At 72.9% G+C, this 56,190-nt stretch carries 51 protein-coding genes (2 of these 51 running past the window's edge); 23 read left to right on the top strand and 28 right to left on the bottom strand.

The window, feature by feature from the left end:
* A protein-coding gene (locus ACWCPN_RS29735; protein WP_451212239.1) for a VMAP-C domain-containing protein crosses the window boundary here: on the bottom strand, nt 1-731 show its 5' end (the start). Its footprint begins 760 nt before the window's first position; only the first 731 of its 1,491 coding nucleotides appear in the window; it begins with the start codon at nt 729-731; the stop codon falls past the left edge of the window.
* Between the two features lie 104 nt (nt 732-835).
* Complete coding sequence (locus ACWCPN_RS29730) at nt 836-1,915, bottom strand: phosphorylase family protein (protein ID WP_451212237.1); 1,080 nt, start codon at nt 1,913-1,915, stop codon at nt 836-838.
* A 165-nt stretch (nt 1,916-2,080) separates the two neighbouring features.
* On the opposite strand from ACWCPN_RS29730, the gene ACWCPN_RS29725 reads away from it, so the two are divergent.
* The 4 genes from ACWCPN_RS29725 (at nt 2,081) to ACWCPN_RS29710 (ending at nt 5,584) form a co-directional block, all read left to right on the top strand.
* Nucleotides 2,081-3,205, top strand: a complete 1,125-nt coding sequence (locus tag ACWCPN_RS29725) for an ABC transporter ATP-binding protein (RefSeq protein WP_451212234.1) — start codon at nt 2,081-2,083, stop codon at nt 3,203-3,205.
* Nucleotides 3,202-3,855: an ABC transporter permease gene (locus ACWCPN_RS29720; protein WP_365128813.1), complete on the top strand. Its 654-nt coding sequence runs from the start codon at nt 3,202-3,204 to the stop codon at nt 3,853-3,855. Before ACWCPN_RS29725 ends, ACWCPN_RS29720 begins: the two co-directional genes overlap by 4 nt.
* Nucleotides 3,852-4,520, top strand: a complete 669-nt coding sequence (locus tag ACWCPN_RS29715; RefSeq protein WP_199212503.1) for an ABC transporter permease — start codon at nt 3,852-3,854, stop codon at nt 4,518-4,520. The genes ACWCPN_RS29720 and ACWCPN_RS29715 overlap by 4 nt, the downstream gene beginning before the upstream one ends.
* Nucleotides 4,521-4,624: 104 nt before the next feature.
* Nucleotides 4,625-5,584: an ABC transporter substrate-binding protein gene (locus tag ACWCPN_RS29710; RefSeq protein WP_451212229.1), complete on the top strand. Its 960-nt coding sequence runs from the start codon at nt 4,625-4,627 to the stop codon at nt 5,582-5,584.
* 10 nt (nt 5,585-5,594) lie between these two features.
* Here the strand turns inward: ACWCPN_RS29710 and ACWCPN_RS29705 are convergent, their stop codons facing one another.
* Together ACWCPN_RS29705 and ACWCPN_RS29700 are read right to left on the bottom strand one after the other, a co-directional pair.
* Nucleotides 5,595-6,026, bottom strand: coding sequence for a DUF6114 domain-containing protein (locus ACWCPN_RS29705; RefSeq protein WP_451212226.1), 432 nt, complete (start codon nt 6,024-6,026; stop codon nt 5,595-5,597).
* On the bottom strand, nt 6,023-6,703 hold the full coding sequence (locus ACWCPN_RS29700) for a DUF6230 family protein (RefSeq protein ID WP_451212223.1): 681 nt from the start codon (nt 6,701-6,703) through the stop codon (nt 6,023-6,025). The genes ACWCPN_RS29705 and ACWCPN_RS29700 overlap by 4 nt, the downstream gene beginning before the upstream one ends.
* 641 nt (nt 6,704-7,344) lie before the next feature.
* On the opposite strand from ACWCPN_RS29700, the gene ACWCPN_RS29695 reads away from it, so the two are divergent.
* Entirely contained in the window at nt 7,345-7,998 is a 654-nt protein-coding gene (locus tag ACWCPN_RS29695) for a Tat pathway signal sequence domain protein (RefSeq protein WP_451212220.1), read from the top strand.
* 17 nt (nt 7,999-8,015) lie between these two features.
* Here ACWCPN_RS29695 and ACWCPN_RS29690 read toward each other — a convergent pair whose 3' ends face one another.
* Nucleotides 8,016-8,954: a lytic polysaccharide monooxygenase gene (locus ACWCPN_RS29690; protein ID WP_451212217.1), complete on the bottom strand. Its 939-nt coding sequence runs from the start codon at nt 8,952-8,954 to the stop codon at nt 8,016-8,018.
* Nucleotides 8,955-9,353: 399 nt separating this feature from the next.
* Here ACWCPN_RS29690 and ACWCPN_RS29685 point away from each other — a divergent pair, with 399 nt between their 5' ends.
* Complete coding sequence (locus ACWCPN_RS29685; RefSeq protein ID WP_392293407.1) at nt 9,354-10,001, top strand: ScbR family autoregulator-binding transcription factor; 648 nt, start codon at nt 9,354-9,356, stop codon at nt 9,999-10,001.
* 22 nt (nt 10,002-10,023) lie between these two features.
* Nucleotides 10,024-11,223 carry a damage-control phosphatase ARMT1 family protein gene (locus ACWCPN_RS29680; protein WP_451212214.1) on the top strand — a complete coding sequence of 400 codons (1,200 nt, stop codon included), beginning with the start codon at nt 10,024-10,026 and terminating at the stop codon, nt 11,221-11,223.
* Here the strand turns inward: ACWCPN_RS29680 and ACWCPN_RS29675 are convergent.
* Entirely contained in the window at nt 11,200-12,462 is a 1,263-nt protein-coding gene (locus tag ACWCPN_RS29675; protein ID WP_451212211.1) for a cytochrome P450, read from the bottom strand. The genes ACWCPN_RS29680 and ACWCPN_RS29675 overlap by 24 nt on opposite strands.
* Before the next feature lie 228 nt (nt 12,463-12,690).
* Here ACWCPN_RS29675 and cyc2 point away from each other — a divergent pair, with 228 nt between their 5' ends.
* From cyc2 to ACWCPN_RS29655, 4 genes are all read left to right on the top strand, one after another.
* On the top strand, nt 12,691-14,853 hold the full coding sequence (gene cyc2 / locus ACWCPN_RS29670; RefSeq protein ID WP_451212208.1) for a germacradienol/geosmin synthase Cyc2: 2,163 nt from the start codon (nt 12,691-12,693) through the stop codon (nt 14,851-14,853).
* A gap of 180 nt (nt 14,854-15,033) precedes the next feature.
* The gene (locus tag ACWCPN_RS29665; RefSeq protein WP_451212205.1) at nt 15,034-15,618 is read left to right on the top strand and encodes a PDZ domain-containing protein; all 585 of its coding nucleotides are present in this window, start codon (nt 15,034-15,036) and stop codon (nt 15,616-15,618) included.
* Between the two features lie 192 nt (nt 15,619-15,810).
* Nucleotides 15,811-16,938 (top strand): aminopeptidase P family protein, encoded by a 1,128-nt coding sequence (locus tag ACWCPN_RS29660; protein ID WP_451212202.1) that lies wholly within the window; start codon nt 15,811-15,813, stop codon nt 16,936-16,938.
* Nucleotides 16,939-16,993: 55 nt separating this feature from the next.
* Nucleotides 16,994-17,941, top strand: a complete 948-nt coding sequence (locus tag ACWCPN_RS29655; protein ID WP_451212199.1) for a phosphotransferase — start codon at nt 16,994-16,996, stop codon at nt 17,939-17,941.
* A gap of 33 nt (nt 17,942-17,974) precedes the next feature.
* Here ACWCPN_RS29655 and treZ read toward each other — a convergent pair whose 3' ends face one another.
* Entirely contained in the window at nt 17,975-19,720 is a 1,746-nt protein-coding gene (gene treZ, locus ACWCPN_RS29650) for a malto-oligosyltrehalose trehalohydrolase (protein WP_451212197.1), read from the bottom strand.
* Between the two features lie 176 nt (nt 19,721-19,896).
* On the opposite strand from treZ, the gene ACWCPN_RS29645 reads away from it, so the two are divergent.
* Together ACWCPN_RS29645 and ACWCPN_RS29640 are read left to right on the top strand one after the other, a co-directional pair.
* Nucleotides 19,897-20,457, top strand: a complete 561-nt coding sequence (locus tag ACWCPN_RS29645) for an FHA domain-containing protein (RefSeq protein ID WP_451212194.1) — start codon at nt 19,897-19,899, stop codon at nt 20,455-20,457.
* 88 nt (nt 20,458-20,545) lie between these two features.
* The gene (locus ACWCPN_RS29640) at nt 20,546-20,959 is read left to right on the top strand and encodes an SSI family serine proteinase inhibitor (protein WP_451212191.1); all 414 of its coding nucleotides are present in this window, start codon (nt 20,546-20,548) and stop codon (nt 20,957-20,959) included.
* A 133-nt stretch (nt 20,960-21,092) separates the two neighbouring features.
* On the opposite strand, the gene ACWCPN_RS29635 is transcribed toward ACWCPN_RS29640, so the two are convergent.
* The 3 genes from ACWCPN_RS29635 to glgX all read right to left on the bottom strand — a co-directional run bounded on the left by ACWCPN_RS29635 (nt 21,093) and on the right by glgX (nt 27,070).
* The gene (locus tag ACWCPN_RS29635) at nt 21,093-22,343 is read right to left on the bottom strand and encodes a M14 family zinc carboxypeptidase (protein ID WP_451212188.1); all 1,251 of its coding nucleotides are present in this window, start codon (nt 22,341-22,343) and stop codon (nt 21,093-21,095) included.
* A 112-nt stretch (nt 22,344-22,455) separates the two neighbouring features.
* Nucleotides 22,456-24,825: a malto-oligosyltrehalose synthase gene (gene treY / locus ACWCPN_RS29630; RefSeq protein ID WP_451212185.1), complete on the bottom strand. Its 2,370-nt coding sequence runs from the start codon at nt 24,823-24,825 to the stop codon at nt 22,456-22,458.
* Between the two features lie 94 nt (nt 24,826-24,919).
* The gene (glgX, locus tag ACWCPN_RS29625) at nt 24,920-27,070 is read right to left on the bottom strand and encodes a glycogen debranching protein GlgX (RefSeq protein ID WP_451212182.1); all 2,151 of its coding nucleotides are present in this window, start codon (nt 27,068-27,070) and stop codon (nt 24,920-24,922) included.
* A 196-nt stretch (nt 27,071-27,266) separates the two neighbouring features.
* Between glgX and ACWCPN_RS29620 the strand changes: the two genes are divergently transcribed.
* The 4 genes from ACWCPN_RS29620 to ACWCPN_RS29605 all read left to right on the top strand — a co-directional run bounded on the left by ACWCPN_RS29620 (nt 27,267) and on the right by ACWCPN_RS29605 (nt 31,664).
* Entirely contained in the window at nt 27,267-28,091 is an 825-nt protein-coding gene (locus tag ACWCPN_RS29620) for a Tat pathway signal sequence domain protein (protein ID WP_451212180.1), read from the top strand.
* A gap of 57 nt (nt 28,092-28,148) precedes the next feature.
* Entirely contained in the window at nt 28,149-29,492 is a 1,344-nt protein-coding gene (locus ACWCPN_RS29615; protein WP_451212177.1) for a copper amine oxidase, read from the top strand.
* A gap of 103 nt (nt 29,493-29,595) precedes the next feature.
* On the top strand, nt 29,596-30,837 hold the full coding sequence (locus tag ACWCPN_RS29610; RefSeq protein WP_451212267.1) for an SAV2148 family HEPN domain-containing protein: 1,242 nt from the start codon (nt 29,596-29,598) through the stop codon (nt 30,835-30,837).
* A 101-nt stretch (nt 30,838-30,938) separates the two neighbouring features.
* Nucleotides 30,939-31,664 carry a 3'-5' exonuclease gene (locus ACWCPN_RS29605; protein WP_392293418.1) on the top strand — a complete coding sequence of 242 codons (726 nt, stop codon included), beginning with the start codon at nt 30,939-30,941 and terminating at the stop codon, nt 31,662-31,664.
* Between the two features lie 28 nt (nt 31,665-31,692).
* Here ACWCPN_RS29605 and ACWCPN_RS29600 read toward each other — a convergent pair whose 3' ends face one another.
* A complete protein-coding gene (locus ACWCPN_RS29600; protein WP_451212173.1) occupies nt 31,693-32,181 on the bottom strand; it encodes a DUF6083 domain-containing protein in 489 nt (162 codons plus the stop codon).
* Between the two features lie 170 nt (nt 32,182-32,351).
* On the bottom strand, nt 32,352-33,215 hold the full coding sequence (locus ACWCPN_RS29595) for a phosphotransferase enzyme family protein (protein WP_451212170.1): 864 nt from the start codon (nt 33,213-33,215) through the stop codon (nt 32,352-32,354).
* A gap of 158 nt (nt 33,216-33,373) precedes the next feature.
* On the opposite strand from ACWCPN_RS29595, the gene ACWCPN_RS29590 reads away from it, so the two are divergent.
* From ACWCPN_RS29590 to mgt, 4 genes are read left to right on the top strand one after another with little or no spacing between them, the layout of a single operon-like run.
* A complete protein-coding gene (locus ACWCPN_RS29590; RefSeq protein ID WP_451212167.1) occupies nt 33,374-34,288 on the top strand; it encodes a carbohydrate ABC transporter permease in 915 nt (304 codons plus the stop codon).
* Nucleotides 34,285-35,118: a carbohydrate ABC transporter permease gene (locus ACWCPN_RS29585; protein WP_451212164.1), complete on the top strand. Its 834-nt coding sequence runs from the start codon at nt 34,285-34,287 to the stop codon at nt 35,116-35,118. The genes ACWCPN_RS29590 and ACWCPN_RS29585 overlap by 4 nt, the downstream gene beginning before the upstream one ends.
* Nucleotides 35,118-36,419 (top strand): ABC transporter substrate-binding protein, encoded by a 1,302-nt coding sequence (locus tag ACWCPN_RS29580; RefSeq protein WP_451212161.1) that lies wholly within the window; start codon nt 35,118-35,120, stop codon nt 36,417-36,419. The genes ACWCPN_RS29585 and ACWCPN_RS29580 overlap by 1 nt, the downstream gene beginning before the upstream one ends.
* 55 nt (nt 36,420-36,474) lie before the next feature.
* Nucleotides 36,475-37,671: a macrolide-inactivating glycosyltransferase gene (mgt, locus tag ACWCPN_RS29575; RefSeq protein WP_451212158.1), complete on the top strand. Its 1,197-nt coding sequence runs from the start codon at nt 36,475-36,477 to the stop codon at nt 37,669-37,671.
* Between the two features lie 61 nt (nt 37,672-37,732).
* Here the strand turns inward: mgt and ACWCPN_RS29570 are convergent, their stop codons facing one another.
* The gene (locus ACWCPN_RS29570) at nt 37,733-39,985 is read right to left on the bottom strand and encodes an MMPL family transporter (RefSeq protein WP_451212155.1); all 2,253 of its coding nucleotides are present in this window, start codon (nt 39,983-39,985) and stop codon (nt 37,733-37,735) included.
* A 396-nt stretch (nt 39,986-40,381) separates the two neighbouring features.
* Between ACWCPN_RS29570 and ACWCPN_RS29565 the strand changes: the two genes are divergently transcribed.
* Together ACWCPN_RS29565 and ACWCPN_RS29560 are read left to right on the top strand one after the other, a co-directional pair.
* Nucleotides 40,382-40,930: a DUF1697 domain-containing protein gene (locus ACWCPN_RS29565; RefSeq protein WP_451212153.1), complete on the top strand. Its 549-nt coding sequence runs from the start codon at nt 40,382-40,384 to the stop codon at nt 40,928-40,930.
* A 410-nt stretch (nt 40,931-41,340) separates the two neighbouring features.
* The gene (locus ACWCPN_RS29560) at nt 41,341-41,637 is read left to right on the top strand and encodes a hypothetical protein (RefSeq protein WP_451212150.1); all 297 of its coding nucleotides are present in this window, start codon (nt 41,341-41,343) and stop codon (nt 41,635-41,637) included.
* 39 nt (nt 41,638-41,676) lie between these two features.
* On the opposite strand, the gene ACWCPN_RS29555 is transcribed toward ACWCPN_RS29560, so the two are convergent.
* From ACWCPN_RS29555 to ACWCPN_RS29485, 15 genes are all read right to left on the bottom strand, one after another.
* Complete coding sequence (locus ACWCPN_RS29555) at nt 41,677-42,414, bottom strand: sirohydrochlorin chelatase (RefSeq protein WP_451212264.1); 738 nt, start codon at nt 42,412-42,414, stop codon at nt 41,677-41,679.
* A 17-nt stretch (nt 42,415-42,431) separates the two neighbouring features.
* The gene (locus ACWCPN_RS29550; protein ID WP_451212147.1) at nt 42,432-43,316 is read right to left on the bottom strand and encodes an ABC transporter permease; all 885 of its coding nucleotides are present in this window, start codon (nt 43,314-43,316) and stop codon (nt 42,432-42,434) included.
* Nucleotides 43,303-44,088: an ABC transporter ATP-binding protein gene (locus ACWCPN_RS29545; protein ID WP_451212143.1), complete on the bottom strand. Its 786-nt coding sequence runs from the start codon at nt 44,086-44,088 to the stop codon at nt 43,303-43,305. Before ACWCPN_RS29545 ends, ACWCPN_RS29550 begins: the two co-directional genes overlap by 14 nt.
* A 34-nt stretch (nt 44,089-44,122) precedes the next feature.
* A complete protein-coding gene (locus ACWCPN_RS29540; RefSeq protein WP_451212139.1) occupies nt 44,123-45,232 on the bottom strand; it encodes an aliphatic sulfonate ABC transporter substrate-binding protein in 1,110 nt (369 codons plus the stop codon).
* Nucleotides 45,233-45,443: 211 nt separating this feature from the next.
* Nucleotides 45,444-46,778 (bottom strand): sulfate adenylyltransferase subunit 1, encoded by a 1,335-nt coding sequence (locus ACWCPN_RS29535; RefSeq protein WP_451212136.1) that lies wholly within the window; start codon nt 46,776-46,778, stop codon nt 45,444-45,446.
* A gap of 2 nt (nt 46,779-46,780) precedes the next feature.
* Nucleotides 46,781-47,725: a sulfate adenylyltransferase subunit CysD gene (gene cysD / locus ACWCPN_RS29530; protein WP_392293429.1), complete on the bottom strand. Its 945-nt coding sequence runs from the start codon at nt 47,723-47,725 to the stop codon at nt 46,781-46,783.
* On the bottom strand, nt 47,722-48,345 hold the full coding sequence (gene cysC / locus ACWCPN_RS29525) for an adenylyl-sulfate kinase (protein WP_451212132.1): 624 nt from the start codon (nt 48,343-48,345) through the stop codon (nt 47,722-47,724). Before cysC ends, cysD begins: the two co-directional genes overlap by 4 nt.
* Nucleotides 48,342-49,052, bottom strand: coding sequence for a phosphoadenylyl-sulfate reductase (locus tag ACWCPN_RS29520; protein ID WP_451212129.1), 711 nt, complete (start codon nt 49,050-49,052; stop codon nt 48,342-48,344). Before ACWCPN_RS29520 ends, cysC begins: the two co-directional genes overlap by 4 nt.
* Nucleotides 49,049-49,231: a hypothetical protein gene (locus ACWCPN_RS29515; protein ID WP_199212535.1), complete on the bottom strand. Its 183-nt coding sequence runs from the start codon at nt 49,229-49,231 to the stop codon at nt 49,049-49,051. Before ACWCPN_RS29515 ends, ACWCPN_RS29520 begins: the two co-directional genes overlap by 4 nt.
* A gap of 145 nt (nt 49,232-49,376) precedes the next feature.
* Complete coding sequence (locus ACWCPN_RS29510) at nt 49,377-51,077, bottom strand: nitrite/sulfite reductase (RefSeq protein ID WP_199212536.1); 1,701 nt, start codon at nt 51,075-51,077, stop codon at nt 49,377-49,379.
* Between the two features lie 129 nt (nt 51,078-51,206).
* On the bottom strand, nt 51,207-51,290 hold the full coding sequence (locus tag ACWCPN_RS29505; protein ID WP_310739661.1) for a putative leader peptide: 84 nt from the start codon (nt 51,288-51,290) through the stop codon (nt 51,207-51,209).
* 126 nt (nt 51,291-51,416) lie between these two features.
* A complete protein-coding gene (locus tag ACWCPN_RS29500) occupies nt 51,417-51,980 on the bottom strand; it encodes a GNAT family N-acetyltransferase (RefSeq protein ID WP_451212125.1) in 564 nt (187 codons plus the stop codon).
* A 94-nt stretch (nt 51,981-52,074) separates the two neighbouring features.
* Nucleotides 52,075-53,406, bottom strand: coding sequence for a hypothetical protein (locus ACWCPN_RS29495; RefSeq protein ID WP_451212122.1), 1,332 nt, complete (start codon nt 53,404-53,406; stop codon nt 52,075-52,077).
* Nucleotides 53,407-53,599: 193 nt separating this feature from the next.
* On the bottom strand, nt 53,600-54,877 hold the full coding sequence (locus tag ACWCPN_RS29490; RefSeq protein ID WP_451212119.1) for a GAF domain-containing protein: 1,278 nt from the start codon (nt 54,875-54,877) through the stop codon (nt 53,600-53,602).
* 322 nt (nt 54,878-55,199) lie between these two features.
* On the bottom strand, nt 55,200-56,190 hold the 3' portion of the coding sequence (locus ACWCPN_RS29485; protein WP_451212117.1) for an acyl-CoA dehydrogenase family protein. 647 nt of this gene lie beyond the right edge of the window; 991 of the gene's 1,638 nt are visible here — the last part of the coding sequence; its start codon lies beyond the right edge, outside the window; the stop codon is at nt 55,200-55,202.

Genomic DNA, 56,190 nt, shown 5'->3' with positions numbered 1-56,190 from the left:
GGGGCGTCCGGGTCGTAGTGGCGCCACGAGGTGAGCAGATAGCGCCCCGGTTCCTCCCGGCGCAGCAGCCGCACCACCAGGTAGGCGTTGCCCGGTTCGGGGCTGGACGCGTAGGCGGCCTGCTGGCGCAGGCTGCGCAGCTCGGTGAGCAGGGAGAGGGCCTGCGCCTGGGTGTCGTTCCAGGCCCGCAGCGTGAAGCTGCGGTCGTGCGGGGCCTCGGCGGCCACGTACTCGACGAAGGCCAGGGTGGGCGGCAGCCCGTCCGGGCGGGCGTTGAGCCGGCTCAGCCCCTCGAAGGCGCTCCAAGCGTCCGGGTAGGGGGGAACCGGGCGCAGGTCGGCGACGGCCCTGCGGCACAGCGACGGCAGGTTGGGCGGCGCGAGCCCGTCGAGCAGCGGCCGCAGTGAGAGGACCTCGTCGACCGGCAGCGCGGGGTCGGCCAGCAGGTCGTCGGTGAGCGCCCGGATCTCGTCGACGTCCTCGCCGAAGGCCCGCAGCGCCTCCAGCAGCGCCCGCATCGTCCGCGGGTTCTCCAGGCAGACCGAGGCGAGTTCCAGAAGGAAGTAGTGCGCCACGTCGTACTCCCGGACCGGCGCGGGCGTGCCGAGCTCCTTGGCCATGAGCCGCAGGCACAGGGCCCTGGAGCCGCGCTCCTGCAAGCTCGCACACCTGCCCAAGGCTTCCGCAAACTCCCGTACGAGTCCGAGACCGCCGCCCCCGTAGGCAGTCATCTCTCATCCCTTCGTGGCCGTGCACTCTTCCACAGCCCTCGACCCGGGCCAAGCGGTTCGGGTGAACGCCCGGCAACTGTTCATTTTCCCAACACAGTTGTCATTCAAATAAGTTGACGATCCGTCAAGTATTCGCGTACCTCCTCGACCGCCGGGGTTCCGGGCCACAGGGCGTCCAGCGCCTCCATCAGCGACTCCCACCCCCGCATCGACTCGCAGGTGCGCAGCAGCGACAGCGCCTCCAGGCGGACGCTGTGCTGGCGGCTGGTGAGGACGCCGATGCCGGGCAGGGCGTCCAGGAGCTGCTGCCAGGCGGCGGGTGCGCCGATGCCCGGCACGTCGAGCAGCAGCGTCGTCAGCTCGCCCAGCTGCCGGGTGGACAGGGCCGCAGTCCGGGGCGTTCGCGCCGCCGGTGGTGCTGTTGGTGCCGGGGCGTCCAGGCAGGCCAGCAGTTCGAAGGCGAACGCGGCCGCGTGGCGCGCGGCTACGGGCTGCCAGTGGGTGTCGTGGGCCGCGTCCTTGTCGCCCAGCAGATCGGACACCCCCCGGACGACGAGAGCCCCCACCTGCGGATTGGTCCGGGCGGCCGTGAGCAGCCCGAGCCCCTCCGTCTCCACGGCCAGTGTGTCGCCGGCCACCTCGGCGAGCAGCCTGCCGGACGCCGACTCGGCGTGCGCGACCACCTTCGAACCGGCGGCCAGCGCGCCCACGTACGCGGCCGGGGTCCGCTCGGGCGGCGGCTCGACGCGCCGCTGCCAGTGCCGGTCGGCCGCGACCAGCCGGGCCCGCTGCACCAGGGCGAAGGCCGACGGCCAGGACTTGATCCGGGGCCGGAAGACGTCCCGCTCGTCCCGGCCGCTCTCGTAGCCGTACACGGTGTCCGCCACGACCACGTCGCCGAGCCGCGCGTCCTTGCGGCCGCCCGCCACGCCCACCAGGAGCAGGACCGAGGGGCGCAGCCGGGCGATCGCGCGCTCGGCCAGCACGGCCGCCAACTCGTTGCCCGGCCCGGCGAGTTGAACCCCGACGGTGAGCCGGCCGTGGTGGCCGGCGAAGTGGCCGATCTCGTGGACCGCGCCGTCGGCCGTGCGCCTGTCGCGGCCGGGTTCCAGATGGGCGACGACGGCCCGGTACTCGCATTCGATCGCCGTCAGCACGAACGCGTCGACCCTCTCCGCCCGCACTGACCGCCCCCTCCCCATGCCCGGACCCCCATGGTGAGGGATCCGCGTGAGCAGGGGAACCGTCCGGGAGGCGGGTACTCGCCCGCCGACGTGCCGCGACGTCCGACGTCTAGACTTCCCGGCAACGGCCAAGGCTCCGCCAGAAACCGAAGGGTACGCAACGTCTTGATACGGATCGACGCAGTCACCAAGCGATACCCGGACGGCACGGTGGCCGTCGACAGACTCTCCCTCGACATCCCGGACCGCGCGATCACCGTCCTGGTCGGCCCCTCCGGCTGCGGCAAGACCACGACGCTGCGGATGATCAACCGGATGGTCGAGCCCACCGAGGGCGGCATCCTCCTCGACGGCCGGGACATCCGGCAGCAGCCGGTCAACACCCTGCGCCGCTCGATGGGCTACGTCATCCAGAACGCGGGTCTCTTCCAGCACCGCACCATCGTCGACAACATCGCCACCGTGCCCCGCCTGCTCGGCTGGGGCAAGCAGAAGGCCCGGGCGCGGGCGGCGGAGCTGATGGAGCGGGTCGGGCTCGACGGCTCGCTCGCCAAGCGGTACCCGTACCAGCTCTCCGGCGGCCAGCAGCAGCGGGTCGGCGTGGCCCGCGCCCTCGCCGCCGACCCGCCGGTGCTGCTGATGGACGAGCCGTTCTCCGCCGTCGACCCGGTCGTGCGCAAGGGGCTGCAGGACGAACTGCTGCGCATCCAGAACGAACTGGGCAAGACGATCGTCTTCGTCACCCACGACATCGACGAGGCGATCAAGCTGGGCACGACGGTCGCGGTGCTGCGCACCGGCGGCAGGCTCGCCCAGTTCGCGCCGCCCGCCGAACTGCTCACCGCCCCCGCCGACCCGTTCGTGGAGGACTTCCTCGGCGCCGACCGGGGCATCCGCCGGCTGTCCTTCTTCTCCTCCGCCGGACTCGAGCTGCAGACCGGGCCCGTCGTCCCGCTCGACGCCGACGCCGAGCGGCTGGCCGCCGGCGGCCCGGCGCCCTACCGCCTGGTGACGGACGCCGACGGCAGGCCGCTGGGCTGGGGCGCGCCGGACGAGCTCACCGCCGGGGGGATCGACCGGGACCGGCTGCTGCCGTACGGGCGGCCGTTCCTGCCCGGCACCGACTCGCTGCGCACCGCGCTCGACGGGGCCGTACTGTCGCCCTCCGGCTGGGCCGTGGCGGTGGACGGCGAGGGCCGCGCCGTCGGCGTGGTCTCGCAACAGGTCATCGGCGAGGCGATCCGCGCGGCCCACACCGAGGACCGCCAGGACGCGAAGGCCGCGCGATGAACGGCTTCTTCGACATCCCGAGCGACCTCCAGTACGGCTACTTCGGCCTGATCGGCCTGCATCTGCGCGAGGCGCTGCTGCCGGTGCTGGCCGGGCTGCTCGTCGCGCTGCCCGTCGCCCAGTTCTGTGTGCGGTTCCGCTGGCTCTACGCCCCCGTGTTCGGCGTGACCACGGTGCTCTACGCCGTCCCGTCGCTGGCGTTCTTCGTGCTCCTCATCGACTACACCGGCATGACCGAGACCACGGTGATGATCCCGCTGGCGGTGTACAGCCTGGTGGTGCTGGTCCCGGCGATCGTGGACGGCGTCCGCTCGGTGCCGCCGGAGACCCTGGCCGCCGCGACCGCCATGGGGCTGGGGCCCGTACGGCGTTATCTCCAGGTGCAGCTGCCCATCGCGGTGCCCGCCATCATCGCGGGGCTGCGGGTCGCGGCCGTCTCGAGCATCTCCCTCGTCAGCATCGGCATGCTGATCGGCAACCAGGGCGCGCTCGGCAATCTGCTCAACGACGCCCAGATCTACCACCGGCCGCCGCTCGCGGTGAACTCCGTGCTGACCACCGCGGTGCTGGGCATCCTCGTGGACGCCGCGCTGGTCCTGGTCCGGGCCCTGCTGACCCCCTGGATGCCGCGGAAGGGTGCCACCCGGTGAACGTATTCGACTTCGCCCACGCCTTCTTCGGCGACGGCGCCCACTGGCACGGCCAGGACGGCATCCCCACCCGGGTCGGCGAGCACGTCCTGTACTCCCTGGAGGCCGTCGGGATCGCCGCCCTGATCGGGCTGCCCGTCGGACTCGTGACCGGTCACCGCGGGCGCGGCGGCAACGCGCTGGCGTCCATCGCCACGGCGGGCCGGGCGCTGCCCACCTTCGGCCTGCTGGTGCTGATGTTCACCTGGTTCGGTTTCGGTCTGCTGCCGGTGATGATCCCGCTGGTGGCACTCGCGGTGCCGCCGATCCTCGTCACCTCCTACGAGGCGGTCCGCTCCGTCGACCCGCCGCCGGTGGACGCCGCGCGGGGGATGGGGATGCCGGAGGCGCGGATCCTGCTGCAGGTGGAACTCCCGGTGGCGCTGCCGCTGGTCCTCAGCGGTCTGCGGACGGCGGCCATCCAGGTCGTCTCCACGGCCACCATCGCCGCCTACGTCAGCTTCGGCGGCCTCGGGCGGTACATCATCGACGGCCTGGCGCAGAGGGACTACGAGAAGGTCGTCGGCGGTGCCACCCTGGTCGTCGGGATGGCGCTGGCGACCCTGGGGGTGTTCTGGGCCGTGTCGAGGATCGCGGTCTCGCCGGGGGTGCGCAGGAGCGGCTGACCCGGCGTTCCGTCACCATCCGCCCCCAACCGGTCGCGGATCGAAGCCAATCGGTGACCCGAGATCACTTGACTGAGTCAGAACCGGCTGGATTGGATCGTTGAGTGACTTCATCCAACCGCATCAGCAGGTCCATCCGGAGGAACCGAGGCGCGGCCGTCGCCGCCCTCGCGGCGGCGACGGCGCTGCTGGCGGGATGCAACTCCTCCGACGGCAAGGCCGACAACCCCCTCACGGACAGCAACGCGAGCGGCGACAGCGTCGTCGTCGGATCCAACAACTTCGCCGAGAGCATCCTGCTCGCGGACATCTACGGCGAAGCCCTCAAGGCCAAGGGAATCAAGGTCACTTACAAGCCGAACATCGGCAGCCGGGAGACCACCTACGGTCTGCTCAAGAACGGCTCCGTCACCGTCCTGCCCGAGTACAACGGCGCCCTGCTGGCCTACCTCGACCCGAAGGCCGCTCCGAAGACGCTGGAGGCGACCACTTCGGCCATCGAGGCGAAGCTGCACTCGAAGCTGACCCTGCTGAAGCCCTCGCCCGCCGAGGACAAGGACTCGATCACGGTCAACGCGGCCACCGCCAAGAAGTACGGCCTCAGCGAGAAGTCCTCGATCGCCGACCTGAAGGACGTGGCGAAGGACCTGGCCATCGGCGCCTCGCCGGAGTTCCAGACCCGCCGGCAGGGTCTGGTCGGCCTGAAGTCCGTCTACGGGCTCCAGTTCAAGTCCTTCAAGGCGCTGGACGCGGGCGGCCCGCTCACCCAGGCGGCGCTGAAGAAGAACGCCGTGCAGGCCGCGGACATCTTCACCACGGACCCGACCATCTCCAAGGAGAAGTTCGTCGTCCTGCAGGACCCCGAGAACCTCTTCGGCTTCGAGAACGTGCAGCCGCTCGTCCGCAAGGGTGAACTCTCCCAGAAGGGCGTCGACGCGCTCGACGCCGTCTCCGCCAAGCTGGACACGGCGACCCTGCTCGACCTGGACACCCAGGTGCAGTCGCAGAACAAGGACCCGCTGGACGTGGCCAAGGCCTGGCTGGACTCCGCCGGTCTCAGCTGACCCGCGGGACCTACGCCGTCCCCCCGGAGGCCCGCACCGGTTCTCCGGCGTCCTGAGCCGCCGCCCGCGCCCGAGTACGGCGCCGGCGGCGGCTCACCCGGGGCGGCTGGTCGGGCAGCCAGCCGAAGGTGAGGCAGCTCCCGACGGCGCCGAGCAGCAGGCCCACCAGGAAGCCGCCCAGGTTCGAGGTGAGCCAGCTCCCCAGGGACAGCAGGATCCCGGTGAGGGAGTAGAAGAGGCGCTGGCCCGGGCTGAAGAGGATCAGCAGACCGCAGATCGTCATCAGCACCGGCAGCAGATAGCCGGCCAGGCCCTGCATGCCGATGTGCAGGATCACCGGGAGCGGTGCCTTCATGGTCACCAGGATCTCGGCACCGCCGAGCACCAGCAGCAGACCGCCCGCGAACGGCCGGCGCCCCCTCCACTGCCGGAAGCGGTTCACCGGGGGCAGCCGTCGCCGTCGAACCGCATGTGCAGGTTCGGCAGCTTGAACACGGCGGCGGTGGCCGCGTAGTTGTGCTGGTACAGATCGGTGATGACGACCTTGTCGGCCTGCTGTCCGTAGACGCCCTTGGGGCCCTGGACGTCCGCCTTGTCGAAGGTGCTGGCGTCCCGGCCGATCTCGATGCCGTCGAACGTGGCGTTGCCCTTGATGTCGTCCGAGTCGATGGCCAGGTTCGACACGCCGACCGGCCTGGAGCCGCCGCCGGCGGTGAGCACGAGCTGGATGCCGCCGAGGTCGACGCTCTGGCAGAGGTTGGTCAGGGTGCCGTCCTTCACCACCGAGGTGACGACGAGTTCCTGGCCGCCCGTGTCCCCCTGGTTCGGGCTGTTCTCGATCATGTTGTCCAGCGCGCCGAACTGCTCGAACCCGGTGCCCTCGAGCTTGTCCGCGGTGACCACGAACGGCATGCCGGAGATGGCGAACTGGACGCCGAGCGCCCCCTGCGCGGTCAGGATCGCGAGGCCGGCGGCGACCAGCGTCGCCGGCACCGCCATCATCGCGGCCCGGCGCGCCCGGACCCGTCCCCGTCCGGGGGTGTCGGGCACTTCGGGGGAACCGCTTGCGGCGTTCTCGGGGGTGTCTTCGGCGGACGGGAAGTCCGGTGACGAGGCCATGTGTCTGCTCCCATGGGCATGGATCGATGCGGATCGGGCTCCAGTGGCGCGGTGTCCTGGCGCGGACGGGGCTGTCACGCGTACGCCTCCTCGCACTCCCGGCGGGGGCAAGGGCTTTCTCGTTACGCGTCAGTAGCCTTCTCGGAAGTTACCGCCGGTTACTTTGAAGGGTCAAGGGAGTTGTGAAAATAGGGTGTCGAGGATGCGGTTGTACGGCAACTCCTGTTGTACGACTTGACGTTGATGGTCCATCAGGTCTAAAACTCTGCCTGATCTCCTCTGGATCCGTGGCGCCGGATCCGCCGAGCGGCGTCGGCCGCGTTCCCGGCCTCTTCTGATCACCGCTCCGCCCGGCAGCACGCCTGCCCGGTACGCTCCACCGCTCTTCGCGCTCTCGCCCCGCCGTGCCCGGTCCGGCCGTCCGGCCCGCGCGGCAGGTTCCTTCCCGGCTCCGCGCCGGTTCACCGATCGGCCGCCGCTGCCGGTCCGTCACGTACGGAGAAGGCGTCACGGACCGGCAACGGCGGTGGACCGGAGAGGCGTCATGCCCCGGTACGCCGCAAGGCCTCATCCCTTCCGACGGCACCCCCGAACCCCCCACCTCACCCCACGACACCCCCACTTCGAAGAGAGGCACCCGCATGCGTACGCGCACCCTCCTCGCCCTGGCCGGAGCCGCCACCGCGCTCACCGTCGCCGCCGCCGTCCCGTCCTCAGCGGCCGGCAGCGCCGTCCTGACCACGGGCGGCACCGGTGGCACCGCCGCCGCGGTCGGCGACACCCTGACCGCGCCGCTGGCCGCCGGCACCTCCGCCACCCTCTACTCGAGCGCGACCGGTACCAGCGGCGTGAGCTGCAAGACCTCCCAGTTCACCGCCAAGGTCACCGGCAACCCGGCCGCCCCCGGCACGGCCACCGAGTCGGTCACCGGGCACACCTTCGACCCGAGCAGCTGCACCAGCAACGTCGCCGGCGTGCTCGGCGTCAGCAGCATCGTGATCGACAACCTGCCCTACACCGCCACGGTCACCTCGGCCGGTGTCCTCAGCGTCACCCCGCCCAGCGGCTCCACCATTCAGACCACGGTCAAACTGAGCACCCTGCTCGGCACGGTCACCTGTGTCTACCGGGCGCCGGGCCTGACCGGAACCGCCGCCAACGGCGACAGCAGCATCAGCTTCACCAACCAGCAGTTCACCAAGTTCTCCGGCTCGTCCCTGTGCTTCGCCAACGGCTACTTCACCGCCAAGTACGCCCCCGTCACCGACGCCGGCGCCCGGGTCTACGTCAACTGACCACCCGGGAACGGGGTTCAGCGCCGCCGTAGCCGCGGGACGAGGACCGCGCCCGCGACGAGCACCAGTACCGCGGCGGCACCGCCCGCCACCAACGGAGCCGAGGGGCCCGCGTCCGCGCGGGTCTCCTCGGCCACCGGCGTGCCGTCACCGGCGTCGACCGACGGGGTGCCGGGGGTCCCGGCGGGAGCCGAAGCCGGGGCCGAAGCGGAAGCCGGTGACGAGGAACGGGCGGCCGGTGTCCGCGCGGGCCGTGCGCTCGCCGGGGCGTCCTGGCCGCCGGCGGTCTCCGGGGCCTTCGCCGCCGCGCCGGCCTTCTCCGGGAACACCACGTCGGAGCACGAGTAGTAGGTGTCCGGGGTGCTGCTGTTCTGCCAGATCGTGTACAGCATCTGACGTCCCGTCCGGTCCTTCGGCAGGGTGGCCGCCAGGTGGTACGCCCCGTTCGTCAGCGGCGGGTCCTTGACCTCCGCGAAGGGGCGCGTGGGCAGATCGGACCAGGTCAGCGGCTTCTCCGGGTCGTAGCCAGGCCGGGTGAGGTACAGCCGGAACGTGCCGGTGTGCGCGATCGTCGAGGCGTACGTCATCGTCAGCCGCCCGCCCGGGCTCAGCCGGGTCGCCGGCCAGTCCGCCCTGGGCAGGTCGAGCCCCCGGTAGGCGGGCAGGTTCCCGCTGCACAGTCTGCCGTCGGGGATCACCTGCCGGTCCCGGCCGGCCACGCCGGCCACGCGCAGGTTGTCCCATGCGGTGAACGGCGCGCCGTTCGCGGACGTCGCGGCCCGGCAGGCCGCGGACCGGTTCGCGGAGCCGCCCTCGGGTGAGCAGGCGTACACCCGGCTGACCGGGTCCGTGGGGGCGCCGTGGGCCAGGGCGGGCCCCGCCATCCACGGCAGGAGCAGGAGCGGGAGAGCCGCCGCGGCAGCCGTGGCGCTCAGGCGGGCGGTCATCCGAGTCATCCGGGACGTCTCCTCGGCGGGCGCGGGAACGAGGTCTGCCGCATCCAGTACGGCAGGCGCGTTCCCGGCGTTCATCACAGACCGCGTCGGCTGTTTTCACATGCCTGCGTGCCCGACGCCCGGCCGGCGGGGCGCCCGCTCGGCGCCGTGCCGGCCGACGCTCATCCGCATGACGGTACTTGGCTTCCGGAAACCGTCGAAGTAGCGGAACAGGGGCTTCCCGCTGGTGGGCGTTTGCGGAACGCAAGTCGGGTCCGGAGCGCGCGCGGACGGGCCGAAACTGCCCTCGGGAAAGTTCCGCCCGGCCGACTCCCGTCGCCCCTGCGTGAGTTATCGTGTGCGTGAGGTCAAAACAAACCGCGTGTCCCGTTCGGTCGAGGCGCGAGGAGGGGGCATTCGATGGCCAGGCAGTTACGGGCGGAGCAGACACGGGCGACGATCATCACGGCCGCCGCCGACCTGTTCGACCGGCAGGGCTACGAGTGCACCAGCCTGAGCGACATCGTCGGCCACGCGAAGGTCACCAAGGGGGCGCTGTACTTCCACTTCGCCGCCAAGGAGGATCTCGCCCACGCGATCCTCGACCTCCAGTCCAGGGCCGCGCAGAAGGTCGTCGACGACGTCGAGCGCCGTGGCTACTCCTCGCTGGAGGCCCTGATGCGCGCCACGTTCGCCGTCGCCCGGCTCGCCGTCGAGGACCCGGTGCCGCGTGCCGGACTGCGTCTGGCCACCACGGACGTCCCGGTGCGGCCGCCGATGCGGCATCCGTTCACCGAGTGGCTGGAGTTCGCCGGCCGGAAGTTCACCGGTGCCGTCCGGGAGGCCGATGTGCACCCCGAGATGGACGTGGGCGTCGTCGCGCACTCCCTCGTCTGCTTCTTCATCGGCACCCGGGTCGCCGGCCGTTCCCTCGAACCGGTCGGACGGCTGCCCCGGCGAGTGGCCGAGATGTGGCACCTCATGATCCGGGGCGTGGTGCCGGTGCACCGGCGTCCGCGCTACCTCACCCTCGCCACGCAGCTCGAGCGGGAGATCAGAACCGGCTGACCAGCGCGGTACGGTGACGGGCATGCCAGACACCTCCGACGCGCCCGTGCTCCTCGGGAACGAACCCGGCTCGTTCCCGCACAGCGTGCTGGCCGAGCGGCACCCCGCGATCATCCGGCGGGTGCGGGACGCCTTCCCCTACGGTCCGGTGCAGCACCGGGCGCTGGACGAGCTGCTGGAGAGCTGTGTCTCCGGCGTGCTCGCACCGCTGCCCGAGGACGCGGGCGACCTGGCGCGGTGGCGTGCCTGGGGCCTGGACGACCACGTGGGCCGGTCCTGGTTCGACGTGCCGTGGCTGTGGTCCGAGAGCTACTTCTACCGCCTGCTGCTGGAGGCCGTCGGCTACTTCGGCCCCGGCGCCTGGCAGGGCGTCGATCCCTTCCGGCCCTTCAAGCGCGCCGAACTCGACTCCCCGGAGACCGGCGAGGAACTGGCCGCGCTCGACGCGCTCCGTGACCGGCCGGAACCGGACCGGGCCCGCGCCCTGCTGCACGGTTCGCTCTGGGGCAACCGTGCCGACCTGGGCTTCCGCCTCTCCGCCGGGGCCGGCGAGGACGCCGCGCCGGTGCCCGCCCTGGTCGCCGACGACAGCGAGACCCTGTGGTCGCTGCTGCCGCCCTCCGGCACCGGCACGCTGTGCCTGGTAGCCGACAACGCGGGCCGCGAACTCGTCCCCGACCTGCTGCTGATCGCCCACCTGCTCGGCGCGGGCCGCATCGGCAGGGCGGTGCTGCACGTCAAGCCGTACCCGTACTACGTCTCCGACGCCACCACCGCCGACGTGGTCGACGCCCTGCGGCGGCTCGTCGCGGCGCCCGGAGCGGCGGGGGAGTACGGGCGGCTGCTCTGGGCGGCCATGGCCGACGGGCGGGTCACGGTACGCGCCCACCCCTTCTCCGGTGGCCCGCTGCCGTACGCCGGCCTGCCGGACGAGCTGCGGGCCGAGTTCGCCCCGGCCGCCCTGACCGTCGTCAAGGGCGACCTCAACTACCGTCGTCTGGTGGGCGACCGGCGGTGGCCGCCGACCACGTCCTTCCAGGAGGTGACCGCCGGCTTCCCCGGCCCGGTCGCCGCCCTGCGCACCCTGAAGTCCGACGTGATCACCGGCCTCACCGCGGCCACCGAGGCCGCGCTGGTCGCGGCAGAGGGACAGCGCTGGCGCACCGCCGGCACCCACGCCCTCATCCAGGTGAACGCCTCAGGCAACGTACGCGGGCAGTGACTTGACGCCGTTGATGAAGTTGGACACCAGCCGCCGGGCCGGACCGGCCGGCCGCGGGCCGGGCAGGGCGCGCAGCACCTCCTCGTGCAGCAGCCGCAGTTGCAGCCGTGCGAAATGGGCGCCCAGGCAGACGTGCGGGCCGTCCCCGAAGGAGACGTGCGGGTTGGGCGCGCGGGTGAGGTCCAGCCGCCCGGGACCGGCGAAGACCCGCTCGTCCCGGTTGGCGGAGGCGTGGAACACCACGACCTTCTCACCCGCCCGGATCCGGCGGCCCGCCAGCTCGGTGTCGCGCGCCGCCGTCCGCCGGAACGTCAGCACGGGCGGATGCCAGCGCAGCAACTCCTCGACGGCCGGTCCGAGTCCGGCCTCCCCGGTGCGCAGCCTCCGGTAGGCGTCCGGGTGCTCCATCAGCGCCAGCAGCCCGCCGGGGGCCGCGCTGCGCACGGTGTCGTTGCCCGCGACGGTGAGCAGGAAGAAGAACATCTCCAGCTCGGCGCCGCCGAGTTCCCGGTCGTGGGCGAGGGCCGTCAGGATGTCGTCCGCCGGGAACCGCCGCTTGTGCGCGACCAGTTCCCGGGCGTACTCGAACATGTCCCGCAGTGCGGCCGGCGACCGCGGATTCACCGGCCTGCCCGATCCGTCCAGCGCCGGGGGAGCGGCCTCGTCCGGGTCCTGGTACCCGATCACCCGCTGCGTCCAGTGCAGCAGGAGCCCGCGGTCGCTCTCCGGAACACCCAGCAGGTCGGCCAGGTTGAGCAGGGCGTACTCGTCGGTGACGGCGGCCACCAGATCGACCGTGCCGTCGCCCGAGCGCGCCTCCCGCAGCGCCCGCGCGAGCAGGGCGCGCGCCCGCTCCCGCGCCACCGCCGCGAAGCGGTCGACGCGGCCCGGTGTGAACGCCCGGCTCACCCGTCGCCGCAGCCCGCCGTGGTCCGGCGGGTCCTGATTGAGCATCATCCGCCGGATGAACGGCAGGTCGTCCGGGTCGGGATCCCGGATCTGGGTGGCACCGAGGTGCGAGGAGTACGTCGCCGGGTCCTTGAGCACGCGCACCACGTCGGCGTGCCGGGACACCGCCCAGAAGCCGGGGCCGGCCGGCCAGCCCAGCACCTCCGCCTCCTCCTGCCAGGCCACCGGGTGGTGGTCGCGCAGGACGCGGTAGTCGGCGTGGGGCACCCCGGCGGCGTAGCGGCGCGGGTCGAAGACGTCGGGCACCGGCGGGGCCTCGCGCACGCTCACGCGGGCCCGCCCCCGTCCGCTCGCGGGAAGGTCGTCACGCTCCTACCGTGGCCCGCGCCGGGGCGCCCGGCAAGAGCGCGGACGTGCACCGCCGCGCGCACCGGGCGCGTGGGCCGCCAACGGCACCGGTGCTCGCGCCAGTTGTCCCGTTCCATGGCATTTCACGCGATGGTGTGATCATGCGCCGCCCCCCGGATGGCCCTGACGGGCGCCGGGTAGGGCCCCGCCATGACGCAGCCGTTCGAACTCCCGCACTTCTACATGCCGTATCCCGCGCGGCTCAACCCGCACCTCGACGAGGCACGGGCCCACTCGACGGCGTGGGCGCGCGAGATGGGCATGCTGGAGGGCTCCGGGATCTGGGAGCAGGCCGACCTGGAGGCGCACGACTACGGGCTCCTGTGCGCCTACACCCACCCCGACTGCGACGGACCCGCCCTCTCCCTGATCACCGACTGGTACGTGTGGGTGTTCTTCTTCGACGACCACTTCCTGGACATGTACAAGCGCACCCAGGACCGCGCCGCCGGAAAGGCCCACCTGGACCGACTGCCCCTGTTCATGCCGCTCGACCCCGCCACGCCCGTGCCGGAGCCGGAGAACCCGGTCGAGGCGGGCCTCGCCGACCTGTGGCGGCGCACCGTGCCGACGATGTCCGTCGACTGGCGGCGGCGCTTCTCCGTCGCCACGGAGCACCTGCTCAACGAGTCCCTGTGGGAACTGTCCAACATCAACGAGGGGCGGATCGCCAACCCGGTCGAGTACATCGAGATGCGCCGCAAGGTGGGCGGCGCCCCCTGGTCGGCGGGGCTGGTGGAGTACGCCACCGCCGAGGTGCCCGCCGCCGTCGCCGGCACCCGGCCGCTCAGGGTGCTCATGGAGACGTTCTCCGACGCGGTCCACCTGCGCAACGACCTCTTCTCCTACCAGCGCGAGGTGGAGGACGAGGGCGAGAACAGCAACGGCGTCCTCGTGCTGGAGCACTTCTTCGGCTGCACCACCCAGGAGGCCGCCGAGACCGTCAACGACGTCCTCACCTCACGTCTGCACCAGTTCGAGCACACCGCCCTCACCGAAGTGCCCGCCGTCGCCCTGGAGAAGGGACTCGCCCCCGGCGAGGTCGCCGCGGTGGCCGCCTACGCCAAGGGACTCCAGGACTGGCAGTCCGGCGGCCACGAATGGCACCTGCGCTCCAGCCGCTACATGAACGCGGGCGCCCGGTCCGCCTCCCCGTGGCAGGTGCCGAGCGGCCCCGGCACCTCGGCCGCCGATGTCGGCGCGCTGCTCGCCGCGGCCGCCGCGGAACGCCTGCGCGCCCACGCGCACGTGCCGTTCCAGAAGGTCGGCCCGTCCCGGCTGCCCGACTTCCACATGCCGTACGAGCTGGCGCTGAGCCCCCATCTGGACTCGGCCCGCCGCAACCTCGTCACCTGGTCGCACCGCACGGGCATCCTCGGCGAGGGCGTCTGGGACGAGGACAAGCTCGCCGCGTACGACCTCGCGCTCTGCTCCGCCGGCCTCGACCCGGACGCCACCCCCGAGGCCCTCGACCTCAGCGCCCAGTGGCTCGCCTGGGGCACGTACGGCGACGACTACTACCCCCTGGTGTACGGCCACCGCCGGGACCTGGCCGCCGCCCGGCTGACCACGGCCCGGCTCTCCGCCTGCATGCCGGTGGACGGCGAACCGGCCGTCGTCCCCGTGAGCGCCATGGAGCGCGGCCTGACCGACCTCTGGGCGCGTACGACCGCGGAGATGACACCCGGCCAGCGGCGCACCCTCAGGGCGGCCGTGGACACCATGACCGAGAGCTGGGTGTGGGAGCTGTCCAACCAGGCGCTGCACCGCGTCCCCGACCCGGTCGACTACCTGGAGATGCGGCGCTCGACCTTCGGCTCCGACCTCACCCTGAGCATGTGCCGCGTGGGCCACGGCCCGGCGATCCCGCCCGAGGTCTACCGCAGCGGACCGGTGCGCTCCCTGGAGAACGCCGCGATCGACTACGCCTGCCTCCTCAACGACATCTTCTCGTACCAGAAGGAGATCGAGTACGAGGGCGAGATCCACAACGCCGTGCTCGTCGTGCAGAACTTCTTCGGCGTGGACTACCCGGCCGCGCTCGGCGTCGTGCACGACCTGACGACCCAGCGGATGCGGCAGTTCGAGCACGTCGTCGCGCACGAACTGCCGGTCCTCTACGAGGACTTCCAGTTGTCCGGTGAGGCGCGCGCGGCGATGGACGGCTATGTCCTCGACCTGCAGAACTGGATGGCGGGCATCCTCCACTGGCACCGGGAGGTCGACCGCTACAAGGCCGAGTGGCTCGGCAGCCGCGCCCACGGCTTCCTGCCGGGCCGTGCCCCCGGTGTGCCGGTGCCGTCCCCGGGCTGACGGAGCGGGCCGACGCGGCGGGCGTGAGCCGTGGGCCACCGGGCCGGCGGCTCACGCGCCGGCCCGCGTCCGGACACCGGCCCCAGGCATACCCCGTGCCACCCTGCGGCCAGTCTCACTCGTTCGTGACTCGTCGCGGCCCGGCGCCCCGGGTAGGCACCCTCCGGAGGCGAGCGAACCATGGAACAGACAGCGTTGCGGCCCAAGCCGATGCCCGGCCGGGAGCGCCGGGAGGAAACCGCCGCGGAGCCCGGCCCCGGCCGCCCGCACGCCGCGGGCCGCCGCGGCCGGCGGCTGCGGACCCTGCTGCTCGGGCTGCTGAGCGCAACCGTCGTCCTGCTCTGCGGGGTGGGCATCGGCACGGTGGGCGCCACCGTGATCGGCTCGAGCCGGCCGGCCGGGCTGCGGCAGCAGGCCCCGCCGAGCGCCCACCCCGCCGGAACGGCCCCCCTGTCCACCGCCGCCACCGCCTTGCCGGGCCCCGCCGAACTCCGCGCCACCGGTGCGACGCTGGGGGTGGAGGCCGTGGACGCCCAGAAGGCGGGCGCGCTCGTGACCGGCGTCCACGTGCCCGGCCCCGGCTACACGGCCGGACTGGTCCGCGGCGACGTCCTGCTCCAGTTCGGCGCCGCCCGGGTGGACACCGCCGCCGACCTGGCCCGCGCCGTGGCGCAGGCCCGGCCCGGGGCCGCGGTGACCCTCACCGTCCGCCACGCCGGGGGCGGCTACCAGCAGCTGACCGTCGTACCGGGTGTCGTGACCTGAGCGGCGGCACGCCGCCCGGGCGGGGCGCCCGGAACCCGCGGATCTCAGGGTTCCGGGCCCCCTGACGGGCCCCGCGCCCGCGAACCGCCGCGCGCGCGACTCGGTCATCGGCTCGCGCAGCCCGGCCCGGCCGGGCAGGATGCTGCCCGGAACCGCTTCACCCCGCCACTCGACCGCGCTCGGAGGCCCCGGATGACCGGCAGCACGCCCGCGCCCTTCACCGCCGACGACTACAGGGCCCGCATGGAGCGCGCCGCGCGCTCCGCCGCCGAAGCCGGCCTCGCCGGACTGCTCGTGGCACCGGGTCCCGACATGGTCTGGCTGACCGGCTACACGCCCACCGCGGTCACCGAGCGGCTCACCGTGCTGGTGCTGGCCCCCGGACGCGACCCCGTGCTCGTGGTGCCCACCCTGGAGGCACCGGACGCCGAGCGGTCGCCCGCCGCTTCCGTGCTCACCCTGCGTGACTGGACCGACGCCAAGGACCCCTACGCCGTCACCGCCGGACTCCTGGCGGAGCGGGGGCGCCTCGGCATCAGCGACAACACCTGGGCGATGCACCTGCTGGGCCTCCAGCGCACCCTGCCCGGCACCTCCTACGCCGCCCTCACCGACGCCCTGCCCATGCTGCGCGGCGTCAAGGACGCCGCCGAACTGGAACTGCTGGCGGCCGCCGGAGCCGCCGCCGACCAGGCGTTCGAGGAGATCCGGAAGGTGCCCTTCGCCGGCCGCCGCGAGTCCGACATCGGCCGCGACCTCGCCGACCTGCTGCTGCGCTTCGGGCACTCCCAGGTCGACTTCACCATCGTCGGCTCGGGCCCCAACGGCGCCAACCCGCACCACGAGGTCGGCGACCGCGTCATCCGGCCCGGCGACATGGTGGTCCTGGACTTCGGCGGCCTCAAGGACGGCTACGGCTCGGACACCACGCGCACGGTGCACGTCGGCGAGCCGACCGAGGAGGAGCGCCGGGTCCACGACACCGTCCGCGCCGCGCAGGAGGCGGGCTTCCGGGCCGTGCGGCCGGGCGTCGCCTGTCAGGAGGTCGACCGCGCCGCCCGCGCGGTCATCACCGACGCCGGATACGGCGAGTACTTCATCCACCGCACCGGGCACGGCATCGGCGTCACCACGCACGAGCCGCCGTACATGATCGAGGGCGAGGAGCAGCCCCTGGTGCCCGGCATGTGCTTCTCGGTGGAGCCCGGCATCTATCTGCCGGGCCGGTTCGGCGTGCGGATCGAGGACATCGTCACGGTGACCGCGGACGGCGGACGCCGCCTCAACAACACCACCCGTGAGATGGTCGTGGTGGACTGAGGCGACCGGGACACACCCACTCTCGACGACGGATCGGAACGGCTGCGCGCGACCCATGACCCAGGCACCGACACCCACCGCGGACACCGTCCGCCGACTGGTCCGCTCGCTGCTCAAGGAGAGCACCGGCCGGAACGCCGGCCAGGCCGGGGGACCGGACGTCCGCCCGGTCGGCGAGGACCACGAGCACACCTGGTGGGTCGGCACCCGGCAGGTGCTGCGCCTCGCCCCCGACCGGGACGCCTCCGCGCGCCGCCGCCGGGAACTGCGGCTGCGCGACCTGGTCCGCCCGCACGTGCCCGTCACCGTCCCGGTCAGCGTCGCCCACGGCGACTGGGCGCCCGGACTCGCGTACACCCTCGACACGGTGGTGCCCGGCGGCACCGCCGACGAGCACGACGTCTCCGCCGTGGGCGAGGACGACCTCGCCGGGCTGCTCGGCGGGCTGCGCGCGGTGCCGGTACGGCAGGCCGAGGCGCTCGGGGTGCCGCGCACCGCCCCGCGCTCCCTGGACGCGCTGCGCCGCATGGCCGTGCAGGCGGCCGAACGGCTCGCCGCCGCCGACGAGTTCGACGCCACCCGACTGCATCTCACCCCGCCCGGCGCCGCCCAGCTCGCCGCGCAGCACGGCACCGCCGTCCTGACCCACCACGGTCTCATCGGGGAGCACGTGGTGGTCAGCGCCGACGGCCGGGTGCGCGGTGTCCTGGACTGGACCGAGGCGGCCCTCGGCGACCCCGCCGAGGACATCGCCGGGCTCGCCGTGGCCGTCGGCTCCCCGGCCGCCGTGCGGGCCGCCACCCTCGCCGGGTACGGCCCCCGCCCCTGCCTGCGCGGCCTGTGGCTCGCCCGCTGCGACACCGTGCTGCGGCTCGCCGGCCACCTGGAGGGCCGCGCCCCCGGCTCCCCGACGCTGCTGCGCAGCCGGCTGCGGCGCGCCTGGGAGCCGATCCTGCTGGAGCGGGTGACCGACTTCAAGGACGAGGACGACACCCCGCCGTAGCCACGGGCCCCGGCACGCCGGCGTGGCCGCGGCTCAGGGCTGGATCAGCACCACGCACGACTCCCCGGGCACCTGCAGCAGTCCGTCCGGGCCCGGCGCACGTACCGGGTCCCACGCGGCGAGGACCTCCACCCGGCCGGTGCCCAGCGGGATCGCGGCCGGCTCCTTGCCCAGGTTCACCGCCACCCGGACGTCCCCGCGCCGGAACGCCAGCCAGCGGGCCTCGGCGTCGTGGGCCACCTTCGTGTCGGCGAGGTCTGGATCGGTCAGGTCCGGCTGCTCCCGGCGCAGCGAGATCAGCCGCCGGTACCAGGCCAGCACGCGCGCGTGCGGCTCGCGCTCCCGCTCCGACCAGTCGAGGCAGGACCGGTCCCGGGTCGCCGGGTCCTGCGGATCCGGTACGTCCTCCTCGGCCCAGCCGTGCTGCGCGAACTCCCGTCGCCTGCCCCGCCGTACGGCCTCGGCCAGTTCCGGGTCCGTGTGGTCGGTGAAGAACTGCCAGGGGGTGCCCGCCGCCCACTCCTCGCCCATGAACAGCATCGGCGTGAACGGCGCGGTCAGCGTGAGCGTCGCCGCGCAGGCCAGCAGACCGGGGGAGAGCCGCGCGGAGAGCCGGTCCCCCTGCGCCCGGTTGCCGATCTGGTCATGGGTCTGGCTGTAGCCCAGCAGCCGGTGCCCGGCCACCCGGGCCCGGTCCAGCGGCCGGCCGTGGGCGCGGCCGCGGAAGCTCGAGTACGTCCCGTCGTGGAACCAGCCCCCGGTGAGCGTCTTGGCGAGCGCGTCGAAGGGGTCCCGCGCGAAGTCGGCGTAGTACGCCTGGGACTCGCCGGTCAGCGCGGTGTGCACGGCGTGGTGGAAGTCGTCGTTCCACTGGGCGTGCAGCCCGAGGCCGTTCTCCGCGCGCGGCGTGATGAACCGCGGGTTGTTCAGGTCCGACTCGGCGATCAGCGACAGCGGGCGGCCCAGTTCGCCCGCGAGGCCGTCGACGGCGGCGGACAGCTCCTCCAGGAAGTGGCACGCGCGCGTGTCGTACAGCGCGTGCACGGCGTCCAGCCGCAGCCCGTCGAGCCGGTAGTCCCGCAGCCACGCCAGCGCGCTGCCCACCAGGAACGCGCGTACCTCGTCCGAGCCGGGCGCGTCCAGGTTCACCGCCGAACCCCACGGCGTGTGGTGCGTGTCGGTGAAGTACGGCCCGAACTCCGGCAGGTAATTGCCCGACGGGCCCAGGTGGTTGTGCACCACGTCCAGGATCACGGCCAGACCGAGTTCGTGTGCCCGGTCCACGAACCGCTTCAGCGCCTCGGGGCCGCCGTACGGCTCGTGCACCGCCCACAGCGACACCCCCTCGTACCCCCAGCCGTGCCGTCCGGGGAACGGGCACAGCGGCATCAACTCCACATGGCTGATGCCGAGTTCCACCAGGTGCTCCAGCCGGGCCGCGGCCGCGTCCAGGGTGCCCTCGGGGGTGAACGTGCCCACGTGCAGCTCGTAGAGCACCGCCCCCGGCAGCCCGCGGCCCGCCCACGCGGCCCGCCACGCGTAGCGTCCGTGGTCGACGACCGCGCTCAGGCCGTCCGGGCCGTCCGGCTGCCGGCGCGAGCGCGGGTCGGGCCGCACGGGACCGTCGTCCAGCGCGAACCCGTACCGCGAGCCGTCCCGCGCCGTGGCCTCCCCCCGCCACCAGCCGGCCCGCCGCGGATCGGGTTCCAACGCGCCTGTCGCGCCGTCGCAATGGAGCGTCACACGGTCTGCCCGCGGTGCCCACACCTCGAACTGCACGGACGGTCCCCCTTCGTCTGCTCACCGTGATGGAGTCACCTCCATCGTGCCGCGAAAGCGATCAATCCGCTTTCGAATCCGGGCTTTCCCGGCGGGTGTCGCGCCGGTTCGCCGGTGTCGGCACCGTTTTCCCCGATTCTGGACACCGGGGGTTCACACCCCTGACAATCACCAGCGTGACGTCGTCCTTCGAGTTCCCCCTGCACCCCGCGCGGCTGTCCGACGCGGAGCGCGACAAGGCGCTGCGGGCGCTGCGGGAGGGCGTCGCCATGGGACGGCTGTCGCACGACACCTTCGTGCACCGCATGGAACTGGCCCTCGCCGCCCACGGCGCGGACGAACTCGCCGCCCTCACCGCCGACCTGCGCCGCGAGAACCGCTTCTCGCGCGCGGTGTTCGGCACCGTCGAGGCCGTCTCCGGCTTCACCGTGCGGCTGCGCCGGGCCTGGCAGGCCGAGCGGCTGCCCAAGCTGCTCCTGCCGCACCCGGAGGGCGGACACCCGCTGCGCATCGGCCGCGATCCCGCCAACGGGCTGCGCCTCAACCACGACACGGTCTCCCGGGTGCACGCCGAACTGCGGCGCCAGGGCGGCATGTGGATCCTCAGGGACCTCGGTTCCACCAACGGCACCACCGTCAACGGCCGCCGGGTGACCGGCGCCGTCGTGGTCCGCGAGGGCGACCAGGTCGCCTTCGGCCGCACCGCCTTCCGGCTGGCGGCGCACCGCGACACCTGACCGGACCGGCGCACGGCCGTCCGCCCGCGCGGTTCCGTTCGGGTGAGTGGGGGTGGGGAGCGCGGGCCGCCGTGCCGATGCAAGGGGCATGACGTACTTCACCCGAGCGACCGCGGCCGCCGGCGCCGTGCTGGCCGCCGCCGGCCTCCTCGTCGCGGGGCCGGCCCAGGCCGCGCCCCGCGCCACATCGTCCGGCGACTGGCTCTTCCTCACCGTCACCCGCGGCGAGAGCCCGTCCCTCGACTCCCACGGCACCCTGCTGCTGTGCGACCCGCCGCAGGGGCAACCGCACGCGGCCGACGCCTGCGCCGCGCTCACCCGGGCCGGCGGGGACGTCGCGCGCATCCCGCAGAAGGACGTGTTCTGCCCGATGATCTACGCCCCCGTGACCGCCCGGGCGCACGGGGAGTGGAAGGGGCGGCCGGTCGAGTTCCAGGAGACGTACGCCAGCAACTGCGTCATGGACGCCCGCACGGGTTCGGTCTTCGCCCTGGACGACTGACCCGCACGGGACCTGCCGGGCGGGCAGGACGGCGGACAGGGCGCTACGGACCCGGGCGGACGCGGTCCGCCCCGTGGACCGCCGGGGCGCGGGGCGGCGCGGACGCCGCACTCCGCCCCGCCCCGGCGACGCCTCACTCAGCCGGCTCCCGGGCCTGCTGGGCCGCCACCAGCACCGTCCGGGCCTGGTGCTCCACCTGGTCCTCCAGAGGCACCCAGCGGGCCCGGAAGCGCGCCGCGTAGGCCTCGCACCAGAAGGCGACGAGCCGCTCCAGACCGGGGGCCGCCCGGTCGTCCGTCTCCCGCAGCACCCGAAGCAGCATCGCCGCGGCCCGCAGCGGCAGCCGCCGCCCGAAGGCGTCCACACTGCCGACGTAGGCCATCGTCGTCGCGGCCGGCGGGGTCTGGACCCAGTCCCGGGCCAGCCCCGGCATCAGATCGAGGACCCAGCGGGCGGCCCGCAGCAGCGGCCCGTCCGTGTCCCCCAGCCGGGGCAGCGCGTCGTCGAACACCCGCTCGACCTCCAGCGCGTCCCGCAGCAGCCGCGCCGCCAGCCGCCGTATCGCGGCCGCCGGCGCCGGGTGCGGAGCCGGGTCGCCGACCAGGTCGCTGGCCCACATCGGGACCTCCACCACCGCCGTCAGACCGCCGTAGCGGTGCGCGTGGTACCAGGTGCTGCGCCGGGCGTCGTCCGGCAGGCTCGGGTAGGCGACGCCGCTCTCGGGGCCGGGCATCACATGCACCCCGGGCCCCGAGGCAGGCCAGCCCGCCGCGTCCGAGGCGCCCGTCTCCACCGGTATGTGCAGCTCGGCCGCCGACTTGGCGAACGGCTCGGCGAGGCCCGGCACGTCCTTCGTCAACTGCACCCAGCTGCCGCCCAGATCGGTGCCGTGCAGCGTCACCTGGAGGTACGGGCGCACCTCGTCGATCACCCCGGTCAGGGCCCGTGTCTCGGGCGGCAGCCGGTCGGGCGGCAGCACGGCGGGCGACCACTCGGGCTGCTCCGCGCCCGTGGGCCGGTAGAACCCCCGGTGGTAGTCGAGCAGGCTGCGCGGCGCCGGGGTCACGTGCAGGCTCGCGCCGTCCGGATCCGCGCACAGCAGGAAGTGCCAGGAGATGTCCGTCCTCAACTCGCGTGCGGACAGCACCCGTTCGGCCAGCTCCCGCAGAGTGCAGCCGCCCGTCGGCTCGTTGGCGTGGGCACCCGCCACCACCAGCACCGCCCGGCGGGCGTGCCCCACCGACAGCAGGTGCAGCGGCCGGCCGGCCCGCGAGGCGCCCACCTGCCTGAGCGCGCACAGCCGGGGCTCCGTGGCGGCCAGCGCCCGGGCGGAGGCGACCAATTGGGGAACGCTGGGATAGCGCAGCTCCGGCAGGAGACTCACCCCCGACTTGTCCAACCGGCTTCGCCCTCCCAGTGCCGCACGGCGTGGGTGAACTGTCAAGGACAGCGGGGGGAGCCTCGCGGGGGCGCCCGGGCGCATTCACCGACCCGCCTCAGTCCTCGCCGGTCCGCTCCAGCAGGGCCACGGGGAACGCGCCGAAGAGGTCCGCCGCACGCGCGTGTCCGGTGAACTCCCGTCCCGGGCCGAGCACGTCGGCCCACCGCCCGGGCGGCAGCTCCAGGCGGGTCTCCCGCCAGCCGCCCGAGTCCGCCAGCCGCAGCGACAGCCGGGTCACCGCCGTGACCACCTCACCCGAACGAGTGAACGCCAGGCAGTGCTCCGCGGCCGGCCCGTCCGCCGCCAGCGGGGCGTACGTCGCGCTCGTGCCGAACGCGCCGGGGCGGCGGGCGCGCAGCCGCAGGGCCGCCGCCGTCAGCGCGTCCTTCTCGCCGGGAACCGGGGGCGGGAACGGAACCGGCCGCCGGTTGTCCGGGTCGACCAGCGCCCGGTACTCGCTCTCCGTGCCCTGGTACAGGTCCGGCACCCCCGGCATCGTGAGCTGGACCAGCGCGGTGCCCAGGACGTTCGCCCGGATGTGCGGCTCCAGCGCCTTGCGCAGGGCGGCCACCCGCTCGCCGGGCGGCCCGCACGGTCCCGCCGTGAGGAACGCGGCCACCGCCTCCTCGTACGACGGCTCCTGCTCGGTCCAGCTCGTGTACATCCCCGCCTCGCGGACGTGCTTGAGCAGCGCCTCCCGGATCCGCTCCTCGTCCGCGGGGCCGAGCCCGAACACCGTCTGCCAGGCCGCCCAGGCGAGCTGCCCGTCGGGGGCGCCCGCCTCGCCCCGGGAGACCTCGGCGAGCACCTTCGCCCAGCTGTCCGGGCACTCGGTGAGCACGGCCAGCGCGGCCCGCACGTCCGCGCTGCGCTTGGTGTCATGGGTGGTGACGACCGTGCCGGTGGCCGGCCAGTCGCGCTGCACGCGCGCGCAGTACGCGTGGAAGTCCTCCGGGGACACCCCGGGCGAGCCCGGATCGCCGCCCACCTCGGCCGCCGGGAGCAGCGGCACGTAGCGGTAGAACGCGGTGTCCTCCACGGCCTTGGCGCGCAGCGCCGACGCGGTCTGCGCGAACCGGGTGCGGAACTCCAGCCGGTCGGCGGCGTCCGGGGCCGAGGGATCGCCCGGGTCCCCGACGAGCAGCCGCCGCACGACGCCCACCGCGTCCGCCTCCTCGGGCACCACGAAGGCCAGCCGGGCCTCCTCGGCGGCCTGCTCGGTGATGACGGCCGAGGCGTCCTGGGAGGCGTAGGGCCGGTAGACCCGCATCCGCACCAGCAGCTCCTCCACGGCCGTGCGCAGCGCCCACGGCGCCCGGTCGCGCAGCGACAGGTCCGGTGAGCCGGCGCACAGCCGGGCCGCCACCCGGGTGAGCCGGTCGGTCTCGGTGGCCAGTTCGTGCGTGAGCACCTTGTAGGCGGCCCGCCGGACGGTGGCGTCCCAGTTGCCGCCCCGGTCCGTCTGCGGGGCCGCGAACGCCCGGTAGCGGCCGAGCAGCTCGTAGGCCCCGGTGCGGTCCGTGAACAGCCCGTCGACGTGGCGCAGGGCGTCGTAGCCCGTGGTGCCCGCCACCGGCCAGGAGGCGGGCAGGGACTCGCCGTCGGCGAGGATCTTCTCCACCACGGTCCAGCGCCCGCCGGTGGCCTCGTGCAGGCGCCGCAGATAGCCGTCGGGGTCCGCGAGCCCGTCGGGGTGGTCGATCCGCAGCCCGTCGACCACGCCCTCGTGGAGCAGCTGGAGGATCTTGCCGTGGGTGGCGTCGAACACCTCCGGGTCCTCCACACGCACCCCGATCAGCTCGGAGATGCTGAAGAAGCGCCGGTAGTTCAGCTCGGTACGGGCCAGCCGCCACCACACCGGGCGGTACCACTGCGCGTCCAGCAGCCGGGGCAGCGGGAGGCCGGCGGTGCCCTCGCGGACCGGGAAGGCGTGGTCGTGGTAGCGCAGCACGTCCCCGTCGACCACCAGCTCGTCCAGCACGGAGCCGGCCGGCCCGCCGAGCACCGGCAGCAGCACCCGGCCGCCCTGCGCCGCCCAGTCGATGTCGAACCAGCGCGCGTACGGCGACTCGGGCCCCTCGCGCAGCACCTCCCACAGGGCCCGGTTGTGCCGGGGCGCCATGGCCATGTGGTTCGGCACGATGTCCACCACCAGGCCCAGGCCGTGCTCGCGCGCGGTCCGCGCCAGCGCGCGCAGCCCGTCCTCGCCGCCCAGTTCCTCGCGCACGCGCGTGTGGTCCACGACGTCGTAGCCGTGCGTGGATCCCGGGACGGACTCCAGGACGGGGGACAGGTGCAGATGCGAGACGCCCAGCGACGCCAGGTACGGGACCGCCGCCGCGGCGGCGGCGAACGGGAACGAGGGCTGCAGTTGCAGCCGGTAGGTGGCGGTGGGCGCCTCGGGTCCGGGTCGCGCAGCAGTCATGGAACCCTACGTACCCAGCGCGCCGGATTTCGTGTCATCCCCGACGCACGCGGGGGGCGTACGCCGGAGTGCGCACGCCCCCTCGCGGACCGGTCTAGGCGGGCCGCTGCAGCACGGTCAGGCTGCGGTCCGGCAGGGTGAGGCGGTCGCCGGCCGCCACCTTCGGGCCCGTGCCCGGCGGCACTCCGTCCGGGCGGGCCGTGTCGACGACCACCTGCCACTGCCGGCCGTGGTCGACCGGCACCCGGAAGTCCAGCGCCCCGGGGGAGGCGTTGAACATCAGCAGGAAGGAGTCGTCGGCGATCCGCTCCCCGCGCGGACCGGGCTCGGAGATGGCGTTGCCGTTCAGGAACACCGTCAGCGCGGACGCGGGCGCCGAGTCCCAGTCCCGCTGGGTCATCTCGCTCCCCTCGGGGGTGAACCAGGCGATGTCGGACAGCTCGTCCTGGGCGGTGCCCTCCACCGGCCGCCCGTGGAAGAAGCGCCGCCGCCGGAACACGGGGTGGTCCCGGCGCAGCCACACCATCGCGCGGACGAACTCCAGCAGGGTCTCCCCGGAGGAGGCGCCGTCCGCGTCCGCGGGCGCTCCCTCCGCGGACGGCGGCCACCGGAGCCAGGACACCTCGTTGTCCTGGCAGTAGGCGTTGTTGTTGCCGCGCTGGGTACGGGCGAACTCGTCCCCGTGGCTGATCATCGGCACGCCCTGGGACAGCATCAGCGTGGCGAAGAAGTTCCGCATCTGACGGGCCCGCAGCTCCAGCACCTCCGGGTCCTCGGTCTCGCCCTCCGCCCCGCAGTTCCAGGACCGGTTGTGGCTCTCGCCGTCCCGGTTCTCCTCCCCGTTGGCCTCGTTGTGCTTGTCGTTGTAGCCGACGAGGTCGTGCAGGGTGAAGCCGTCGTGGCAGGTCACGAAGTTGATCGAGGCGAGCGGGCGGCGGCCGTCGTCCTGGTAGAGGTCGGAGGAGCCGGTCAGCCGGGAGGCGAACTCCGCGAGCGCCCGCGGCTCGCCCCGCCACAGGTCCCGGACCGTGTCGCGGTACTTGCCGTTCCACTCGGTCCACAGCGGCGGGAAGTTCCCCACCTGGTAGCCGCCCTCGCCCACGTCCCACGGCTCGGCGATCAGCTTCACCTGGGAGACCACCGGATCCTGCTGCACCAGGTCGAAGAACGACGACAGCCGGTCCACCTCGTGGAACTGCCGGGCCAGGGTGGCGGCCAGGTCGAAGCGGAAGCCGTCCACGTGCATCTCGGTGACCCAGTAGCGCAGCGAGTCCATGATGAGCTGGAGCACGTGCGGGGAGCGCATGAGCAGCGAGTTCCCGGTGCCCGTGGTGTCCATGTAGTAGCGCGGATCGTCCGTGAGGCGGTAGTACGACGGGTTGTCGATGCCCTTGAAGGACAGCGTCGGACCCAGGTGGTTGCCCTCGGCCGTGTGGTTGTAGACGACGTCCAGGATCACCTCGATCCCGGCCTCGTGCAGCGCCCGCACCGCCGACTTGAACTCCAGCACCTGCTGGCCGCGGTCGCCCCAGGAGGCGTACGCGTTGTGCGGGGCGAAGAAGCCGATGGTGTTGTAGCCCCAGTAGTTGTTCAGGCCCATGTCGACCAGCCGGTGGTCGTTCACGAACTGGTGCACGGGCATCAGTTCGAGCGCCGTCACCCCGAGTTTCGTCAGGTGTTCGATGATCGCCGGATGGGCGAGCGCCGCGTAGGTGCCGCGCAGCTCCTCCGGCAGCCCGGGGTGGGTCATCGTCAGGCCCTTCACATGGGCCTCGTAGATCACCGTGCGGTGGTAGTCGGTGCGTGGCGGCCGGTCGTCGCCCCAGTCGAAGTACGGGTTGATCACCACCGAGGTCATGGTGTGCGGCGCCGAGTCCAGGTCGTTGCGCCGGTCCGGGGCGCCGAAGTGGTAGCCGTACACCTCCTCGCCCCACGACACGGCCCCGCTGACCGCCTTCGCGTACGGGTCGAGCAGCAGCTTCGCCGAGTTGCAGCGCAGCCCGCGCGCGGGGTCGTACGGGCCGTGCATCCGGAACCCGTACCGCTGTCCCGGCATCACCCCCGGCAGGTACGCGTGCCGGACGAACGCGTCGCTCTCGCGCAGTTCCACCGCCGTCTCCGAGCCGTCGTCGTGCAGCAGACACAGCTCTACTCGGTGCGCGGCCTCCGTGAAGACCGCGAAGTTGGTTCCGGCGCCGTCGTACGTGGCGCCGAGCGGATACGCCTCTCCAGGCCAGACCTGCATGACCACGACTCTTCCAGGTGTGCGGGCCCGCTGGGGGCGCGTTGGCTGCGAGTCTCCCCGAAAGTGAGGGAACCTCCCGGGACTTACTGCCCTCTTACGGGCCGACCAGTGCATACGGCGACTCGTGTACCCGCCGTGTGCCGAATCAGTGGGGATACACGTACTCCCGGGGAATCAGGGGGAGTAGGGGGCAGATGTGCGCGAGACAGTGCACCGGCATCTGGGCAAAGTGGTGGCCGGCGCGGCCCTGGCGGTGGCCGGGACCGCGGTGATGGTGGCGGTCACCCTGCCCGGGACGGCGGGGGCCGACGAATCGGGAGGGAACAAGGGGGGCGGCGGCGGCGGTACGCCGGCCGCCCAGCAGGCGGGCCAGGGGCCGGGCGACGTCCCGCCGGGCGTCGTGCGGCAGGCGCCGGCCGAGGGCGAGAAGGGCACGGGCCGCGACCCGCTGACCGACGACGAGATCCGGCGGGTCGAGAGCATCGCCCTGAGCGGGCAGTCGCTCGGCGCCGGTGAGAACGTCGACGGGCACCGGGGCCCGCAGCGGCTGAGCGTCGACCTGGCCGATCCGGAGACGGACGAACTCGACGACCCGGGAGCGCCGCGCCGGGCCGACGTGAGCTTCTACGACTACAGGCGCGACGCGCTGATCACCAGGACGGTGGACCTGGGGACCGGCAAGGTCGTCGGCAGCGTCACCAGCCACGGCGTCCAGCCTCCGCTGAGCCGGGACGAGAACGCCGAGGCGGCCAGGCTGCTGATGGCCGACCCGCTGGGCGCGGGCCTCAAGGCGGACTACCGGGACGCCACCGGCCACGAGCTGACCTCGCCGGACCAGCTCCGGCTGAACGGAGCCGTCTACCGCGCCACCCCGGGCGGGCAGCCGGCCGTGCTCGACAAGTGCGGCGAGCACCGCTGCGTACGGCTGTTCCCGAAGGTCAAGAACGGCCCCTGGATCGACGCCAGGTGGCTGGTCGTCGACCTCAGCGCCCGCAAGGTCGGCCGGCTCGAACGCCACTGAGCCAGGCGGCCCGTCCACCCTTCCGACTCGCACCTCCTGCAAGGGAGTCATTTCCTCATGCGTGAACAGAGTTCGACCAGCGGCCCCGGGCCGCGGAGATCCGGCCGTACCCGTACGCGCGCGGCCGTCGGCCTCACCGTGGCCGCGCTGGCCGCCGGCGTGACGGCCGGCGCCGGACCGGCCGCCGCCCGGCCGCAGGCCGCACCGGCCGCCGCCGCGGACTGCAGCGCCGCCTACAAGATCGAGCAGAAGCTCTCCAGCGGCACCACCTGGCGGATGTGCTGGCGCTACGACAGCAAGGCCGGCCTGGTCCTGGAGAACGTCTCCTACCAGCCCAAGGGCGAGCCCGAGCCGATCAAGGTCCTCAACAGCGCCCGCCTGGCCCAGATAGACGTCCCCTACGACGACGGCAGCGTCGAGTACGACGATCTGACCGGCTTCGGCTTCGCCCAGGGCCTGGTGAACCTGGCGCCCGGCGAGTGCCCCGGCGGCACCATCAGGACCGTCCGCGTCCCCGACTCCTGGGACCCGGACCATCCGGACGTCAAGGGCCTGTGCACCACCACGCGTTCGCGCGGCCACGCCTACCGGATGCAGGGCGACGCCGCCAACAAGGTCTTCCAGGCGCAGGGCAAGGACCTGCTCGTCTACACGGTCAACCAGGTCGGCTGGTACGAGTACATGACCGAGTGGCGCTTCCAGGACGACGGCACCGTCAACATGAACGTCGGCGCCACCGGCAGCCTCTCCTACGAGGACTACGACGCCGGTGACGGTCGCGGCTGGCCCATCGGCAAGGGCGCCAAGGCCTACGCCACCAGCCACAGCCACAACGTCTTCTGGCGGCTGGACTTCGGCCTCGACGGCTCCTCGAAGACCAAGGTCGAGCAGTACGACTCGGCCGTCACCGCGCCCGCCCCCGGCCGGCAGGCGCCCACCGCCAAGACCACCCGCACCAAGGTCACCAAGGAACTCGCGGGCGACTCCAAGACCTACCGCTGGTGGCGGATGGTCAGCGCGACCGGCAAGAACAAGGACGGGCACGCGCGTTCGTACGAGATCGTCCCCGGCCCGACCACGAAGTACCCGGGCCGCAGCTTCACCAAGCACGACGTGTACTTCACCCAGTACAACAAGTGCGAGCGGTTCGCGAGCAACAACCCGGGCTGCGCCAGTGGTTACCCGAAGTCCGTGGACAAGTGGGTCAACGGACAGACCCTCACTCACCCGGTCGTCTGGATGAACGTGGGCTTCCACCACATCGCCCGGGACGAGGACCAGCAGCCCATGCCGATCCACTGGCAGGGTTTCGCCATCGCGCCGCGCGACGTCACGGCTATGAATCCGCTCACTCCGGACGAGCTCTCGTGGCAGAACGGCCACTGGCGACCGCGTAGTTGAGAAACCGACCTGTCCATCCGGCTGCACCGCCGACCGCTCCCGGAGTACCCTTCCTTGATCGTTGACGTGGGGAAGGCCCGGGGTGGCGGAAGGCGGTGCGCGGGTGGGCTCGGGAGGGCTGGAGCTGCCCCCTGGTGACGAGGGTCACGAGGGGAACTCCACAGACGTCCCGCCCGGAGCGGTGTCCCTGGCCCGCCCGATGGACGCCACCGGCTCCATCGGGCCGGAGCTCGACTGGGGCACCGACGCCTGGCTCGAGGTGCGCGTCCGCGCCCAGCGGGCGGGCCGGGCCTACATCTGGCTGAACCTGGTCGAGCAGCGGCTGCGCGCGGTCGTCGCCGCCGTGCTGCGGCCCATCTACGAGCCCGTCCACGGCGACGACTGGGTGGTGGCCGCGGCCGGGCCCGCCGGGCAGGAATGGGTGCAGCGGGCGGTCGCCGTCCGCGAGGTCAGCCGTCGCAAGGGCTACCTGCTCGACCCGGCCGACGACAACGTGCTCAGTTTCCTCACGCTGCCGCAGCTGCGCGAGCTGATGGTGCAGCACTGGCCGTGCTTCGAGCCGTACTTCGACGAGCGCCGGGACGTCGAACTCGCCCTGGACGAGCTGGAGGTGACCCGCAACGTCGTCTCCCGCAACCGGGCCCTGTCCGAGGCGGTGCTGAACCAGGCGGAGCGGGCCTCGGCCCGGCTGCTGGAGATGCTCGGCACGGGCGGCGACGTGCCCTCCGCGCGCCGGCTGCCGGTCGACGCGGTGGAGGACCTGGTCGGCGACCGGTACGCGGACGTCGTCGCCGTCCACTCCGACCGGGTGCGGCTCATGCGCCAGTTCCCGGCCGAGGACCTGTTCGGGGGCGCCCGCCGCCTCGACGCCATCGGCATAGGGCTCAACCTGCTGGTGCAGAACTTCTCCGGCCGCCGGCTGGTCCGGCTCGCCGAGTCCGGCTGCCGGGTCCGGCTCCTCTTCCTCAACCCGGCCTCCAGCGCGGTCAAGCGCCGGGAGCGCGAGCTGGGGATGAAGCGGGGCGAACTGAGCCGGGCCGTCGAGATGAACATCCTGCACATGCGCCGGGTGCGGTCCCGGCTGCGCGACCCGGGGGCCTTCGAGATCCAGGTCTACGACGAGACGCCCCGCTTCACCGCCTACCTCGTGGACGGCGACGGCGCGGACGGCATCGGCGTGGTGCAGTCCTATCTGCGCGGGGCCCGCGGGATGGAGTCGCCGGTGCTGGTGCTGCGGGGCGGCGGCAAGGTGCTCAAGTCGGACGACATGGGTGATGCCGGTATCTTCCCGACCTATCGCGAGGAATTCGAGCTGTCCTGGGCCGATTCGCGCCCCGTGTCCTGAACTGTCCGGGCGGGCAAGCGGAACGCGCTCCTCGGATTGTCAGTGCCGCGTGCGATGGTGGGAGCCACTGGGGGAAAGCACCACAAGAAGGGGGGCCGCCCATGGGCTGGCACCGGGAGCTGCTGATCGGCTTCGACCTGGAAACCACGGGCACGGACCCGCACGAGGCGCGCATCGTCACCGGCGCGGTCATCGAGGTCAGGGCCGGTGAGCCCTTGGGGCGCCGGGAATGGCTGGCGGATCCGGGCGTGGAGATCCCGGCCGACGCCGTCGCGGTGCACGGCATCAGCAACGAACGGGCGACGGCCGAGGGCAGCCCGGCCGACCGGGTGGCCGACGCCATCGCGGACGTGCTGGTGTCGTACTGGCGGGCGGGTGTCCCGGTGGTCGCGTACAACGCGGCCTTCGACCTCACCCTGCTCTCCGCCGAACTGCGCCGCCACGGCCTGCCGTCCCTCACCGACCGGCTGGACGGCGCGCCTCCCGCTCCGGTGATCGACCCCTACACCATCGACCGCTGGGCCGACCGGTACCGCCGCGGCAAGCGGAACCTGGAGGCGGTCTGCGCGGAGTACGGCATAGTCCTCGACGCGGCCCACGACGCCTGCGCCGACGCCCTGGCCGCGGCCCGCCTCGCCTCCGCGATAGCCACCCGCCACCCCAAGATCGCCGCCCTCGGCCCGGCGGAGCTCCACACCCGCCAGATCGAGTGGTACGCCGCGTGGGCGGCCGACTTCCAGTCCTTCCTCCGCCGCAAGGGCGACGAGACGGCGGTCATCGACGGCACGTGGCCCGTCCGCCACCTCCCGGACAGCCTGCCGGCCTAGCCTGGTCCGCCGCCCCGCCCTCCACGGGTCAGCCGGTGTCCGGCAGTTCCCCGAGGAGGCCGTCCTCGTCGGCCCTCCGCCGGGCCAGCAGCGCGTTGTAGGCCCGTACCGACGTCAGCCACCACCACGGCTGGACCTCGTCCAGCGTGAGCCCGGGGCACGCGAGTTGGTGCGGTATCCGGCAGGTGGTGCCGGGCGTGGGCTCGTCCAGCCCGCCGTTCCAGGCGGTGCCGTTGCCGTCGATGTGCCAGCGGTGCCCGCCGGGCACGAGATGCGCGGGAACGGTGAGCCGCGGTTCGAGCAGGACGTGCTGCCCGGTGTAGGTGGCCCGCCGGTCACCGGCGAGCCCGCAGTGGGGGCAGTGCGGCGGAGCGGGCGGTTCGGGGCCGGTGGCGCCGTCGCGGACGGCCTGGGCCCGGTCCGCGGTCTCCCACGGGCCGGGGGTGCCGGCCGGCGGCTGCCGGGATCCGTCGGGACCGGGTGCGGGTAACGGAATGACGCTGTCGGTGTCCCCCATGCCATCGAGCGTGCGGGCGGCCCGGCCGGGCGGGACAGGGCGCGAACCGGGCGCATCGGGAGCAGACGGACGGGGCACGCCGGCGCTGCCGGGGCCGTCCGCGGCGGGCGGGCCGCGAGACCTCCGCGGACGGACGGGGCGCGACGGCTGTCACAAGGCGGCGCGGCCCCTCAGAACGGGTACCAGCGCACGGCCTCGTCCCCGTCGCGCAGCGACCCGACCCGGCGCCGGAACTCGGTCAGCGCCTTGGGGTTGGCGGCCGCGTGCTGGGCCACCCACGCGCAGCTCGCCGTCTCGCGGGCGCCCCGCAGCACCGAGCAGCCCTCCCACTCCCGTACGTCCCAGCCGTAGGCCGAGACGAAGGAGTCGTACGCCTCCGCGGGCAGCCCGTAGCGGTCCCGGGACAGGGCCATCACCACCAGGTCGTGCTCGCGCAGGTCCGCGGAGAAGGTCTCCAGGTCCACCAGCACCGGCCCGTCCGGTCCCACGTGCACATTGCGGGTCAGCGCGTCCCCGTGGATCGGGCCCGGGACCAGACGGGGCGTCAGTGCCGCGGCGGCGGCCGCGAACCCGTCCCTGCGCTCGCGCAGATACGCGGCGTCCTCCGGGGCGATGGACCCGCCCGCGAGCCGCAGCCAGCGCTCCACACCGCCCAGCAGGTCCCGGGGCGGCAGCGTGAAGGCAGGCGCGGGCAGCGCGTGCACGGCCCGCAGCAGCCCGGCCAGATCGCGGGGCTCGGCCGGCCGCACGGCATCGGGCAGCCGGTGCCACACGGTGACGGGGTGCCCCTCCACCAGCAGCGGCCCGGGCTCGGCGGCCCGCACCGCGGGCACACCCGCCCCGGCCAGCCACCCGGCGATGTCCAGCTCGCGCCGGGCCCGGTCCAGCAGTTCGGCGTCACGGCCCACCTTGACCACCAGCTCACCGGCCGCGAACACCGCGTTCTCACCGAAGGCGATGAGCCGCGCGTCGCCGGCCGGGCCCGGCAGGACCTTCGCCGCGGCCAGTACGTCCCGCGCCCGTGCCTCGTCCATCGTCCGCCTCCGTGCCCTCTCCGTACCGTCCCGGCCGTCGTGGCCCGCGGCCAGTCTCCCATTCGCACAGGTAGGGCCGTGTGCGCGGTCCCTTGACGGGGTTCCGCGCCTTTACGAACATGAACACGCCAACGAGGTCGGGCGAAGGGGCTGATGCCATGACAGCAGTGGCCGGGGCGCGGCGGCCGTTCGCTCGTGCCGCCACGCGCGACCACGGCGCCTGGTTCCTGGTCCTGCCCGCCCTGATCCCGATCCTCCTGCTGAGCGTGGGCCCGCTGCTCTACGGCGTCATGCTGGCCTTCACCGACGCCCAGTCCGGCCGGACGACGGCCACCAGCTGGATCGGTGCCCTCAACTTCCGGGACCTGCTGCACGACACGCTGTTCTGGGAGTCGTTCCGGATCGGGCTGGTGTGGGCGGTCGGGGTCACCGTGCCGCAGTTCCTGCTGGCGCTCGGCCTCGCCCTCCTGCTCGACCAGGACCTGCGGCTGCGCCGCTTCGCCCGCGCCCTCGCGATCGTCCCGTGGGCCATGCCGGAGGTCGTCGTCGGCATCATGTGGCGGCTGGTCTACAGCCCCGACGCCGGAGTCCTCAACGAGACCCTGCGCGACCTCGGTCTCGGCGACGGCCGGGACTGGCTGAGCGGCCTGGCCACCGCGCTGCCCGCCGTCATCGTCGTGGGCGTCTGGGCGGGCATGCCGCAGACCACGGTCGCCCTGCTCGCCGGCCTCCAGAACACCCCGCGCGAACTGCACGAGGCCGCCGCGGTGGACGGCGCCGGCGCCTGGCGCAGGTTCCGCGCGGTCACCTGGCCGGCCCTGAGACCGGTGGCCCTCGCCATCACCGCGCTCAACCTCATCTGGAACCTCAACTCCTTCGCCCTGGTGTACGTGCTCACCAGCGGCGGACCCGGCGGAAAGACCCGGCTGCCCATGCTGTTCGCCTACGAGGAGGCCTTCCGCTACGGCCAGTTCGGCTACGCGGCCGCGATGGGATGCGTCCTGGTGGCCGTCGTCTCCGTGCTGCTCGCGGTGTTCCTCGCGGGCAGGCTGCGGGGAGGCGGGGACGCATGAGGACCCGACCCGCGGCCCGCGCCGGCCAGTACGCCGCCCTGCTCGGCTATCTCGTCTTCCTGGCCTTCCCGCTGCTGTGGCTGCTGTCCACCGCCTTCAAGCCGCCCCGCGAGCTGGGCAGTCCGCACCCCACCTGGATCCCGCGTCACCCCACCCTGGCCAACTTCCGGCAGGCCTTCGACGAGCAGCCGCTGCTGCACGCCGCCCTGAACTCCCTGCTCGTGGCGCTCGGCGCCGCCGCCGTCGCCGTACTGATCGCGACCCCGATGGCGTACGTCATGGCGCGGCACCGCTCGGCGCTGTCCCGGGCGGCCACCGGATGGGTGGTGGTCAGCCAGGCGTTCCCGTTCGTACTGGTGATCATCCCGCTGTTCCTGCTGCTGAAGCACCTGCGGATGATCGACTCCCTGGTGGGGCTGGGCCTGGTGTACGTGGTGTGGGCACTGCCGTTCGCGCTGTGGATGCTCGTCGGACACGTCCGGGCGGTGCCCGCCGAGCTGGAGGAGGCGGCGGCCGTCGACGGCGCGGGCCGGCTGCGGACCCTGGTGTCGGTGACCGCCCCGCTGCTGGCGCCGGGGATCGCGGCGACGGCGCTCTTCGCGTTCGTCACGGCGTGGAACGAGTTCTTCTTCGCGCTGGTCCTGCTGAAGAGCCCCGGCAGGCAGACCCTTCCGGTCGTCCTCACCCACTTCATCGGCGCGGAGGGCGTCGCCGACCTCGGCCCGCTGGCCGCCGCCGCCTTCCTCGCCACCCTGCCCTCCCTGTTCGTCTTCGCCCTCATCCAGCGCCGGATCACGGGCGGCCTGCTCGAAGGGGCGGTGAAGAACTGATGCGGCACCCTCACCGAGCCGGCCGGGGAAGGACGGCCGCGGCCGTCCTCGCCCTGCTGCTGCTCCTCGCGGGCTGCTCCGCGGCGGGCCGTGACCGGGGCGGCCCGGTCACCCTGCGCTTCCAGTCCCTGGCCTGGCAGCAGGAGTCCGTGGCCGTCAACAAGGAACTGGTGAAGGAGTGGAACGCCACCCATCCGGACGTCAAGGTCGAGTACGTCCAGGGCAGCTGGGACAGCGTGCACGACCAGCTCCTCACCTCCTTCGAGGGCGGTGAGGCGCCGGACGTCATCCACGACGCCTCCGACGACCTCGCCGACTTCGCCTACGGCGGCTACCTCGCCGACCTCACCGGCCTGCTGTCCGCCGCGCTCGAGTCCGCCATCCCGCGGCGCAGTTGGCAGGCGGCCACCTTCGGCGGCGGCGTGTACGGGGTGCCGTTCCTCCAGGAGCCCCGGGTGCTGATCGCCGACCGGGCCCGGCTGCGCTCGGCGCGGGTGCGCATACCGACCCCTGAACACCCCTGGAGCTGGCCCGAGTTCCGCCGGATCGCCAAGCGGCTCAGCGGCCCCGGCAGGTACGGCGTGGCCTGGCCGCTGAAGGAGCCCGTCTCCGCCACGCTCAACCTCTCGCTCTCGGCGGGCGGCCGGCTCTTCCACCGAGGCGCCGACGGCCGGGTGAGCGTCGGGTTCGGCGCCGGGGACGCGGTCGTGCCGCGCACGGTCCACGACCAGGTCGCCGTCGACCACAGCGCCCCGGCCTCGACGCTGGGCAGCGGGGGCTCGGACACCCTGCCCGGCTTCTTCGGCGGTCGCTACGCGATGGTCCCGCTGGGCTTCTCCTACCGCCAGCAGATCGCGCAGCAGGCGCCGAAGGGCTTCGACTGGCAGGTGCTGCCCGCCCCCGCCGGCGCCGGCGGACTCACCCAGGGCGTCAGCCCGCAGACGCTGTCCGTCGCCGCCGACTGCCCGCACAAGAAGGAGGCCGCCGAGTTCATCGGCTTCCTGCTGCGGCCCGCGAACATGGTCCGTCTCGCCCTCGGCGACTGGATGCTGCCCACCGGCACCGAGGCCCTGAAGGACCCCGCCCTGCACACCTCGAAGAACGGATGGGCCACCGGGACGGCGCTCGCGGCGCACCTCCGTCCGGCCCCCGCCCAGTCCGTGCGCGGCTACCCGGAGTGGAAGGACAAGGTCGCCACCCCCGCCTTCCAGGAGTACTACAGCGGCTCGATCGGCCTGTCCGGCCTGCGGGAACGCCTGGAACGGGACGGCAACCTGGTCCTGGCCCGCTACCAGCGCTGAGCCGGCGCCCGTAATACGTTTGAACGAGACGTCTCGTCTCGTTAGCCTCGTCGCCATGACCGCCCCCGCCCACATCGCCATGTTCTCCGCCGCCCTCCACGGCCACGTGAACCCCAGCCTCGAGGTGATCCGCGAACTCGTCGCCCGCGGCCACCGGGTCACGTACGCCATCCCGCCGGCCTTCGCCGCGAAGGTGGCGGCGACCGGCGCCCGGCCCGTGCTCTACGACTCGACGCTGCCCGGCCCGGACGCCGACCCCGAGGCCTGGGGGAGCACCCTGCTGGACCACGTGGAGCCGTTCCTGAACGACGCCGTCCAGGCGCTCCCGCAGCTCGTCGCGGCCTACGAGGGCGACGAACCGGACCTGGTGCTGCACGACATCACCTCCTACCCGGCCCGCGTGCTCGCCCACCGCTGGGGCGTCCCGGCGGTCTCCCTCTCCCCGAACCTCGTCGCCTGGGACGGCTACGAGGAGGAGGTGGCCGAGCCCATGTGGGCGGAGCCACGGCGGACCGAGCGCGGCAGGGCCTACTACACCCGGTTCCGGGACTGGCTCGCGGAGAACGGGATCACCCGGCACCCGGACCCGTTCGTGGGGCGCCCCGACCGCTCGCTCGTCCTCATCCCGAAGGTGCTCCAGCCGCACGCCGACCGCGTCGACGAGCGGGTGCACAGCTTCGTCGGCGCCTGCCAGGGCGACCGGGCCGACCAGGGTGACTGGCAGCGGCCCGCCGGCGCGGAGAAGGTGGTCCTCGTCTCCCTCGGCTCGGCGTTCACCAGGCGGCCCGCCTTCTACCGCGAGTGCGTCCGCGCCTTCGGCGGCCTGCCCGGCTGGCACCTGGTCCTGCAGATCGGCAGCCAGGTGACCCCGGCCGAGCTGGGCGACGTGCCCGCGAACGTGGAAGTGCGCTCCTGGGTACCGCAGCTGGCGATCCTGCGGCAGGCGGACCTGTTCGTCACGCACGCCGGGGCCGGCGGCAGCCAGGAGGGACTGGCCACCGCCACGCCGATGATCGCCGTACCGCAGGCGGTGGACCAGTTCGGCAACGCCGACGTGCTCCAGTCCCTCGGCGTCGCCCGGCACCTGCCCACCGAGGAGGCCACCGCCGACCGCCTCCGCGAGAGCGCCCTCGCCCTCACCGGCGACCCGGAGGTCGCCCGGCGGCTGAAGGAGATCCAGGCGGAGATGGCCCGGGAGGGCGGCACCCGGCGCGCGGCCGACCTGATCGAGGCGGAGCTGCCCGCGCGCTGAGCACGGACGGGGGCCCGCCGGTTCCCCGGGACCGGCGGGCCCCCGCGTTCCGCGGGCGGTGTCAGACGGTGATCCGCTCGCCCTCGCCGCGTGCGGGGACCGGAGCGGCGGCCTGCTCGGGCGCCTCGTCGTGGGTGAGGTCCGGCAGCCGGTGCAGCCACTTCGGCAGGTACCAGTTGCGCTCGCCGAGCAGCGCCATCACGGCCGGCAGCAGCACCCCGCGGATGACCGTGGCGTCGATCAGGACGGCGGCGGCCAGGCCCACGCCCATCTGCTTCATGGACTGCATGGACAGCGTGCCGAAGATCGCGAACACGGCGACCATGATGACGGCGGCGCTGGTGACGACACCGGCCGTGGTGACCACGCCGTGCTGGATGGCGTCCCTGGTGCCGCGGCCGCGCAGCCGGGCCTCGCGGATCCGGGAGACCACGAAGACGTGGTAGTCCATCGACAGGCCGAACAGGATCACGAAGAGGAACAGCGGCAGCCAGGTGACGATCGCGCCGACGCCCTCCGCGCCCACCAGCGAGGCGCCCCAGCCGTGCTGGAAGACGGCGACGAGGATGCCGTAGGCGGCGCCCACCGACAGCAGGTTGAGCACGATCGAGGTGATCGCCACGGTCAGCGAGCGGAACGACAGCAGCATCAGCAGGAAGGCGAAGACGACCACGAACGCGAACACCGGGACGACGGAGCCGAGGAGCTGGTCGTTGAAGTCGTGGTTGCCCGCGACCTGTCCGGTTATCGGCGCCCGGACGCCCTCCACCTTCCCGAGGGTGGCGGGCCGCACCTCGTCGCGCAGCTTGCCGAGGCTCTCGACCGCGCGGTCCATGTCGGAGCCGCCGACCAGCGGCACGGAGACCAGGGCGACGTTCTGCGCCCGGTACACCTTGATGTCGACGGGGCCGCGCGAGGCGCCCGAGGAGACGGCCCGCTGCTTGAAGTCGGCCAGCGCCCGCTGCACCTCCGGCGCTGCGATGTCCTTGGCGCCGACGACCACCTGGGCGGGCTCGGAGCCACCCGGGAAGGCCTCGTTGAGCCGGTCGTAGGTCTGCACGATCGGCAGCGAGTCACCGAACTCCTGGTCCAGCGTGAGCTGCTGGGTCTTCATGCCGAGCGCGGGCGCGGCGACGGCGAGCAGCGCTCCGGCCGCCACCACCACGGAGACCAGCGGCCTGGCCAGCACGCCGCGCAGCACGGCGGTCCAGAAGCGGCTCTCGCTGCCGCCGCCGCGCCGCCGGCGGCGGCCCAGGAACGGGATGCGGCCCTTCTCGACCCGCTCGCCCAGCAGGGAGAGCAGCGCGGGCAGCACGGTGACCGAGCCGACCATGGCGACGGCGACCACCATCAGCGAGGCCAGGCCCATCGCCTCGAACTCGGCGAGCCCGGTGAAGAGCATGCCCGCCATCGCCACGCACACGGTGACCCCGGAGACGATGATCGCGCGGCCGCTGGTGGCGGCGGCGATCCGCAGGGCGGCGCCCGCGTCCCGGCCGGCGTCCCGCTCCTCGCGCTCCCGGCGCAGGTAGAACAGGCAGTAGTCGACGCCTACGGCCATACCGACCAGCAGCATCACGGAGTTGGCGGTGTCGCTCATCGGCTGCACGTGGCTGACGATGCCCATCAGACCCATCGTCGCCATGATCGCGGTGACCGCCAGGGCCACCGGCAGCAGTGCGGCCACCAGGGCGCCGAAGGCGATCAGCAGGATCCCGAGGGCCACCGGCACGGCCGAGTACTCGGCCTTCTGGAAGTCGTCCCCGAAGGCGTCCTTGTACTGCTTGTTCATGCTGGCGCCGCCGATCTCCTCGATCCGCAGGCCGTCGTGCCCCTGTTGCACCCCGGCGACGGCGTCGAGCACCGGCTCGACCCGGTCGGCGGCGGTCTCCGCGTCGCCGCGCATGTCGAACTGCACCAGCGCGGTACGGCCGTCCCGGGAGATGGTGCGCGTGTCGTACGGGGAGGTCACGTGGGTGACCTTCCCGGTGCCGCCGACGGCCTCGATCACATCGTCCACGGCGGACCGGAACTCGCCGCTCGTCGCCCTGAGGGCGCCGTCCCGGGACTGGATCAGCACGGTCTCCCCGGCCGGCTGCTCGATGCCCGCGTCCTCGATGATCTTCGCCGCCGTGTGTGTCTCACCCTTGAGCTGATCGCTCTCGTCCACGTCGACCCGCCCGGCAGCCGAGCCGAGCCCCATGGCCAGGACGACGAACAGCACCCATATGCCGACGGCGGCCCAGCGGTGCCGGGCGCTCCAGCCGCCGGCGCGGGCGGCCAGTCCCCGCACGCGCACGTCCGTGTTCCCCATGACGGGCTCTCCCCCTCGTATGCGGTGACGACCCCCTGCCGCCACGTCCTCGCTCGTTCCGTTCCGACGGTATGGGCCCGGCCAGAAGGTCTCGTCGTACTGCCCGGTGAAGTGGCGCCGGCCCGGGTCACCGCTGGGGAGGACGGCGGGCCCTTACATCTTTCGGGGCTTCCCGGGGAGGTGTCTCGGGGTGAGGGGGCCGCAGGCTGGCCGTGTCCGATCCGCCGTCGAAGATCCACTTTGTGATTACGAAACCTTGTTGAACAAGTCACAGGTGCGTGTAGAGGTTGAACCGGAGGCCCTTGATCGGCCAGAGTTTCGCGCAACCCGGGTCGTTCCGGGTACGGCCGCCGTGCCCGCCCCCACGGGGCACGGCGGCCGCTCTAACCTGTCCGGGTGACGACCTATGCGGCGCTGCTGCGCGGAATCAACGTCGGCGGCAGCAGGAAACTCCCGATGGCCGAGCTGCGCGCGCTCCTGACGGGCCTCGGCCACGACGGCGTACGGACCCATCTGCAGAGCGGCCAGGCCGTGTTCAGCGCCGGGCAGGGCGACGAGGATTCCCTGGCGGCCGAGTTGACCCGGGCGATCGAGGCGCGGTTCGGGTTCCGGGTCGACGTGCTCGTGCGGGACCACGCCTACCTGCGGACGGTGGCCGCGGCGTGCCCCTTCCCCGCCGCCGAACTGACCGCCAGGCAGCTCCATGTCACCTTCTTCTCCGCACCGGTCACCCCGGACCGCTTCGAGGGGATCGACTCCGCCGGGCACCTCCCCGAGGAGTTCCGCCTGGGCGACCGCTGCCTCTACCTGTACGCACCGGACGGACTCGGCCGCTCGAAACTCGCCGAGGCGTTGTCCCGCCGCCCCGCCAAGGGCCTGATCGCCACCACCCGCAACTGGAACACGGTGCTGAAACTCGTCGAGCTGACCGCCCCGGGGGAGTGAGGGACCCGTGGCCGATTAACGCCCCTGGAGCGCGAGACGCCTCCCGGGCGCGTGACGCATCCGCGGGGCCGAACGCAGAACGGGGTACCGGCCGCGGTCCGACGTCACAGGGGAACGCCGGACCGCGGCCGGCGGTCGTGGCGCGGTCGCCGAGCGCCCGTCCCACGAGGACCCGCCACGGGCGCGCCCCGCTCCGGGCAGCGGCCCGCTGTCCGTTCCGTCGGGAGTGTCCGGCCTGGTCAACGGGTGCGCATCACTCGTACGGGTGACTATTTTCGGCCCTTTCCGCACGCGTGGGCGGAGCACCACCAGACTCCTGGACATGACCGGAGCCGCCGCGTCGGTAACGTCGGCGGTCCCGGAACCCAGCCCGGTACGGCCCCTCCCAGACCAGGAGTCAGGACAGGACGATGAGCACGTACTACCACGGGAACATCAACGGCCGCGCCGGCAGCAACGCCGGGCCGGACCCGGAGACCGTCTTCCGGCTCACCGAGGGACTCCTCGAGGCGCTGCACGCCGAGCTGCCCGGCCTCGTCGTGCACGGGGAGGTCATCATGGCCGCGCTCGACGAGGCCGCGGCGGACGGCGGCCCGCCCAACCGGGGCCGCATCCGGTCCAGCCTGGAGGCCATCAGCATCGGCGCCCCGGCCGGTACCAGCAGCCTCGCCTTCACCCAGCAGCTGGTGCACCTGCTGGACCTGTGACCGGGCCGGGCCCCGCCGCCCCGGGGCCCGGGATCCGGTTCAGGCGCCCAGAGCCGTCCGGACCCGCAGGCCCGCCGCGTCGTAGCGGGCCAGCAGGAGCCGCGCCACCTCGGGCGCCGGGCCCAGGACGTCCGCCAGGACATCGGCTTCCGCCGCGCCCCGCGCGATGCGGTCCGGCAGGAAGCCGGGGGCGAGGACGTAGGGCGCCACGGCGACCCGTTCGCAGCCGAGGGCGCGCAGTTCGCGCACCGCGTCCTCGGTGCGGGGAAGGGATGCGGAGGCGAACGCAGGCCGCACGGCGCACCAACCGGTGTGCCACCACTCCCGCGCGATGTCGGCGATCACCGCGATCGCCTCCGGGTCGGAGGACCCCGCCGAGGCCAGCACGACCCCGGTCGAGGACTTGTCGGCGGGTGTCAGCCCCGCCTCGTACAGGCGCCGTTCCAGCGCCGACAGCAGCAGCGGCGACGGACCGAGCACCTCGGCCCGGCGGATGCGCAGGCCGCGCGGCGCGTCCCGCAGGACCGCCGGGATGTCGGCCTTCGCGTGGAAGGCGCGGGTCAGCAGCAGCGGCAGCGCCACCACGTCCCGCACCCCCTCCGCGGCCAGCGACTCCAGCACCCCGTGCACGGACGGGATGTTGAAGTCCAGGAAGCCGGTCTCCACGCGCAGCCCCGGCCGCAGCGCCCGCACCCGTTCCACCAGGGCGTGCACGGTCGCGGCGTGCCGCGGGTCGCGGCTGCCGTGGGCGATCACCAGGAGGACGGGCCGGGCCATGTTGCCGTACACGGGAATCAGCTCTTCACCAGAAGGCCGCGGCTGCGCAGCACCCACCGCTCGAGCGGGGAGAAGATGAGCAGGTCGATGGCGATGCCGACGAACAGGATCAGGAAGATCGCCTCGAACACCATCGACATGGAGCTGGCGTTGCGGCCGTTCTCCAGCAACGCGCCCAGGCCGATGCCGAGGTCGGGGGAGGAGGCGATGATCTCCGCGGCCATCAGCGAGCGCCAGGAGAAGGCCCAGCCCTGCTTAAGGCCGGCCAGATAGCCCGGCAGCGCGGCCGGCAGCACGATGTGCCAGGCGCCCTTCAGCCCGGTCGCGCCCATCGTGCGGCCCGCGCGCAGGAACAGCGGCGGCACCTGGTCGATGCCGGAGACCAGGCCGTTGGCGATCGACGGCACCGCGCCGAGCAGGATCACCGCGTACATCATCTGGTTGTCCAGGCCCAACCAGATCACCGCGGGCGGCACCCAGGCCACCGACGGAAGGGACTGCAGACCCGAGAGCACCGGGCCGATGGCCGCGCGCACGAACCTCACCCGGGCCACCAGCAGGCCCAGCGGGGTGCCGATGGCCAGGGCGAACAGGAAGCCCAGCAGACCGCGCGAGACGCTGGTCCAGATGTAGCCGAGCAGTTTGCCTTCCAGCCAGGCCCGCTTGAACTCGCCGCCCACGTCGGAGGGGGAGGGCAGCTTGGTCGGGTCGTCGACGATCCGCAGCGAGATCAGGGCCTGCCAGACGATCAGCACCACGACGGTGGCGACGACCGGCGGCAGGATCTTGCGGACGAAGGTCTCCCGGAACGGGGCCCGGCCCGCGACGGCGGTCTCCAGCGCGTCCAGGCCCGCCTCGACGCTTCCCGCGTCCGTGGCGGTCTTCGTCTCAGTGCTGGCCATGGCGGCGGATCTCCCCACGCAGTACTTCGGTGATCTCGAGGGACAGTTCGGCGACCGGGGCGTCCTCGATGCGCCGCGGCTGCGGTATGTCCACCCGCCACTCGCGGGCCACCCGGCCCGGACGGGAGGACAGCAGCACCACCCGCTGGGCGAGCCGCACCGCCTCGCGCACGTTGTGCGTGACGAACAGGACGGACAGTCCCGTCTCCGCCCAGATCCGGGTCAGTTCGTCGTGCAGCAGGTCGCGGGTGATCGCGTCCAGCGCGGCGAACGGCTCGTCCATCAGCAGCAGCTGGCTGTCCTGCGCGAGCGCCCGGGCCATGGCCACGCGCTGCCGCATACCGCCGGACAGCTCGTGCACCCGCTTGCCGTACGAGCCCTGCAGCCGGACCAGCTCGAGGAGCTGCTCGGCCCTGCCGCGCCGCTCGCTCTTCGGAACACCCCTGAGCTTCAGGGCTAGTTCGATGTTCTTGCCCGCGGTCAGCCACGGGAACAGCGCGTGCTCCTGGAACATCAGGGCGGGCCGCCCGTGGGTCGCGATGCTGCCGGCGGTGGGCCGGTCGAGCCCCGCCACCAGGTTCAGCAGCGTCGACTTGCCGCAGCCCGAGGCACCCAGGAGGGTGACGAACTCGCCGGGTGCGACATCGAGGGTGATGTCGTCGAGGACGAGTTGTTGTCCGGCCGGGCCGGCGAAGGACTTCGAAACCTGCTCGATGCGCGCCGCGTACTCGACCGTCTCTGCTTCTTCGGCCTTGGCGAGGGCGGTTGCCATGGTCGTCACCTCCTGGGAACGCTCGGATCCGGTCTCAGCCGACGCCGAGACCGGCGTCGTCGACGGTGCTCTCACCCTTGGCCTCGAGAACCTTGTTCAGCGGGGCGAGGTCGTAGATGCCCTTCAGCTTCGGGTCCTCCAGGAGGCCCGCCTTGACCGCGTGCCGCGCCTCGGTGCCGAGGGTCGCGGCCAGCGGGTCGTCGGTGATCCGGATCGACTTCCAGGCCGGGTCCAGGACGTCGGCCGGCAGCTCCTTGCCGGAGTCGACGCCGAGCTGCTTGTTCGCCGCGGCCCTGGCCTCGTCCGGGTTGGCGTTGATCCACGCGTTGGTGTCGACCGATGCCTTCAGCACCGCCTCGACCGCCTTCGGGTGCTCCTTCAGGAACTTCTGCGACACCACGATGTTGGTGATCACGAACTTGTTGCCGGGCCACAGCGACGCCTCGTCGAGCAGTACCTTGCCGCCCTCGGCGACCAGCTTGGACGCGGTGGGCTCGGGCACCCAGGCGCCGTCGACGGAACCGGACCTGAAGGCGTCCGGGGTCACCTTGTTGTCGGTGCGGACGACGGAGACGTCGCCCTTGCCGCTCTGCGGGTCGACCTTCCAGCCCTGCTCCGCGACCCAGTTGAGGAAGGCCACGTCCTGGGTGTTGCCGAGCTGGGGCGTGGCGATCCGCTTGCCCTCGACGTCCTTCAGGGACTTGATCTTCTTCGGGTTCACGACCAGCTTCACGCCGCCGGAGGCCGAACCGCCGATGATCCGCAGGTTCTTGCCGTTCGACTTGGTGTAGCCGTTGATGGCGGGGGAGGGACCGATCCAGCCGATGTCGACGGAACCCGAGTTCAGCGCCTCGATCTCGGACGGACCGGCGTTGAACACCTGGTAGTCGGCCTTGGTCGCGCCGAGCGCCTTCTGGAAGAAGCCCTTCTGCTTGCCCACCAGCGCGGTCGCGTGGGTCAGGTTCCCGAAGTAGCCGATCTTCACGGAGTCGAGGCCGTCGGTCTTCTTCGCCCCGGCGGCGATCCGGGCGCCCGCGTTGTCGTCCTTGGCCTCGGACCCGTAGCCGCAGGCCGCGAGCGTCAGCAGGGGGAGGGCCGCTATCGCGGCCAGACCGCGGCGAAGCAGGGTGGAACTGGCAGGCACGGGAGGCTTTCCTCTCGTCGGCCCGGCGGTCACGGTCTCTCAGGCCGCGGCCGGGAGTTCGGCAAAGGGTCTTCGTCGCTGGGCGCGCATGCGGTGCGCGTACGTCACCGCACACATCGGCCCACTCCGCCCTGCCCGCTGCCGAGGGCGCCGCTGCCGACGCGGCCGCCCTCCTTCGCGAACATCGAGTAGAAATCGGGGGAGTTCATGGTCAGAAGTCCCAGCCGTCGTCTTCGGGCGCGTCCTTGACCGGCTCGGGGGAGGCGAACGACTCGCCGACCATGCCGGCGGTGAGCGTGGTCCCGTCGTTCGGGTCGATCAGGATGAAGGAGCCGGTGCGGCGCGAGTCCGCGTAGGAGTCGACCGGCAGCGGCTCGGCGGTACGGATCTTCACCCGGCCGATGTCGTTGGCGACGAGCTGCCCGGGGTGCGGGTGCAGGGAGAGGTCGTCGAGCGTGAGCCGGGACGGGATGTCCTTGACGATCGCCTTCACCGTGCGGGTGCCGTGCCTGAGCAGCACCCGGTGCCCGACGGCCAGCGGCTGGTCGGCGACGTGGCAGACGGTCGCCTCCACGTCCTGCGTGACGGGCGGGGCGTCCTTCGCCGGCACGATCAGATCGCCGCGCGAGACGTCGATGTCGTCCTCGAGCAGCACCGTCACCGACTGCGTCGTCCACGCCACGTCGACCGGCTCGCCCAGCAGGTCGATGCCGGAGATCCGGGTGGTACGCCCGGACGGCAGCACGGTCACCGAATCGCCGACCCGGAAGGTGCCGGCCGCGATCTGGCCCGCGTAGCCCCGGTAGTCCGGGTGCTCGGCGGTCTGCGGCCGGATCACGAACTGCACGGGGAGCCGGGCGTGGCAGTGCGCCAGGTCGTGGCTGACCGGGACCGTCTCCAGGTGCTCCAGCACGGTCGGGCCGCCGTACCAGTCCATGCTCGCGGACGGCTCCACCACGTTGTCACCGGCGAGCGCCGAGATCGGGATCGCGGTGACCTCCGGGACGCCCAGCTCGATGGCGTACGCGGTGAACTCCTCGGCGATCGCGGCGAAGACGGACTCCTCGTACGCGACCAGGTCCATCTTGTTGACCGCGAGGACCACGTGCGGCACGCGCAGCAGCGCGGCGATCGCCGCGTGCCGGCGGGTCTGCTCGACCACGCCGTTGCGGGCGTCGACGAGGATCACCGTCAGCTCGGCCGTGGAGGCACCCGTCACCATGTTGCGGGTGTACTGCACATGGCCCGGGGTGTCGGCGAGGATGAACCGGCGCCGGGGCGTGGCGAAGTAGCGGTAGGCCACGTCGATGGTGATGCCCTGTTCCCGCTCGGCGCGCAGGCCGTCGGTGAGCAGCGCCAGGTCCGGGCCCTCCTGGCCGCGGCTCGCGGACGCCCGCTCCACGGCCTCCAACTGGTCGGTGAGGACCGACTTGGAGTCGTGCAGCAGCCGCCCGACGAGCGTGGACTTGCCGTCGTCGACGGAGCCGGCGGTGGCGAACCGCAGCAGCGTGGTCTCCGCGAGCGTCTCGGTCGTGATGGTGCTCATGCTTAGAAGTACCCCTCGCGCTTGCGGTCTTCCATCGCGGCCTCGGAGAGCTTGTCGTCGGCGCGGGTGGCGCCCCGCTCCGTGAGCCGGGACGCGGCGATCTCGGCGATGACGGCGTCCAGCGTGGTCGCGTCGGAGTCGACGGCGCCGGTGCAGGACATGTCGCCGACCGTGCGGTAGCGCACCAGGCGCTTCTCGACGGTCTCGCCGTCCTTGGCGCCGCCCCACTCGCCGGCCGTCAGCCACATCCCCGCCCGCCGGAACACCTCGCGCTCGTGGGCGAAGTAGATCTCCGGCAGCTCGATGCCCTCGCGGGCGATGTACTGCCAGACGTCCAGCTCGGTCCAGTTGGACAGCGGGAAGACGCGGACGTGCTCGCCCGGAGCGTGCCGCCCGTTGTACAGGTTCCACAGCTCGGGGCGCTGCCGGCGCGGATCCCACTGGGAGAACTCGTCCCGCAGGGAGAACACCCGCTCCTTGGCGCGCGCCTTCTCCTCGTCGCGCCGCCCGCCGCCGAACACCGCGTCGAACCGCTCGCTCTGGATCTTCTCCGTCAGCGGAAGGGTCTGCAGCGGGTTACGAGTGCCGTCGGCACGCTCCTTGAGCACACCGCGGTCGATGTAGTCCTGTACGGAGGCCACATGGAGGCGCAGCCCATGTTCGGCGACCACACGGTCCCGGTACTCCAGTACCTCGGGGAAGTTGTGTCCGGTGTCCACATGCAGCAGCGAGAAGGGGATCGAGGCCGGGGCGAACGCCTTCAACGCGAGGTGCAGCATCAGGATCGAGTCCTTGCCACCGGAGAACAGGATCACCGGGTTCTCGAACTCGCCCGCGACCTCGCGGAAGATGTGCACCGCCTCGGACTCCAGCGCGTCCAGGTGCGACAGGGCGTACGGAGTGTCCGTCCCCTCGCCACCGGTCGCGGTCTCGGCGACGGTCGTCATGCCAGTCCCCTCTCGCTGAGCAGGGCATGCACCGAGACCGCGGACTCCCGCACGGTCTGGGCTTGCGATTCGATCCGCAGGTCGGGGGTCTCGGGCTCCTCGTACGGGTCGTCAACGCCCGTCAGCCCCGACAGCTCACCCGCCGCCTGCTTGGCGTACAGCCCCTTCACGTCCCGCACCGAGCACACCTCGACCGGGGTCGCCACATGGATCTCCAGGTACGGCGTCCCGTTCTCCGCGTGCCGCTTCCGCACGGCCTCCCGGCTGTCCGCGTAGGGGGCGATCACCGGGACCAGCGCCTTCACACCGTTGCGGGCGAGCAGTTCGGCGACGAAGCCGATCCGCTGCACGTTGGTGTGCCGGTCCTCGCGGCTGAAGCCGAGGCCCGCCGAGATGAACTCGCGGATCTCGTCGCCGTCGAGCACCTCGACGCGGTGGCCCTCGGCACGCAGCCGTCCGGCCAGCTCGTGCGCGATGGTGGTCTTGCCGGCGCTGGGCAGACCCGTGAGCCAGACGGTGGCTCCGGTGGTCACGTGGTTCTCCTGGGTGTCGGTGGCTACGGGGAAGGCGGTATCGGCCGGACCTGCGGGCGCGGCGTGCGCGGCTGTGCTCGCCGTCATCCGTGCAGCCCGCACTCGGTCTTGGAGCGTCCGGCCCAGCGGCCGGCGCGCGCGTCCTCGCCCTCCAGCACACGGCGGGTGCAGGGGGCGCAGCCGATGGAGGGGTATCCGTCCGTCAGCAGCGGGTTGGTGAGCACGCCGTGCTCGGCGACGTAGGCGTCCACGTCGTCCTGGGTCCAGCGGGCGATGGGGGAGATCTTGACCTTCTGCCGCTTCTCGTCCCAGCCGACGACCGGGGTGTTCGCCCGGGTCGGGGACTCGTCGCGGCGCAGGCCGGTCGCCCAGGCCTGGTAGCCCTTCAGACCCTCCTCCAGCGGCTTCACCTTGCGCAGCGCGCAGCACAGGTCGGGGTCGCGGTCGTGCAGCTTCGGCCCGTGCTCCGCGTCCTGCTCGGCGACCGTCCGCCGCGGGGTGAGGGTGATGACGTTGACGTCCATCACGGCCTCCACGGCGTCCCGGGTGCCGATGGTCTCCGGGAAGTGGTAGCCGGTGTCGAGGAAGACGACGTCCACGCCCTCGCGGGCGCGGGAGGCGAGATGGGCGACCACGGCGTCCTCCATCGAGGACGTGACGCAGAACCTCGCTCCGAAGGTGTCGACCGCCCACTGGAGGATCTCCAGCGCGGTGGCGTCCTCCAGGTCGCGGCCCGCCTGCTCGGCGAGCCGCTTCAACTCTTCGGCTGTGCGCTCCTCTTGAGCAGTCGTCATGCTCCGTCGCCCCCTTGGTCGTCGGCTCGCTCGAGCCCCCGGGCGAGCAGCCCGAGGAACTTCAGCTGGAATGCTCGGTTGCACGCCCCGCACTCCCAGGCGCCGTGCCCCTGCTCGCCCGGCCGCAGGTCCTCGTCCCCGCAGTAGGGGCAGTAGAAGGGCGCCGCCCGCTCGCTCACGACAGCGCCTCCCCTCTGCTGGAAGCTCGGTTCGCCTCCGGGGCGCCTGTTGCCGGTGCCGAGAGGACGATCCTGCTCGACCCTTCGGGCCTCCGCGCGCTCGCCCTCGCGGCACCGGCGCGCCCCTTCGGCTCACTCGCCCGAGTCACGACAGCGCCTCCTCGGAAGCCCGGGCTGCCCAGGTGGCGAAGCGCTCGCCGGCCTCACGTTCGGCCTGGTAGCGCGCCAGGACCCGCTCGATGTAGTCGGGCAGTTCGGCCGAGGTGACCTTCAGGCCGCGGACCTTGCGGCCGAAGCCGGCCTCCAGGCCGAGCGCGCCGCCGAGGTGCACCTGGTAGCCCTCGACCTGCTTGCCTTCGTCGTCCAGGACCAGCTGGCCCTTGAGACCGATGTCCGCGACCTGGATGCGGGCGCAGGCGTTCGGGCAGCCGTTGAGGTTGATCGTGATCGGCTCGTCGAAGTCCGGCAGGCGGCGCTCGAGCTCGTCGATGAGCTGCGCGCCGCGCTGCTTGGTCTCGACGATGGCCAGCTTGCAGAACTCGATGCCGGTGCAGGCCATGGTGCCGCGCCGGAAGGAGGACGGCCGGGCGGTGAGGTCCAGCGCCTCCAGGCCCTCGACCAGCGAGTCGACCTGGTCCTGCTCGACGTCCAGGACGATCATCTTCTGCTCGACGGTGGTGCGGACCCGGCCCGAGCCGTGCGCCTCCGCGAGGTCGGCGATCTTCGTCAGGGTGCCGCCGTCGACGCGGCCGACCCGCGGGGCGAACCCGACGTAGAACCGGCCGTCCTGCTGCCGGTGCACACCGATGTGGTCGCGCCACCGCTGCGCCGGCTGTTCGGGCGCGGGGCCGTCGACCAGCTTGCGGCCGCCCAGGTAGTCGTCCTCCAGCACCTGCCGGAACTTCTCCGGGCCCCAGTCGGCGACCAGGAACTTCAGCCGGGCCCGGTTGCGCAGCCGGCGGTAGCCGTGGTCACGGAAGATCGAGATGACGCCCTCGTAGACGTCCGGGACCTCGTCGATCGGCACCCAGGCGCCGAGCCGCACGCCCAGCTTGGGGTTGGTCGACAGGCCGCCGCCCACCCACACGTCGAAGCCCGGCCCGTGCTCGGGGTGCCGTACGCCGACGAACGCCACGTCGTTGATCTCGTGCACGACGTCCAGCAGCGGCGAACCCGAGATGGCCGTCTTGAACTTGCGCGGGAGGTTCGAGTACGCCGGGTTGTTCAGGACCCGGCGCTTCATCTCCTCGAGCGCCGGCGTGGCGTCGATGATCTCGTCCTCGGCGATGCCCGCGACCGGCGAGCCGATCATCACGCGCGGGGTGTCGCCGCACGCGGTGACGGTGGACAGGCCCACGCCCTCGAGCCGTTCCCAGATCGCGGGCACGTCCTCGATGCGGATCCAGTGGTATTGGACGTTCTGCCGGTCGGTGATGTCCGCGGTGCCCCGTGCGAACTCCTGCGAGACCTCGCCGATGACCCGCAGCTGCTCCGTGGTGAGCGCGCCGCCGTCGATGCGCACCCGGAGCATGAAGTACTCGTCGTCCAGCTCCTCCGGCTCCAGGATCGCGGTCTTGCCGCCGTCGATCCCGGGCTTGCGCTGGGTGTACAGGCCCCACCAGCGCATCCGGCCGCGCAGGTCGTTCGGGTCGATCGAGTCGAAACCGCGCTTGGAGTAGATCGTCTCAATGCGTGTCCGCACATTGAGACCGTCGTCGTCCTTCTTGAACTGCTCGTTGCCGTTGAGCGGGGTGAAGTGGCCTGCGGCCCACTGACCCTCACCGCGGTGACGGCTCACCTTGCGGCGGGGCGCGGAGGCGGCAGAGTTCTGCGGGGTGGCGGCCATGGTTGTTACGTCCTTCGGGACAGGCGGGAAACGCGGCTCTGACCTGCGCATGCGGGCGCGTGACGGCATGCGTGCGCGCCCTTGCGCAGCAGGGAGAAAAGTGCGGGGAGGTCGGCGGTGCTGGGGCTGTCAGCTCGCCGGACAGATGGCGCTGGACATGCGGCCGAGGTCGACGTGCCGCCGACTCACCAAGGCAATTCCAGTTCCAGGCATGACGGAAGCGTGTCACGCGGATCTCTGGCCAGTCCACCTTCGTCCGTAATATGGACGGAACTATTCTGAATGGCGAGACGGAGTGTTGTGGGTCACGCTCCGCTCATGTGAACGACGGTGCGGGGGTCACGCTCCGGGCCACGGGCCGGGCGTCGCCACCTCCGGCTCCAGCTCCACCTTCGTGTCGAACAGCAGGAATCCGCGCCGCTGGTAGTTGGCCATGGCAAACTCGCCGTCCTTGCTGCACGTGTGCACCCACACCCGCTTCGTCGGCGTCCGCCCCGGCCACCGCTCGGCCAGGTCCCAGGCGCGGGCCGTGCCGTGGGAGAGCAGGTGACCGCCGACGCGGCGGCCGCGGAAGGCGGGGATCAGGCCGAAGTACACGATCTCGACAACGCCTTCGTCCTGCGCCTCCAGCTCGACGTATCCGGCGGGGGTGCCGCGGTCGTAGGCCACCCAGGTCTCGACCCCCGGACGGTCCAGGTACTCCTGCCACCGCGCGTAGGTCCACCCGAGCCGGTCCGTCCAGCGGATGTCGCCGCCCACCGAGGCGTACAGGAAGCGGCTGAACTCGGGGGAGGGGACCTCGGCGCGGACGATCCGGACGTCGCCCTCGGGGGCGGCGGCCGGCAGGAGGTCGGCCGGCGAGTTCTGCTCGAGGGACCAGGTGGTGACGGTGACGCTGCTCATGCGGGCCAGGGAACCATCCCACCGGCCCGCCTGTCGATCGGCCGGGTCACTCCGCCCGGCCCCGGCGAGCCGCGGGCGGCCCGCCGGCCGTCCGTCACCTCAACGAGCGGTCGAGCGCCGTCAGCGGCACCGCGAACAGCATGCGGTCGGAGAGGGACCACACCTCGCCCGACTCCTCCCCGTACGACAGTGAGCCCGCCGACGCGGCCCAGCAGTGGTGGGAGGCGTCGAATCCGCAGCGTGCCGCCTCGGCGTCCTCGCTGTCCTGGCGCCACAGGCCGCCGTGGCCGTCTCCCGTACCGGACGCGCGTCCCACGTACCAGGACGGGGAGCCCGCCCCGGGGCGCCGGTGGGACAGCACGCCGGTGATGCCGGTCACCCGGGTCCGGTACGCCTCGATCGCGTCCGCCCGCCCGGCGGCGTCGGTGTCGAGCAGCCCGGCGCGCGCGGGGGCGCTGTCGAACGCGTACCGCCACAGCCGGGTGCGCCGGTCGCCGCCGGGCGCGGTCCGCTCGGCCGCGACGAGGCTGTCGGGCGCGGTGCCGCGGTCCAGGGAGAGGGTGGCCGGACAGGGCGGTCCGGAGGCGGTGCAGCGGCCGCCGGTGAAGCGGTAGGAGCCGACGGCGGGCATCACGAATTGGTAACCCCCGGCGGACCAGCCGCCGGGCACCCGGCCGATCGCGGGCGTGTCCGCCGTGGTGCGCTGGATGCGGTCGAGGTCGTAGACGTAGAGCGCGTCGGAGCCGCCGGTCCGGGTGGTGACCAGCAGCTTGTCCTGGTACCAGACCATGCCGGACAGCGGGGAGGACAGGCCGCGGTAGTCCCGGCCGCCGTCCACGGGTACCACCAGCAGTACCCAGCGGTAGACCGGCCGCGCGGGATCGCCGGCGTCGACGAAGCCGACCCGGGCCAGGCCCCGGCCGGCCGCGGGCCCCCCGCCGGTGCGGGTCCAGCCGGTGAGGATCACCCGGTGGGTGCCCCAGACGCCGTCGTCGTCGGCGTCCCCGGAGGTGGTGACGGAGTGCGGCCGCCAGGCGGTGTCGGCCGTGTCGGCCGGGTCCCAGCAGTAGGCGCGGCCGGCGGACGGGGCGACGGGCAGGGTCGCCCGGTCGTCCGGGGTGCAGCGGGCGGCCCGGCGCAGGGTGCGGTCCGCGCTCCCGAGGACGGCGCTCACGCCCACCGGGCGGCCCATGGACCGGGCGAGCCGGTGCAGGTCGCGGGCGGGCACCAGGTGCTCCTGGAGCCGGAGCCGGGCGGTGTCCGAGGCGGAGGTCAGCGGCTTGAGCGCGCCGGGGCTCTCGGCGACCTCGGCCTGTGAGGTGCTGATCAGCGTGGCGGCCGCGGTGAGCGCCAGCGCGGTCCCGGTGAGGACCGCGCGCAGGGCGGTGCCCCGTCTGCGCCGGCGGTGTCTGCCGCGATGCTTCATGTCTCCTCCCGACGGGCCAACTGCGCCTGGTGGTCCGTACGTTGACCGAGGAGCAGGTGGGGAGGCCCACAGGGATGCTACGGCAGTAAGGGGCGGCGCGGGGGCAAGACCCCCGAAATATGCGGAAGGCACCCGCGAACGGGGCGGCCCGCCCGCGCCGCCGGTGCCCGGGCGCCGCCGTCCGGGCCGCCCGTCAGCCGGCGTCCGCCGCCGCCCGCCGTCGTGCGGCCACGGCCGGTGCCACCGACTGGGGCAGCAGGTCACGGGGGTTGCCGGGCAGCAGCACCTCGACCTGCGCGTCCTCGCGGAACCGGTACGGCCGGTGCTGCAGCAGGTCCCCCAAGTAGCGCCGGACCCTGGACATCTCGGCCCGTACCGTGACCGTTCGGGACGGATCGCCGAACAGGTCCTCCGCGAGTGCCGCCGCCCCCCGCCCGCCGCGGTGTTCGGCGAGCAGGTACAGCAACTCGGCGTGCCGGGGACTGAGTTCCCGGGACCAGGAGCCGGCCGCTCCGCACACGGTCACCGAGGTACGGCCCGCCCGGCTCAGGTCCAGCCGTACCCGGTCGGCGGTGCCCGGCGAGGGCTCGTCCGCCACCCGCAGCAGCCAGCCCCCGGCCAGCGGCTCCACCGCGCAGTGGCCCAGCGGCGGCAGCCACCGGCGCCCCGGGGCCAGCGACCCGGGCAGGGAGAGCCGGCGCACGTACGGCATCCCGGTCACGGCGGCGGTCCAGCCGTCCCGGTCCACCACCAGCGCCCGGCCGTCCAGCCGGGCCAGCACCGGCGCGCCCACCGCGCGCAGTCGCTCCAGCGAGTCCAGGTGCAGCTCCCGCAGCCGGGCCTCGGCGAGTCCGGCGACGGAGGCCACCCAGGAGAGCGTCGCCGGATGCATGGTGCGCAGCGGGCCGCTGACGTCCACCACCCCGATGAGCCGGCCGTCCCGCGGGTCGGTGATCGGGGCGCCCGTACAGGTCCAGGAGGCGTGCGAGCGGACGAAGTGCTCGGCGGCGAACACCTGCACCGGCCGCCGCACCACCGCGGGGGTGCCCACGCCGTTGGTGCCGACGACGTCCTCCCGCCAGTCCGCGCCGAGTTCGAAGCCGAGGCCGTCGGCCTTGCGCAGTACCCCCGGCGACCCCTCCCGCCACAGCACGCGCCCCTCGGCGTCGGCGACGACCATGATGTGCTGGGCGACGTCCGCGACCGAAAGCAGTCCCTCGCGCAGCACCGGCAGCACGTGCCGCAGCGGTGACTCCTCGCGTCTGCGCCGCACTTCGTCGGCGGACAGCAGACCGGACCTGAAGTCGTGGTCCGGGTCGACCCCGCTGCGCAGCATCCGTCCCCAGGACTGCTCGATCACCGGCCGGGGCGCGATCCGCGCGCGCTGCCCGGCGAGTGTCGCCTCACGTACCTCGTTCAGCACCCGCGCCGCCTGCGCCGCGTCCACGGCGGCCAGGCGCGCCAGGTTCATCGGCGGGTTCACCACTGGTGGTCCTCCCGGAAGGGCGTCGAACACACTTGTCAAGCCATACCGGGCGGCGGTTTCCGGTCGGCTTCAGTGCACATACTGCCGCCGGGCGCATGCCGGAGGCACAGACTCCGCGCACAGTCACCGATAAGTTGCAACCCCCTGCAACCCTGGTGAACCGCACGAGAACACCAGAGACTTGTGCACGGCGCCGCCCACGGGCGGCGTTCTGGCCTGTCAACGGGCCCATTCAGCGGGGGTGGTGCCGTGTCGGCGCAGCACCACCCCCGTGACGTGTGCCCCTGACGGCGGCGGACAGTCCGGATCAGGACACGGGACGCGCCCGCTCCACGACCGAGGCCAGATCAAGGCCCGCGGGCAGCGTGCCGAACGTGGCGCCCCGGTCGCCGCCGAGCCGGGAGGCGCAGAACGCGTCGGCGACCTCCGGCGGCGCGAACCGCACCAGCAGCGATCCCTGGAGCACCAGCGCGAGCCGTTCCACCAGCCGCCGGGCCCGGCCCTCCACGCCCTCCAGGTCGGCCAGTTCGGTGAACAGGTCCTTCACCGCCCGGTCCAGCCGGTGGTCGGCGCCGTGCGCCCGGCCGATCTCGGTGAGGCAGGCGTCCAGCGCGCCCGGCTCCCGCCGCAGGGCCCGCAGCACGTCCAGCGCCTGTACGTTCCCCGCCCCCTCCCAGACGGAGTTCAGCGGTGACTCCCGCACCAGCCGGGGCAGGCCGGACTCCTCGACGTACCCGTTGCCGCCCAGGCACTCGGCCGCCTCCACCGCCAGCGGGGCGCAGCGCTTGGTGATCCAGTACTTGGCGGCCGGCACCGCGAGCCGCAGGAAGGCGCGCTCCTGCTCGCTCCCGTCGTCGTGGGCGGCGGCGAGCCGGAGCGCCAGCGTCGTCGCGGCCTCGGACTCCAGCGCGAGGTCGGCCAGCACGTTGCGCATCAGCGGCTTGTCGATCAGCCTGCCGCCGAACGCCTCCCGGTGCCCGCAGTGGTGCACCGCCTGCGCCACCGCCTGCCGCATCAGCCCGGCGGAGCCGAGCGCGCAGTCCAGCCGGGTCGCGGCGACCATGTCGATGATCGTGCGGACGCCACGTCCCTCCTCGCCGACCACGCGCGCCCAGGTGCCGTCGAACTCGACCTCGGCGGAGGCGTTGGACCGGTTGCCCAGCTTGTCCTTCAGCCGCTGGATCAGGAAGGGGTTGCGGCCGCCGTCGGGGAGGACGCGCGGTACGAGGAAGCAGGTGAGGCCGGCGGGAGCCTGCGCGAGCACGAGGAAGCCGTCGGACATGGGTGCCGAGCAGAAC

It is taken from the genome of Streptomyces sp. NPDC002386 (assembly GCF_053593175.1).
Note: the sequence above shows the minus strand (reverse complement) of the source record. Positions and strands in the feature narration are given on the sequence as shown.

What these genes read in the sequence shown, in the direction of transcription:
- ACWCPN_RS29545 (WP_451212143.1), bottom strand. Translation starts at nt 44,088, where the DNA reads ATGGCAACCGCCCTCGCCAAGGCCGAAGAAGCAGAGACGGTCGAGTAC.
- ACWCPN_RS29690 (WP_451212217.1), bottom strand. Translation starts at nt 8,954, where the DNA reads ATGACTCGGATGACCGCCCGCCTGAGCGCCACGGCTGCCGCGGCGGCT.
- ACWCPN_RS29510 (WP_199212536.1), bottom strand. Translation starts at nt 51,077, where the DNA reads ATGGCCGCCACCCCGCAGAACTCTGCCGCCTCCGCGCCCCGCCGCAAG.
- ACWCPN_RS29640 (WP_451212191.1), top strand. Translation starts at nt 20,546, where the DNA reads ATGACGTACTTCACCCGAGCGACCGCGGCCGCCGGCGCCGTGCTGGCC.
- ACWCPN_RS29595 (WP_451212170.1), bottom strand. Translation starts at nt 33,215, where the DNA reads ATGGACGAGGCACGGGCGCGGGACGTACTGGCCGCGGCGAAGGTCCTG.
- ACWCPN_RS29580 (WP_451212161.1), top strand. Translation starts at nt 35,118, where the DNA reads ATGCGGCACCCTCACCGAGCCGGCCGGGGAAGGACGGCCGCGGCCGTC.
- mgt (WP_451212158.1), top strand. Translation starts at nt 36,475, where the DNA reads ATGACCGCCCCCGCCCACATCGCCATGTTCTCCGCCGCCCTCCACGGC.
- ACWCPN_RS29490 (WP_451212119.1), bottom strand. Translation starts at nt 54,877, where the DNA reads ATGAACCTGGCGCGCCTGGCCGCCGTGGACGCGGCGCAGGCGGCGCGG.
- cysC (WP_451212132.1), bottom strand. Translation starts at nt 48,345, where the DNA reads ATGACGGCGAGCACAGCCGCGCACGCCGCGCCCGCAGGTCCGGCCGAT.
- ACWCPN_RS29615 (WP_451212177.1), top strand. Translation starts at nt 28,149, where the DNA reads ATGCGTGAACAGAGTTCGACCAGCGGCCCCGGGCCGCGGAGATCCGGC.
- ACWCPN_RS29665 (WP_451212205.1), top strand. Translation starts at nt 15,034, where the DNA reads ATGGAACAGACAGCGTTGCGGCCCAAGCCGATGCCCGGCCGGGAGCGC.
- treY (WP_451212185.1), bottom strand. Translation starts at nt 24,825, where the DNA reads ATGACTGCTGCGCGACCCGGACCCGAGGCGCCCACCGCCACCTACCGG.
- ACWCPN_RS29680 (WP_451212214.1), top strand. Translation starts at nt 10,024, where the DNA reads ATGCCAGACACCTCCGACGCGCCCGTGCTCCTCGGGAACGAACCCGGC.
- ACWCPN_RS29560 (WP_451212150.1), top strand. Translation starts at nt 41,341, where the DNA reads ATGAGCACGTACTACCACGGGAACATCAACGGCCGCGCCGGCAGCAAC.
- ACWCPN_RS29600 (WP_451212173.1), bottom strand. Translation starts at nt 32,181, where the DNA reads ATGGGGGACACCGACAGCGTCATTCCGTTACCCGCACCCGGTCCCGAC.
- ACWCPN_RS29535 (WP_451212136.1), bottom strand. Translation starts at nt 46,778, where the DNA reads ATGAGCACCATCACGACCGAGACGCTCGCGGAGACCACGCTGCTGCGG.
- ACWCPN_RS29550 (WP_451212147.1), bottom strand. Translation starts at nt 43,316, where the DNA reads ATGGCCAGCACTGAGACGAAGACCGCCACGGACGCGGGAAGCGTCGAG.
- ACWCPN_RS29495 (WP_451212122.1), bottom strand. Translation starts at nt 53,406, where the DNA reads ATGAAGCATCGCGGCAGACACCGCCGGCGCAGACGGGGCACCGCCCTG.
- ACWCPN_RS29685 (WP_392293407.1), top strand. Translation starts at nt 9,354, where the DNA reads ATGGCCAGGCAGTTACGGGCGGAGCAGACACGGGCGACGATCATCACG.
- ACWCPN_RS29500 (WP_451212125.1), bottom strand. Translation starts at nt 51,980, where the DNA reads ATGAGCAGCGTCACCGTCACCACCTGGTCCCTCGAGCAGAACTCGCCG.
- ACWCPN_RS29520 (WP_451212129.1), bottom strand. Translation starts at nt 49,052, where the DNA reads ATGACGACTGCTCAAGAGGAGCGCACAGCCGAAGAGTTGAAGCGGCTC.
- glgX (WP_451212182.1), bottom strand. Translation starts at nt 27,070, where the DNA reads ATGCAGGTCTGGCCTGGAGAGGCGTATCCGCTCGGCGCCACGTACGAC.
- cysD (WP_392293429.1), bottom strand. Translation starts at nt 47,725, where the DNA reads ATGACGACCGTCGCCGAGACCGCGACCGGTGGCGAGGGGACGGACACT.
- ACWCPN_RS29585 (WP_451212164.1), top strand. Translation starts at nt 34,285, where the DNA reads ATGAGGACCCGACCCGCGGCCCGCGCCGGCCAGTACGCCGCCCTGCTC.
- ACWCPN_RS29505 (WP_310739661.1), bottom strand. Translation starts at nt 51,290, where the DNA reads ATGCCTGGAACTGGAATTGCCTTGGTGAGTCGGCGGCACGTCGACCTC.
- cyc2 (WP_451212208.1), top strand. Translation starts at nt 12,691, where the DNA reads ATGACGCAGCCGTTCGAACTCCCGCACTTCTACATGCCGTATCCCGCG.
- ACWCPN_RS29655 (WP_451212199.1), top strand. Translation starts at nt 16,994, where the DNA reads ATGACCCAGGCACCGACACCCACCGCGGACACCGTCCGCCGACTGGTC.
- ACWCPN_RS29660 (WP_451212202.1), top strand. Translation starts at nt 15,811, where the DNA reads ATGACCGGCAGCACGCCCGCGCCCTTCACCGCCGACGACTACAGGGCC.
- ACWCPN_RS29605 (WP_392293418.1), top strand. Translation starts at nt 30,939, where the DNA reads ATGGGCTGGCACCGGGAGCTGCTGATCGGCTTCGACCTGGAAACCACG.
- ACWCPN_RS29695 (WP_451212220.1), top strand. Translation starts at nt 7,345, where the DNA reads ATGCGTACGCGCACCCTCCTCGCCCTGGCCGGAGCCGCCACCGCGCTC.
- ACWCPN_RS29700 (WP_451212223.1), bottom strand. Translation starts at nt 6,703, where the DNA reads ATGGCCTCGTCACCGGACTTCCCGTCCGCCGAAGACACCCCCGAGAAC.
- ACWCPN_RS29720 (WP_365128813.1), top strand. Translation starts at nt 3,202, where the DNA reads ATGAACGGCTTCTTCGACATCCCGAGCGACCTCCAGTACGGCTACTTC.
- ACWCPN_RS29555 (WP_451212264.1), bottom strand. Translation starts at nt 42,414, where the DNA reads ATGGCCCGGCCCGTCCTCCTGGTGATCGCCCACGGCAGCCGCGACCCG.
- ACWCPN_RS29570 (WP_451212155.1), bottom strand. Translation starts at nt 39,985, where the DNA reads ATGGGGAACACGGACGTGCGCGTGCGGGGACTGGCCGCCCGCGCCGGC.
- ACWCPN_RS29590 (WP_451212167.1), top strand. Translation starts at nt 33,374, where the DNA reads ATGACAGCAGTGGCCGGGGCGCGGCGGCCGTTCGCTCGTGCCGCCACG.